Source organism: Crystallibacter degradans, from assembly GCF_012952295.1.
Lineage (GTDB): Bacteria > Actinomycetota > Actinomycetes > Actinomycetales > Micrococcaceae > Crystallibacter > Crystallibacter degradans.
Window position 1 is genome coordinate 1 of the sequence record NZ_JABBCH010000015.1, and the last position, 57,671, is coordinate 57,671.

Consider the following 57,671-nt stretch of genomic DNA (forward strand, 5'->3'; position numbering starts at 1 on the left):
ACTCAGAGTCCTCCGGCGAACGGCCCGCCTCTTCTCCCAGATGGTCACTAGCAGCAGCGGATCAGACAGCCCTACACAGGCGCCAGCCGATGAATACGCCCGAACTTGATACGCAGAGGTGCCAGTAACAGATTGGCTTTCGCATCTGATGCAATCACTGAGGCTCCCCCTCGTGCTCCCGGGTGGTTCTGAATGATTGACGAGAAGCCTTGGCACCTTGGAGGCGCATCCGCAGGGTCTGCACGCCCGGGCCATCGAGCTCCTCGAGATAAACTTCGCGGCCAGCCATGCTCATCACCAGGGCAAGGGTCGAACCGGTGACCAAAGGGCCGCTACCTGTGGCGAACAGCCCGTCGTCTGCGCGCAACTGCAGATCGGCGACGTGGGTACGGCTGGCAACGGTGAAGTCGCGACGGGCGAAGAATTCGGCCACGGGTGTCAGCGCCTCGACACTTGGTGCCCGGTAAATCCCCAGGGGCCGGCGGATGTCTTGGGCGTGCACGACGACCTCGCCAAGGTAGGCAGGTATGTGTCCGGAGGGTGCCGTTGTACTTCTGAGAACGGCCCGGAACAGGTCCAGCGTTTCTGCCGGTGTCCGGCCGCACTGCTCGGTCAGCCGACGCTGGTTATGCACGTCGGGACGGAAACGTGCACCCAGCATGCTGTGAAGCCACTGCCACTGGTTCAAGCTGGCAGCGGCGGTAAGGTGGGCCACGACCTGCTCGACATCCCACTGCCCGCACAAAGTGCCCTGCCTCCATTGCTCCGCGCTGAGACCCGACAGGTCTTCTGCCAGAGCGGCTCGCTCGGCGTGTGCCAACGCCCATAGCCGGTCATTCTGCCATCGCGTCATATCGCTGTGTCCACTTCTCATCGGTGACGCGATTCATGCCCAGCTGACCTGCCTGCTGCCGTATCGACGAGCCGGGATGCGCCGCTTCCTTTGAGCTTCTCCTTGGCCACCAGGCGCCCGGAGACCGCGAGCAGCAGGTCGATCGAGTCGGCCTCAACCACGTCGCCCTGCCCCCACGCCGCGCCGGTCTTCCGGTCGATCAGCCGCAGTCCAGCTGCACGTTCGCGTCCACCTCCAAAAGAGACAGGGGTGCGCAGTTGGTAGGCCAGGGCCTGGGCGACGGCACGTTCCGGGTAGCATCCGGGAATGCCCAGAGGCCGGCGTATATCCTCGCCATGCACAATGGCCTCGACCAGACGTGTTGCGAGGTTCGCCGGCGGCGTCCGCCTGAGGGCTGCAGCTTCCTGTAGCGCGCCTAGTGTGTTCTGCGGATTCTGCCGCTTCTCTCGGGCAATGCCGTTCACGTTTGCCCGGTCGAAGTCCATGCGGTCGATCAGCAGGTCACGCACGAAGGAGAGCCGGCCGGTCAATGCCGTGTCGACGAGGTGCGCGAGGACATCGTGGATATCCCATCCCGGGCAGAGAGAGGCGACGCGCCACCGTTCGTCGCGCAGCTCGGAGAGATCAGCCGCGAGCAGCCGCCTTTCGGAGTGCACAGTCTCCCAGATAGCTGCCGCGAACGTGCGCATGTCGGCTCCTTCTCGGGGTCGTCAGGTAGATCCCGCTCCTTGGCACTCTAATACTGAAGCGGCCTGCCGAGGAAGGTGCGGGTCTGGCCGGCACTCCCCCTCGGGCAAACCTGAATGATCGCCCCTCCCCCTCATGCTCCTCCCGTGAATGTGCCCCTTGCGGCTTCTCGGTAGGAGGCACTTGGCGGAGTATGGCCCGCTGATCGGAAGGACGCAGTTGCCCGCCTCAGAGCTGTCCGTCGTAGCTTTCACGCAGGGCCAGGGCGGTGAACTTCCAGCCCTCGATAATTCGTGCCAAGTCGTTCCCGGTGGTCGACCTGCCCAACTCGTTGATCAGTTCCACTTCAGCCTCCATGAAAACGGCCATCCCGTCGGCATAGGCGATCAGCTCCCGGATTTTTTCCTGTGGCAGGGTGGGAGGCTCGGGTGGCCGAGGCATCTCGATCATGCTCGCAATCTTGCCAGATGCACTGTCGAATGATTAGGTTCTTGGCCGGATCGTGATCGAACTCCGGCCGGGACGCATCACGGCCTCCGGTCGTGCATGACGCTTATGGTCTCCGTCTCGTCAGGGAGCTGAGCGCCCTATCATTCGGCGGCGCACAAGCCGTAGACTGGCGTTGTAGCGGGCAATGACGCCGGCCATCATCCTGTCCGCCACCTCTTGATAGACAATCGGCGGTCGGCCCTCCCCGCCCGCGCCCGTCGCTTCCGGACGAAGGAGCCCTCGTGAACACCAGATCGACAGGCACCGCGCGCATGACCCCGCAACAGCGCAGGGTGGCAGGGGCCACCATGATCGGCACGACGGTTGAGTGGTACGACTACTTCATCTACGCCAACGCCGCCGCCCTGGTCCTCGCCCCGCTGTTCTTCTCCCCATTGCAGGGGACCATGGCTTCGATCGTCTCATTCGCCACCGTGGGCATCAGCTTCCTGTTCCGCCCCCTCGGAGCGGTCATCATGGGCCGGGTGGGCGATAGGTACGGCCGCCGGGTAGTACTGATCATCACCTTGATCCTCATGGGTCTAGGCACCACCCTCATTGGCGTCCTGCCTACCTACGCCACCATCGGGGTGTGGGCCCCGATCCTGCTGGTCATCCTGCGCATCATCCAGGGATTCTCAGCCGGCGGCGAATGGGGCGGGGCGGCGCTGATGGCTGTCGAACACGCCCCGGCCGAACGCCGCGGCAGGTTCGGGGCCTTTCCGCAGCTCGGCGTTCCGGCCGGGATGCTCCTGGCCTCCGGGGTCACAGCCGTCTTCGCCGCCGCGCTCACCGACGAGCAGTTCCTGGCCTGGGGCTGGCGGGTGCCGTTCCTGCTGAGCTTCGTGCTGATCCTGATCGGCCACTACATCCGCACCCGGGTCGAGGAGTCTCCGGTGTTCCACGAGATGGAGGCCACGAAACAGACCGAGACGGCGCCGCTGTCCACCCTCTTCCGCCACCACCCTAAGAAGGTTATTCAGGCCACGTTCATCTTCATGGGCAATAACGCCGCTGGCTACATGCTCACCGGCGGCTTCATCCTCGGCTACACCACCACACGCCTGGATATGAACGCCGATGCCATCCTCAACATCATCACCCTCGGTTCGGTGGCCTGGATGATCTCAACCTGGGTCTCCGCGGTGCTCTCCGATCGGATCGGCCGGCGCAAGATGTACATCATCGGATGGGCGTGCATGCTCGCCTGGCTGTACCCGCTCTTCCTGCTCATCGACACCGGCGAGATGAGCCTCGTCGTCGCCGCGTTGGTGGTTTTCGGCGCGGTCATGGGCCTGTCCTACGGACCGCTGCCGGCCCTGTACGCCGAGCTGTTCCCGGCCCGCATCCGGCTCAGTGGCGCCTCCATCAGTTACGCGATGGGCGCTGTACTCGGCGGTGCCTTCGCCCCCACGATCGCCACCGCCCTGGTGGGCACGTTCAACACCACGGTCGCCGTCTCGACGTACCTATTCCTGCTCGTGGCGGCCTCTCTGATCGCAACGCTGACCCTGAAGGACCGCACCGGATCCAACCTCTACCCGCAGGACAGCGAACTGCAGCCGTTGGAGGACGACGAAACGCCTGGGCCCACCCACAACCTCTGACCATCCAAAATCGCCGGGACCGTCACCGCTAGAACACGTCCTCCGGGTCGACAGTAGACGTTGCGTACTCCGGACGCCCGAGAGGCCGGTAACTCTGGATGGTTATGCCCCGGGACGTGGTCCGCGAACTGATCAGCTCGAGCGCGACATCCGGGCCGGAATCGGGGAACAGTCGCGTGCCCTGGCCGACAACGACGGGATAGGTGAGCAGGTCGAGTTGGTCGACCAAGTCGTTGGCGAGCAGCCATCGGACGAGATCGCCGCTGCCGGGCACCAGCAGTATGCCGCCTTGATGTGCCTTCAGATCACCGACGGCCGTGGCGACGTCACCGTGCAGGACAGTCGTGCCCGTCCACTGCGGGTCGGCGAGACTGGTCGATGCGACGTACTTGGGCCGGCTGTTCAGCGCGGCGGCGATCGGGTTGGTGCTCGGATCGGCCATCGCTCCCCAGTAGCCGGCAAAGATCTCGTACGTCCGCCGGCCAAAAAGGAACGCGGCCGCCCCGCCGTAGACCTGGTTGAGATATTCTCTGGTTTCCGTGTCAAGAAGTGGGATGGCCCATCCGCCTCGCTGGAAGCCACCGCTGCGGTCCTCGTCAGGACCGCCCAGCCCCTGCATCACGCCGTCCACGGAGACGTTGGTCGTGGTCGTCAACCTCATGCCGTCCTCACCTCTCCGAAACAGCCGCCGTAAATACCGGACACCATCCAGCCTCGTGGGCTGTCATGGAGGCGGCTGCCCCGGCACTCCCTCTGTTGATTGCCTCTCCCCCACGCCATGAGGCGTCTTGGTTTCCTCCACGTGCTGTTTGAGCGTCTGCAGGTGATAGACCCAACCGGCACGATGATCGGCGGCAAGTGCCCCTCCATCAGAGAGCGCTGCGAACCCTGATTCGGTGAGGCAGATCCGTGCGCCCGCTCCGTCTGAGTCAAAGGTGCACTCGACAGTAGTCGGACGCTCCCAATCGCCCTCACGCCATGAGAAGACGAGCCGGCGCCCCTCCACCACGTCTTCGACCACTCCGGTGGCCTGGAACGAAACGCCATCCAGTTCCCAGTGCTCCGTCAGGAGCGAGCCGGCAACGGGCCAGAAGTCCATCTCCGGCCACCATTGGCCTTTTTCATGCACGAACACCGTCCACGCATGGGCGACCGAGCAGCTAAGAAATACTTCTGCCTGAATGCGGTCGACGGCGGCCATGTGCCTTTTATGTCATACGTCCGGTTCAACCGCAATGGCACCCGTCCCCCGCCCGTCGCCGCCAGCCCTACAAACAACGACGACGCCAAGCAGCGCCGCGCCTCCTACCGGAGCAATACGGCGATTCCGCTGGCGGCCGCGGCCCACAGCACGCTGGCAAAGGTTCCCAAGATGAAGCGCTCTGCGGCTCCGGACTGGCCCAGTTCGGAGTATCGACCCAGGCCTTTTACAGCCAGCACTACCGCCAGTCCCTCCGGCCAACCAGCCAGCAGCGTGGCTGAGATGCCCGTCCGCTCCAGTACGCCGATCCAAGCACCGCCGCGAAGGACGGGCTCCTTCTCCGCTTTCTCCCTGTTCTCCGGGTGTAAGGCATTGAAGGACAGCGTGAGGATGCTGACAGTCAGCGGTCCGCCACCCACCGCAGCGGCGGCCACGGCAAATGCATAGACGCCGGCTCCGAGGCCGCCCTCGCTGATGCTGGCCAGCAACGCGGCTACCCCCAGCCAGAGAAGCGAAATGGCACTGAGCGAATACAACCGGGCGTTCCCCTTGCCGCGGAACCGCTCCCCATACATAGGTACCGCAATGAGGGCAGCCAGGCACAGCAGAATCAGGCTGGCGAGACTCACAGATCCGCGCCTTCCAGAAGGGATTCCGCGACCGCACGAACCCTCCTCGATTCCTGCCACAATCCGCTCTGCAGCCTGCTGGAGACGGCCTGCTGGCTGATCCCCAACTGACGCGCAATCTGCTGCTGTGTCAGGCCCTGGTCGCTGAGAATACCCGCCTCGACAGACATGGCACTGCGCTTCCTCGCTACGGAGACCAGCAACTGTAGTAACGCCTCCGCCTGTGCAGCCATCGGACTCTGACCCGACACGGCGATATTCCCGGAAGCATTCTTAGCCGCCGTCACTGCCGCGCGGGCTCGCTCGAACGCCTCTCCGGAAGCGGCGCGCGTAATACTCGGTAAAGGCTTTCGCACTTCACCGATGCCGATGCCAACACTCCACTGCCCACTCACTGCTAACTCCATAGCTATGCTCAGCGTTACGGACGCATCATCAATGAGGCTCTGCATCTCGTCCCCTGCCGTTCGGTCAAACGGGAGAACCAATGGCCGCAGCGCGTCCTTGTTAAGCTCGTCCAGGACGGGGCCTACGAGGTCCTCCCGAGTCCTGGACTTACGCTGATCAACCGTCAGAACATACACAACAAAACAGCATCCTTGTGAGCATACAAACAATGCTACAGCTTTGTTCTTTTGCGAACAAGGGTCATGCCGGAAGATAACTGACCAGGCCAACGGTATTGCCTTCGGAGTCCTTGATGAACGCCATCCATTCGTCGCTGCCGGAGGGACCTAGCTCCCCATCGTCATGGTGGAAGATCATCTGCGGCTCCGCCACTATTTCAACCGCGGCGCCCTTCAGCCGAGCGACCTCCGTGTGGACATCAGGTACCTGCAGATAGATGAGCGCGGAAGGTGCTCCCCTTTCCAGGAGCAACCTGACTCCGTCGAGCACGAAAAAGACCAGTCCGGGCGGGTCAAAAACGGCCGCTGCTTCCTGTCGAAGCAGGTCGCCGTAGAACGCCCGGGCCCGGTCGAGGTCCGAGGCATGCTGGGCAATCTGTGTGATTCTTGCCATATCCCTCAGTCCTCCCCATTGCCAGCCGCCGCCCGGGAAGCGCCGCGGCTCGACGTAGGCTTGAATCGTGAAGACTTCTGCAATCGCTCCCCGGCAATCTACGGCCAGCATAGTCCTCGCTTTCGCGGGAGACATAGCCTGCGTCGCCCTTTTTGCAGCGATCGGACGCGACACGCATGAACACGGCCTGGACGTGCCGGGAATCCTCTTGACCGCCGCGCCTTTTGCCGGCGGCGCTGCCATCGGCTGGCTCCTTGGCCGAGCCTGGCGCAGGCCTCTGGCGCTGTGGCCGGCCGCCGTCGTTGTTTGGCTCTCCGCGGTCGTTTTTGGACTCGTCCTGCGCGGTCTTGCCGGCGGAGGACTGGCGGTGTCGTTCCAGATCGTGACCCTGTTGGTACTGGGTGCTTTTATTGTCGGCTGGCGCCTCGTCGCGGCACTGGTCATGAAGATACGCAAAAGCCGAACCGTGGCATAACCTCGGTTGTAGGCATAAATGGTGCGATGAAAGGCAGTAAAAGTGGTTACAGCGTTTGTACTCATCCAGACTGATGCATCCCGGATCCCGGAGTCCGCGCAGGAGATATCGGAGATCGAAGGCATCAGCGAGGTCTACTCGGTTACCGGTGAATGGGACTTGATCGCCGTTGCCCGGGTCACCAAGCATGAGGATCTCGCCGATGTGATCGCGGACCGGCTCTCCAAAGTTGAGGGCGTTCAAGCCACGACGACGCAGATTGCCTTCCGCTCCTATTCCCAACATGACCTTGACGCGGCGTTCTCTTTGGGATTCGACCACTAATTGACCAATGCGCGGGCCGGAGGAAGCATCCTCCGGCCCACGCGCATTTAAGCTTTTCCTGGGGCCGCCGCTACTGTGTGACCTTGATCCAACGGTCCAATGCCGCAGCGGCTGCTCCGCTGTCAATGGCTTCTACTGCTTGCGCGAGGCCCGCCACCAGCCTTTCCTGAAGGGTTCCTTCGGCAGACTCGTCCAATGCGACCAAGGCAGCAGCAGCGTTAAGAACGACGGCGTCACGCACCGGACCGTGATCTCCTGCCAGTGTGCGCCGGACTACTTCCGCGTTGGCAGCCGCATCCCCTCCGCGCAGGTCATCGAGCGTGGCACGCGCGATACCCAGATCGAGCGGGTCGAGTTCCGTTTCAGATACCTTGCCGTCCCGGACCTCCCAGACCGTCGATGGGCCGGTGGTGGTTAGCTCATCAAGACCGTCCCCTCCTCTGAAGACCAGCGCCCGCTGGCCGCGGGTAGCAAGGACGCCGGCGATCAAGGGGGCCAGCCGGGCGTCGGCGACGCCGATGGCGGATGCTGTGGGATGCGCGGGATTGGTCATGGGGCCCATGAAATTAAACGCGGTGGCCACCCCGAGCTCGCTGCGGACGCGACCCGCGTACCTCATGGAGGGATGGAACACCTGGGCAAAGCAGAAAGTGATGCCGGCCTGGACCGCGGCTTGAGCCACCCTGTCGATGGGTAGATCCAGGCGTACGCCCAGTGCTTCGATAACGTCCGCCGACCCCGAAGACGAAGATGCAGCACGATTCCCGTGTTTGACGATCTGGGCCCCGGCTCCTGCACATACCAGTGCGGCCATCGACGAAATGTTGACGGTGTTCTGCCGGTCGCCGCCGGTTCCGACGATGTCGAGCTTCTCGCCCGGTATGTCAATCGGACGGGCATTGCTGACCATTGCATCGACCAGGCCGGTCAGTTCGTCGACTGTCTCGCCCTTCGCCCGGAGCGCCACCAGGAACCCTGCCATCTGCGCGTCGGTGGCTTCGCCGGCCATGATCGTGTTCATCGCCCAGTGAGTTTGCTCTCGGCTGAGGTCCTCGCCGGCGATCAGCGCCGAGATCAGAACGGGCCATTGGAGGGCGGTCTGGGCATCACTAATAGGGCTCACACACCTAGGTTATCTACGAATTGTAGAAACTGCCTGAATATTAACTTTGCCGACAATCCGCGGAATACCGGGGGTTGGGAACGTTCGGCGCCCGCCACGCGTTCCGATGCATTGGTGAACTGGACGGATTTATAGACATAATGACTATGTGACAACTGCAACCCACGCCCCCAGTACCCCGGCGCATCCTACGCTGAACCGTCCAAACCTCGTTTCCGTCGGAACCGTTGTATGGCTTTCCAGCGAGCTGATGTTCTTCGCCGGCCTTTTCGCTATGTACTTCACCCTGCGAGCCACCTCACCGGAGATGTGGGCCACCGAAACGGAAAAACTCGACGTTCCGTTCGCGCTGGCCAACACCATCATCCTGGTGGCCAGCTCCTTCACCTGCCAGTTTGGCGTATTCGCGGCCGAGCGCCTTCAGGCCCGCCGAACCGGCAGCCCCTTCAATGTCGCCAGGTGGGGAATGGTCGAGTGGTTCCTGCTCACCTTCATCATGGGCGCCATCTTTGTGTCTGTGCAGGCTTACGAGTACGCCCATCTTGTTTCCGAAGGAGTATCGCTTTCCTCCAACGCCTACGGCTCGGCGTTCTACATCACCACAGGCTTCCATGGTCTTCACGTCGCTGGCGGTCTGATCGCGTTCCTGCTGATCATTGGCCGCGCCTATGTCGCGAAGAAGTTCGGTCACTTTGAAGCGACCTCAGCGATCGTCACCTCCTACTACTGGCACTTCGTCGATGTGGTTTGGATCGCACTGTTCATCATCATTTACTTCCTGAAGTAAGCCTTACTTGACTGTTCTTCTACGAAGGACAGAATTTCAAGAAGCTGCATTCGACGCACACGCACCACAGAGTTAGGAACCACGAAGTGAAGGCACTTTCGCAAAAGCGGCGACATCCGCTGGCGGCCATTGCCCTGTTGCTTATGGGTCTGCTGGTCACCGGCGGTCTTTACGCCGTAGCCGGTACGGTCAACGAGGCCCAGGCGACAACCACCACATACTCGGCACAGGACATCGAAGAGGGCGAAAAGCTCTTCGTTGCCAACTGCGCCACTTGTCACGGGTTGGGTGCAGTTGGCGCTCCGGAAGGTGCCCACGGAAATCAGGCAGGTCCTTCTCTGATCGGTGTCGGCGCAGCGGCGGTCGACTTCCAGGTCGGTACAGGTCGTATGCCGATGCAGATGACCGGCCCACAGGCGCAGCAGAAGCCCAAGCAGTTCAATGAAGAGCAGACCATGCAGTTGGCAGCCTACGTTGCTTCGCTGGGCGCCGGTCCGGCCATTCCCGAAGAACAGTACCTCGACGCCAGTGAAGGTGATCCCGCTGCCGGCGGTGAGCTGTTCCGAGTCAACTGCGCTATGTGCCACAACGCTGCAGCAGCTGGCGGTGCCCTCACCCGCGGTAAGTACGCACCGGCACTCGCTGGCGTGAGCGAGAAGCACATCTACGAAGCCATGGTGACCGGCCCGCAGAACATGCCTGTCTTCAGCGATGCCAACATCTCCCCCGAAGGCAAGCAAGACATCATCGCCTTCCTGAAGACCATTGAAGAACAGGGATCACCCGGTGGTAATTCCCTTGGGTCCCTCGGCCCCGTTTCCGAAGGTCTCCTGATCTGGACAGCAGGCCTTGGAGTCATCATCGCCTTCACGATCTGGCTGACCCAGCGGTCATCCTGATCTCCTCCCGGCGGCCGTAGGGCCGCCGGGAAATTTACTGACAACACACGCACTGAAAAATCTTTAGAGACATATCAAGAGAAGGATGAGAGGGATCATGGGCGACCATAGTCACGGCAGTCCGAAATCCTCGGGCACCGTTGCTACGGCTGGTCAGAGCGAAGTGGAGAAGTTCCAGGATCCTGGACTTCCGCCACACCGCCCGCGCCTTGCCGACAAGGATCCCCGGGCCGAAAAGCGTGCCGAGAAACAGGTTGCGATTCTGTTCGTAATCTCCATCATCGGTACCCTGCTTTTCTTCGTGGGATACTTTGCCATCCGTTTGGATGAGACCATTGCAACGCTGCGTCTGCAGAACTTTTTGCTCGGTATGGGCACTGCCTTTGCCATGCTCGGAATTGGCGTAGGTATTGTCCACTGGGCAAAGACCCTGATGCCCGATCATGAGATCGCAGAAGAGCGTCACGCGGTCCGCACCGAAGAAGACCGTGTGATTGCGGAAACGATGGTCACGGAGATCATCGAGGAAACGGGCATCAAGCGCCGCCCGCTGATCCGCAACACGCTCCTCGGCGCCATGATTCTGGCGCCGCTGCCTGCCATTGGGATCCTGCGTGACCTCTCCGAGGATCTGAATCCCGACGTACTCAGGCACACGATGTGGGACGCGGGAGTCCGTCTGACCCGCGACCCGAGCGGTACACCGATCAAGGCCTCCGACGTCACGATCGGATCGGCTTTCCACGTGATTCCGGAGGGCCTGAACGAAGCTGAGCACAAGCTGGAAGAAAAGGCTAAGGCCGTCGTCCTGCTTATGCGTCTCAATCCGGAGGACCTACATGTATCCCCCGGCCGCGAAGATTGGAACTACAACGGCATCGTTGCGTACTCCAAGATTTGCACCCACGTGGGATGCCCGGTCGCTCTTTACGAGCAGCAGACGCATCACCTGCTCTGCCCCTGCCACCAGTCGACGTTCGACCTGACCCAGGAATGCAAAGTCATTTTCGGTCCGGCGACACATGCCTTGCCGCAGCTGCCTATCAGCGTTGATGACGAGGGCTACCTGGTTGCAACCAGCGACTTCCACGAACCTGTCGGACCGAGCTTCTGGGAGCGTGGATAGCCATGAGTGCTTCGACATCATCTGATACCTATCAGCCGAAAACCAATCTCGGACGGGTCACAAACTTCGTCGATACGCGAGTTGGCGGATCGTCCATCGTCAAGGAATTCGGCCGCAAGATCTTCCCGGACCACTGGTCGTTCATGTTCGGTGAAGTTGCGCTGTATACCTTCGTCATTCTGTTGCTGTCGGGAACGTTCCTGACGTTGTTCTTCGATCCCTCGATGGCACATACGCAATATGACGGATCCTACGTCCCGCTCAAGGGTGTAGAAATGTCCGTCGCATATGCATCGACCCTGGATATCTCCTTCGATATCCGCGGTGGACTCTTTATGCGCCAGCTGCATCACTGGTCTGCGCTGCTCTTCGTAGCGTCAGTATCGGTTCACATGCTTCGTGTGTTCTTCACCGGTGCCTTCCGTCGTCCGCGTGAGCTGAACTGGCTCGTCGGCTGTGTCCTCCTAATCCTGGCTTTGGCTGCTGGCTTCACCGGTTACTCGCTGCCGGACGACCTTCTCTCCGGCAATGGTCTGCGGATCATCGATGGAGTTATCAAGGCGATTCCGCTCATCGGTACTTACCTATCCATGTTGATCTTCGGGGGCGAGTTCCCGGGCACGGCAATTGTGGGCCGCCTCTATGTGATGCACATACTCGTAGTGCCCGCGCTGATCCTTCTGATGATCGCCATTCACCTGTTTATGGTTGTTATCCACAAGCACACGCAGTACCCCGGCCCGGGCCGCACGGAAACCAACGTCGTCGGCTTCCCTGTTGGACCGGTCTACGCTGCCAAGGCCGGCGGTTTCTTCTTCATCGTCTTCGGTGTGGTCGCAGTCATCGCAGGGAACTTCCAGATCCTCCCGATCTGGGATTACGGGCCCTATGACCCCTCCCCCGTTTCTGCCGGTACCCAGCCTGACTGGTACATCGGATTCGTTGACGGTGCGCTTCGTCTCATGCCAGGTGTCCTCTGGGGCTTCCCGTTTGAATACGTGATCTTCGGCGGCTTCACCCTGTCGCTGAACGTATTGCTCCCGGCCCTCGTTCCTGCAGGCATACTCTTCGGCCTCATGTTTGCCTGGCCGTGGATCGAACGCTGGGTAACCAAGGACACCCGCGAACACCACATCCTGGACCGTCCGCGCAACGCTCCCTTCCGTACAGCAACCGGTGTGGCTGGCGTGATCTGGTACTGCGTCATGTGGGCAGCAGCAAGCTCCGACCTCATTGCTACACACTTCCTCGTGTCGCTGAACGATGTCACCTACTGGCTCCGCGCGCTGTTCTTCATCGGGCCGATCATCGGGTTCATTGTGACCCGGAGAATCTGCCTCGCCCTGCAGCGCAAGGATCGGGAGATCGTTCTCCACGGCCGCGAGACCGGACGTATCGTCCGCCTCCCGCACGGTGAATTCATCGAGGTTCATGCGCCGCTGAATGACTACAAGCTGCACCGCTTGGTCAGCTTCGAATCCCCAGAGGTCCAGCCGGCAGAGCCGGACGCCAATGGAAAGATCTCCGGCACGGAGAAGCTTCGTGGACGCCTGTCCCGATTCTTCTTCGAGGATCGCGTTGCTCCGGTTACACCCGCCGAACTCGCAGCCGCCCATAGCCATGGCGGCCACGACGAAGTCGAAACCGCAGAGAGCAAGGCTGAAATCTCCAGCCGCTGATCTGCAACATTACGGAGGGCGGCTCCGGACCACTGGTCCGGAGCCGCCCTCCGTTTTAATGCACGCGTATGTGGCTAAACAATCGCGAATAATGGGCAGCGTGGATCCAGAGCGCCCCCGGAATTCCGGTCACCTGCGCGGTCGCAGCCCCTGGCCCAAAAATTCGAGCCATTGGGGGAAAGGATGATTAGACCGTCCGGGGCCATCAACGGATGCCGCCTTATCTCCGGTTTGTGTCGGGCTGCCTCCTCCCAACGTGCATGGCTAGCATGCCCTCGGAAGCCGTCCCCGCAGCCTAGCAGGACCTTAGAACCGCTTGACGTTGTAGGAACGCGGTGACCGCCCGCCAGGCCGCTGGAGAGGCACCCACAGCTTGTAGCGGTCGGCGCGGTAATAGGAAATCGAAAAGTCCGCCATCGTTCTCGACACGTAGGCATGGCGTTGAATCTTGAGCAACGGGGCGCCAATGTCGACATTCAGCAGTCTAGCTATCGACGGTTGCGCTGCTGTCGCCTCGATGGTGTCTTCGCCCCATTCCATCACCAACCCATAGCGCTCACTGAGGACGTTATAGAGGGAGGTGGGAGGCGGATCATCCAGAATGCCAGGAACCCGGCTGGCAGGAATGAAGTTCTCGTCCACACTCATTGGATCGCCATCGGCCAGCATGAGCCGGCGGAAGCGGACTACAGGCTGCCCCTCTTCGATCTGAAGCTCCCGTGCAACCAGCGGTGCGGCACCGATCTGCTCAAAACTCAAGACCCGGGCGTCCGGGACCATGCCACGCCGCTGCATCTCTTCACTGTAGGAAGTCAGCTTCACCTGCAGATCCAATTTGGGCTGGCTCACGAAAGTCCCAAGTCCCACGATGCGTTCCAGCACCTGTTCCGCAACCAGCGAATCAATGGCCTGCCGCACCGTCATACGTGCCACACCAAAACGTTCGGTGAGTTCCCTTTCGGAAGGAAACGGTCCCCCGGGCTCGCAATTCTCTTTCGCATGGCGCCGGAGTATCTCACGCAATTGAACGTGCTTGGAGGTTCTGGACGTGTCGTCGATTTCGCCGGGAATCGCCGCTGCTGCTTTTGATACCAAGACACTCCCCTGCTCCGAGCCGATGCAACGACACTATTCTAGCCCGGTCTAGACCACCGGGTTTCATATTTGTTGCGGCAGCATGCCCGGCTGGAACCACATAGTTGCGCGTTCGCGCCGAGCGGGGCGTGCGCGCCTCCAGCCTCTGTATTGTGCGGTTAAAACCCAAAGGGCCCGGAGCATGATGCTCCGGGCCCTTTGGTCAGTAGTCACTTAGTGTGCGTGATCTCCGCGGCTGTATTCATAAACCCAACCGATGAGTGCGACGATCAGCAAGCCGACGCCGATGTAAGTGATCCAGAAGCCCACGGCCAGGCCGAGGAAGCCGGTTGCAGCCGCAAGGCTCAACACCAGCGGCCACCAGCTCCAGGGGCTGAAGTGCCCCTGCTCGCCGGAACCCTCGTGGATTTCTGCATCCACACGGTCCTCAGGACGGGCACCAACACGACGGCCGGTGAACCACAGGTACCCGCCGATCATCGCTGAAAGACCCGCCGTCAGAAGCAGCGCCAGATAGCCGACAGGTTCCTGCCAATCGACCATGAATCCGTAGACTACGGCGACGATCGCGAAGAACGGGAACAGTCCGATAAAGAGCCATGATTCAACCTTCATGGGCTATGCATCCTCTCGGTCGGCAGGTCCGAAGACCTGGGCGGCCGGAGCGGGCTGCTTCGGCGTGTGTTTGGGAGCGAGCTCCGGATGGTGCAGATCCAGGGCGGGCCGCTCGGAACGGATCCGAGGCATGGATGTGAAGTTGTGACGCGGCGGCGGGCAGGACGTCGCCCACTCCAGCGACGCACCGAAGCCCCAGGGATCGTCGACCTCGACCTTCTTGCCATTACGCCACGTGATGTACACGTTCCAGAAGAACGGAATCAGGGACGCGCCGAGCACGAACGAGGAGATGGTGGAGAACTGGTTCATCGCGGTGAAGTTGTCTTCGGGCAGGTAGTCCGCGTAGCGACGCGGCATGCCGATAACTCCGAGCCAGTGCTGAATCAGGAAGGTGCCGTGGAAACCAAGGAACAGGAGCCAGAAGTGGATCTTGCCGAGGCGTTCGTTGAGCATCTTGCCCGTCCACTTCGGCCACCAGAAGTAGAAACCGGCAAACATGGCGAAGACCACGGTTCCGAACACGACATAGTGGAAGTGTGCGACGACGAAGTAGGTGTCCGACACATGGAAGTCCAGCGGCGGCGACGCCAGGATGATACCGGTCAGGCCGCCGAAGAGGAAGGTGACCAGGAAGCCAAGGCTCCAAAGCATGGGAGTCTCGAACGTAATCGAGCCGCGCCACATGGTGCCGATCCAGTTGAAGAACTTCACGCCGGTAGGCACCGCGATCAGCATGGTCATGAAGGCGAAGAATGGCAGCATGACCGACCCGGTGACGTACATGTGGTGTGCCCACACGGTAACGGACAAGGCGGCGATGGCGATGGTTGCGAACACCAGGCCCTTGTAACCGAAGATCGGCTTCCGGCTGAACACCGGGAAGATCTCGGAGACGATGCCGAAGAACGGCAGGGCGATGATGTAGACCTCGGGGTGTCCGAAGAACCAGAACAGGTGCTGCCACAGAATGGCGCCGCCGTTCTCCGGGTTGAAGATGTGGGCCCCAAACCGGCGGTCCGCTCCCAACGCAAACAGCGCGGCAGCCAGCGGCGGGAAAGCCATCATCACGAGGATGGCGGTGACGAGCGTGTTCCAGGTGAAGATAGGCATCCGCCACATGGTCATGCCCGGGGCCCGCATACAGATGATGGTGGTAATGAAGTTGACCGAGCCAAGAATGGTACCAAAACCGGACAACGCCAGACCGAAGACCCAGAGGTCTCCGCCCACACCGGGCGAGAACGTTGTGCTGGACAGCGGCGCATAGGCAAACCAGCCGAAGGACGCGGCACCCTGCGGGGTAATGAAACCAGCAACTGCGATGGTGCTGCCGAAGAGGAAGAACCAGAAAGCCAGAGCGTTCAACCGCGGAAAGGCAACATCCGGCGCACCGATCTGAAGCGGCATGATCACATTGGCAAAGCCGGCGAACAGCGGCGTCGCGAACATCAGCAACATCACAGTGCCGTGCATGGTGAACAGCTGGTTGTACTGCTCCTTGGTCTGCAGGATCTGCATACCGGGTTCAAACAGCTCGGCCCGAATGACCAGCGCCATCACGCCGCCGAGGCAGAAGAAGATGAAGGATGCGATCAGGTACATGTACCCGATGGTCTTGTGGTCCGTCGAAGTGATCCAGTTGACGACGATACGTCCCTTGGAGCGGGGAACGACGCGCGGCGCTACTGTCGTGCCGGTTTCATCGGCGGTGTACTCGTAAGTAGACACTAGTTCTCCCTGCCTTCCTTACTCAGCCGATTCGGCGTATGGGTTGCGGTCATATTCCTCACCGAGCTGACCGTCTTTAAGCTCGCTCATGCGCTGCTCGAATTCGGCTTCGGAGACGACCTCCACGCGGAATAGCATTTCCGAATGGTATTCGCCGCAAAGCTCGGCGCACTTTCCATCGAAAATGCCTTCACGCTGAGGGGTCAGCGTAATGTAATTGGTCTTGCCCGGGATCATGTCAACCTTCTGCAGGAACGCAGGTACCCAGAAGGAGTGGATGACGTCGCGGGAGTTGAGTTGCAGCTCTACGCTCTGGTTCACCGGGAGGTAAAGGGTGGGCAGAGTCTCCGGGACACCGGTTTCGCCGGTCAGGTGTGCCTGAACGCCTGCGAAGTACTTGTCTTCAGTGACGTAGTTGAAGTCCCAGGACCACTGCTTACCGCGGATATCAATGATCTGGTCCGGGTTGTCGTCCCGGGCCGTGATGGCGCTCATGTCCTTGTCGGTGAAGTAGAACAGCACCATGACCATGACCAGCGGTACAGCTGTGTAGAAGATTTCCAACGGCAGGTTGTAGCTGAGCTGGCGGGGGTAGCCCGTCTCATTCTTCCGGCGGCGGTACGCCACGATGCACCAGATAATCAGGCCCCAAGTGAGGACGCCGATGGCCAGTGCGGCAATCCAGGAGTTCACCCACAAATCGATGACCCGATCGGTGTGGTTGGTCGTACCCCGTTCAGTGGGCAACCATCCCAATCGGACTTCTTCTGAACATCCCGTCAACAACAGCGCGCCTACTACGCCAAGGCCCGTAGCCTTGGTGATTCTGGCGCGCCGACTGCCGGTTCGGTCGTGCGAACTCACAGACGGCCCTTCCTCTTGTTTCGTGCAAGTGATGCGCACGCGGCACGGAAATTTCCGCGCTGAGACCGCGCACGCATATTCAGTTTTACTACTCACTGTAGAGCTTACCCTCACCGATGACGTGGATGTGACAGATTGCCTCAGTGCGTCGGCGTCGGATCCCGGTCCCCGGGCTGCCTACAGGACCCGTTTTAGTGGAACGAGTCTCCACAGGCACAGGACCCACCGGCATTCGGGTTATCGATGGTGAAGCCCTGTTTTGAAATGGTGTCCTCGAAATCGATCGAAGCACCGCTGAGGTAAGGAACACTCATCTTGTCCACGACGACCTCCACACCGTCGAAGTCGCGCACTGCGTCCCCGTCCAGCATGCGCTCGTCGAAGTAGAGCTGGTAAATGAGCCCCGAACATCCGCCGGGCTGTACGGCGACGCGCAGACGAAGATCTGTGCGGCCCTCCTGTTCGAGCAGACTGCGGACCTTGCCGGCTGCAACGTCGCTCAGGGCAACCTCGTGCGTAGGCAGTTCAGCCTCGGTCTGGGTTGTGGTGTCGGTTGCAGTGCTGGTGGTTTCACTCATTGCTATTCCTTATCTTTGACTGGCCAGCAGGTGACCTGCTGCTATCACTCAGCGGTGCTCTGGCTCTCCTTCTATGTTACGACCCGGGCAGTTATTTCGGGCAACCGGCCAATCTTCGGCCTTGGTCTGCTTGCGCGCAGCAATACGAAGCGATTCATTGCCCGGCAACGTTTAGGCGTGCCAGCAGCAGTGCCTCGGCCAGCACCGCGTTACGGAAATCGCCCAGATGAAGCGATTCGTTCGCGGAATGCGCACGTGAATCGGGATCTTCGACGCCCGTAATCAGGATCTGCGCCTGCGGAAACAGTTCGGTCAGATCCGCGATGAATGGTATTGACCCTCCCATGCCTGCCTCGACCGGCTGCGTATTCCACGCTGTTCCAAGCGCCCAGAGCGCGGCCTGTGCAGCCGAGGCGTTTGTGTCGGTGGCAAATGCGTTGCCTCGTTCGCCGGGTACAAAGGACACGTCAGCACCGAAGGGCGCATGGCTGCCGATATGGGCGGCAATGGCTTCCATGGCTGCGTCAGGGTCCTGGCCAGGCGCCAGCCGCACACTGATTTTTGCGCGTGCAGAGGGCAAGAGAGTGTTGGAGCTCAACGCGACGCTTGGCACGTCCATTCCAATGACCGACAGCGCTGGCTTGTTCCAGAGCCGGTCTGCGATGCTGCCTGTCCCTGCAAGTTGCACTGACTCCAGTACCGAACTGTCCCGACGGAAATCTTCCTCGGGGTAGTCCACGGTTGCGGGACCCGCGGAGACCAGTCCCTTGATGGCCACTTCGCCGGCGTCGTCGTGGAAGGTGGAAATGAGCCGGGCCATCAGCGTGGGCGCATCCAGCAAGGGTCCGCCGAACATACCCGAGTGCACGGCGTGCTCCAGTACCCGCAGCTCAATGACCCCGTCTACCAACCCGCGCAGGCTTGTGGTGAGGGCAGGTACTCCTACTTTCCAGTTGGCTGAGTCGGCGACGATGATGATATCCGCGCGGAGCAGCTCCTGGTGCGTTTCCAGGAAGGTGCGGAACGTCGGGGAACCTGCTTCTTCTTCCCCTTCGATAAAGAACGTCACTCCGACACCGAACTCCTCCCCCATTGTCGCCAGCAGCGCTTCCAAAGACGCGACATGGGCCATAATGCCGGCCTTATCATCGGCCGCGCCCCTGCCGAAGAGCCGCCCGTCCTTCTCGGTTGCGGCGAAGGGCTCAGTTTTCCAAAGTGTCGGGTCACCGGGGGGCTGGACATCATGGTGCGCATACAAGAGGACGGTAGGTTTGCCTGGTGCGGCCGGACGCCGGGCCACCACAGCGGGTCCGCCTTCGGTCTCTCCGTTGGAAACGCTGAGGATCTGTACGTCGGTCAGGCCCAGACCACGTATCAGTTCGGCAACAGTTTCGGCGCTGGTCGCCAACTCGGCCGGGTCGAACGCCTCCCAGGCGATGCCCGGTATGGCGACGAGTTCTTTCACGGACGTAATGGTCTGGCCCATCCTGGCGTCGACTGCCCGGGCGAGGGCGTCGACGTCGACAGGTTGGGCGCCTGTTGCCACCGGATGATGGCCGGAATCAGAAGGACTTGTCATACCGGCCACCCTACCCTCGGCCCCGGCACGGGCGGCAAGGACTGCAAGGTATTCTGTAGGGGTGTTTGGACGAAAAAAAGAGGCTCCCTCGCCCCAGGAAACCGTAGACCAGCAGGCCCAGGCCGTCCCGGAACGGGACCAGGTGACGGGCAAAGGCGTGCCGACGCCCAAACGGAAGGCCCAGGAAGCCGCGCGCAAGCGTCCGCTCGTTCCGAACGACCGTAAAGCGGCACGGGCCGCCAGCCGGGATGCGCAGCGCGAAGAACGGATCCGCATGCGCCAAGCCATGGACACCGGGGACGAGCGCCATCTGCCGTTCCGTGACAAGGGGCCGCAAAAGCGCTTCGTCCGCGACTTTGTTGATGCCCGTTGGGTCCTCGGCGAGTTCCTGATCGTGTTCGCGCTGATCTTCGTTGTACTCAGCTTCATCCGCGACTTGAACGTCCAGGCGATCATACTGGTCGGTTTCTGGATCCTGCTCGCCTGCGTTGCGATTGACGCCTTTATCCTGGGACGCCAGCTCAAGAAGCGGTTGGTGGCAAAGTTCGGGGAGTCGGAACGCGGCGCCGTTTGGTACGGCGTGATGCGCGGACTGCAGTTGCGCCGGATGCGTCTGCCCAAGCCGCAGGTCAAGCGCGGCCAGTACCCTTCGTAAGCAACCCCAGTACAACCTCCCGGGGGCCGGATCACCACGATCCGGCCCCCGGTGCTTTAACCGCTCCCAACTCCCAAGCGGCGCAGGTCTTTCAACCGACCAGTCAGCGGGTGGGAGCCGATGGCAGTCAGACGGCGGCCGCCTTACGGCTGCGTGCCAGTTCGCGGTTGATGCGGGCGGCCCAGAACGGACCTTCATAAAGAAAAGCGGTGTAGCCCTGGACCAGGGTGGCTCCGGCGTCCAACCGCTCCTGCACATCTTCCGCCGTTTCGACTCCCCCGACGGCTACCAGCGTCAACGAATCCCCGACGGCGGTCCTTAGCCGCCGCAGCACCTCGAGGGAACGCTGCTTAAGCGGAGCACCGGAAAGGCCGCCGGCGCCACAGGAGGCGACTTTGTCGGCGGCGGACTTTAGGCCATCGCGCGAAATTGTGGTGTTGGTGGCGATGATGCCGTCCAGTTTCAGCTCCAGCGCCAGGCGCGCCACGTCGTCGATATCTTCGTCACTGAGATCAGGAGCGATTTTGACCAGCAGCGGCACATGCCTGCGTGCCACGGAATCGGCGGTCTCCCCTACGGCCTTCAGCAGCGGCCGCAACGTGTCAACGCTCTGCAGCAACCGTAGCCCCGGGGTGTTGGGCGAACTGACGTTGACCACCAGATAATCGGCGTTGGGCGCGAGCAGGCGGGTGCTCTTCAGATAATCCTCCACCGCGTCATCGAGTTCCACTGTCTTGGTTTTGCCGATATTGACGCCGATCACGGGACGGCTGGCACCCAGACGGCGCTGCAGCGACCGCTGTGCAGCGGAAATGCGCGGTCCAACTGCCGCTGCGCCGTCGTTGTTGAAGCCCATGCGGTTGATCACCGCCCGGTCCTCAACCAGCCGGAAGAGCCTGGGGCGAGGGTTGCCCGGCTGGGCAGAGCCCGTGATAGTGCCGACTTCAACGCAGCCGAAGCCCAGGTCGAACAGCGCTTCGATGCCGTGCCCTTCCTTATCAAAGCCCGCGGCCAGGCCGAAGGGCGACGGGAACGACAGGCCCAACGCCTGGGTCCGCAGCGAAGCATCCGGCGCGGTCACACGCCGCAGCAGGGCGCCGGCACCGGCACTGTGGGCCAGACGGATCAGCCGGAAGCCGATGGTGTGGGCACGCTCGGGATCCATCCAGGAAAAGGCGGCACGAAAGAACAGGGGGTACAGGCGCATGATCCTAGTTTTACGGTAATTGCCCCGGCAACCAAACCAGCCCGGTGAAAGGCTTAGCATGAGTGCAAGAAGTGGAAGGAGCCGCATGCCAACTCTCTGGACCGAGGACATTCTCGGCGCGGGTTTCGAATCGGCAACTTTGGAGGTCCCGGCTGCTGATGGCGGCAGCCGGCGCGCAACGCTTGTGCGGCACCTGCCCGAGGCGTCGGGCATACAGCCCGGTCCGCAGGCCGTGCTGTACCTGCACGGTTGGAGCGACTACTTCTTCAATGCCGAACTCGCCGCTTTCTGGCACCGGCAAGGCGTTTCCTTCTACGCGCTGGACGTTCACAACCACGGGCGCAATCTGCGCACCGCTGGGCAGGAGGAGAACGACGACGGCGCTCCCGCCCCCGAAGGTGCGGATCCCGGCGCCAGGACCGTGGGCGCGGGCGATCTGGCCGGTTATGCCAGCGACCTTGCCGACTACGACGACGAGATAGCGGCCGCAATGGATGCGGTGCGGGAGGACACCGCGTCCCGGCTGGACCTGCAGACCGGCGTGGTGAAGACCATCCTGATGGGCCATTCCACCGGCGGTCTGGTGGCAGCGCTGTGGACGGACCGCAACCCGGGCGCCGTGCATGCCCTGGTCCTGAACAGCCCTTGGCTGGAAATGCACCGGAGCTCCCTGGTACGCCGGGCTGCCGCCACCGTCATCGATCCGATTTCACGGATCAGGCCGGAAGCCGAAATCAGGCTCCCGGCCCGGGGTTTCTACTGGCGCAGCATCAGCAGCGAGGCGGAGGGCGAATGGGACCTGGACCCGAAGATGCGCCCGCAGTATGCATTCCCCGTCCGGGCCGGTTGGCTTAGCGCCGTCTGGCAGGGGCAGGCCGCCGTGGACAAGGGCCTGGGTATTACCGTGCCCATCCTCGTGCTGACCTCTGCCCGGAGTGTCTACGGCCCCTTGTGGCATGAGGAAATGAAGTCGGCAGACGCCGTCCTTGACGTCGAGACGATGGCCGCCAGCGCCGTCAAACTCGGCTCAAGCGTGACCGTAGAGCGGATCGACTCGGCCCTGCATGACGTTTTTCTCTCCAAATCCGAGGTCCGGGCGGACGCGTACCGCCGGCTCGAGCGGTGGATCAAAGCCTACGTGCTGGACAGCTAGCGTGCGGCCCGCCCTGCCGGTTTCGCCGCGTCCACTGCGCCGCCGTAACGGCGGTCCCGGCGGGCATAAATCTCGATTGCCTCCCAGAGCGTCCTCCGGTCCACGTCCGGCCATAGGGTGTCCATAAAGACCATTTCGGCGTAGGCGGACTGCCAGAGCATGAAATTGGAGAACCGCTGCTCGCCGGAGGTGCGCAGGAACAGATCCACATCGGGCAGGTCCGGTTCGTCCAGATACCGCCCGATGGTCTTCTCCGAGACCGACGACGCCTTCAGCCGGCCGGCAGCGACGTCGGCCGCAATGGCTGCAGCTGCATCGGCAATCTCGGCCCGGCCGCCGTAGTTCACACACATGTTCAATGTGCAGGTGCTGTTGCCGATGGTCTGCCGTTCGGCCACCTCGAGTTCCTTGACAACGGACTGCCAGAGCCTGGGGCGCCGGCCGGACCAGCGGATGCGGACGCCCCACTCGTCGAGTTGGTCCCGCTGGCGGCGCAGCACGTCTTTACTGAAGCCCATGAGGAAACGCACTTCGTCCGGTGAGCGCTTCCAGTTCTCCGTCGAAAAAGCATAGACGCTGACGTACTTGACGCCGATCTCGATGGCACCCGCCAGGACGTCGAGCAGTGCTGCTTCACCCGCCCGGTGGCCTTCGGTGCGGGGTAACCCCCGCTGGTTTGCCCAGCGGCCGTTTCCATCCATCACGATCGCCACGTGTTCGGGTACGAATGTTGCCGGAACGGCCGGCGCCGCGGCGCCCGAAGGGTGCGGGTCTGGCCTGCGCGGGGTTTTGGGACTCACACTCTCTCCACGTGTTTGAGGGACTTCAGGGATCGTTCCAGGTGCCACTGCAAATAGGCGGCGACCAGCCCGGCCGCCTCGTTCCTAGCCCCGCTAACGGAGCTGTCCGCCGCGGGCCAGTCGGCGCTCAGCAAAGCCGCCAGCAGCGTCATGGTGGCCGGCGCGGGCGACGCCGAACCCGGAGGCCGGCAGTCATGGCACACCGCACCGCCCAGCGGCGCCGAAAAAGCACTATGCGGCCCTGGCTCTGCGCAACGCGCGCAGTCGGTAAAACTCGGGGCCCAGCCGGCTGTGGCGAGTGCCCGCAGCAAGTAAGAATCCAGGATCAGTTCGGGGGCATGGACGCTGCGGCTGAGCGCCGACAACGCCCCGATGACGAGCGCATAGTGCGCGGAGGTGGACTCGCCGTCGATATCAGTCAGTTTCTCGGCTGTCTCGCAGATAACTGCGGCCGAGGTGTACTTTCGATAGTCGGCGGCAATGTCCCGCCCGTACGGTCCCAGCGTTTGGGCCTGCGTCACGATGTCGAGATTGCGCCCCTTCACCAGTTGCAGGTCTGCCACCATAAAAGGCTCCAGCATCGCGCCGAATTTACTGCTCGTGCGGCGCACCCCCTTGGCAACCGCCCGGACCTGGCCATGGCGTTTGGTCAGCAGGATAATGATGCGGTCTGCCTCGCCGAGCTTGTGCGTGCGTAGGATAACGCCTTCGTCCCGGTAGGTGCGGGAGGCAAAGGATCTGTTGGACACGTAGCTATTGTCCCACCGGCGGGCCCGGCTCCGCACAACAGCGCGGAGCCGGGTCTGCACGGGGAACCGGTTGCATCAATCTCGGCCGGCGCGCTTCAGCTGCCGACGGCGGGGGAAGTAGCCGCGGCGTCGCGCACAGCGCGGTTTACTGCCGAGATCACGGCCTTAAGCGAAGCCATCGTAGTATTCGTGTCAATGCCGACGCCCCACAGCACGCGTTCCCCCACGGCGCATTCGACATAGGCCGCGGCCCGTGCGTTGCCGCCCTCGGAGAGCGCATGTTCGGTGTAGTCCAGGACCCGCAGATCCACACCGTCCTGGCTGAAAATATCCAGCAAGGCCGCGATCGGGCCGTTTCCTTCGCCGCTGCGCCGGTGCTGCACGCCGTCGATGACCATCGTCGCCGTCAGATGCGTCGAACCGTCCTCAGCTGTCTCCGTCTTGACCGAACCGAGCGAGTAACGGCCCCAGACGCGCTCCGGCGTCGGCAGGTATTCGTCGTTAAAGACTTCCCACAGCTGCGCGCCGCTGACTTCGCCGCCGACGGTGTCGGTCCGGCGCTGGATGACGCCGGAGAATTCGATCTGCGCACGGCGCGGCAGGTCCAGGCTGTGTTCGTTCTTGAGCAGGTACGCCACACCGCCCTTGCCTGACTGGGAATTCACGCGGATGACTGCCTCGTAGCTGCGGCCCAGGTCCTTGGGATCAACGGGCAAGTAAGGAACGGCCCAAGGGATCTCGTCAACCGTCTTGCCAACGGTGGCGGCATCCTTCTCCATGGCCTCGAAGCCCTTCTTGATAGCATCCTGGTGGGAGCCGGAGAACGCCGTGAAGACGAGGTCGCCGCCGTAAGGCGAACGCTCAGGCACCGGCAGTTGATTGCAGTACTCCACCGTGCGGCGGATCTCGTCGATATTGGAGAAGTCGATCATCGGGTCGATGCCCTGGCTGAACAGGTTCAGGCCCAGCGTCACCAGGTCCACGTTGCCGGTCCGCTCTCCGTTGCCAAACAGGCATCCTTCGATGCGGTCCGCACCGGCCAGGTAACCCAGTTCGGCGGCGGCCACGCCGGTCCCCCGGTCATTGTGCGGGTGCAGCGAAAGAATGACGTTTTCACGGTTGTTCAGGTTCCGGGACATCCATTCAATGGAATCAGCGTAGACGTTGGGGGTGGCCATTTCGACGGTGGCCGGCAGGTTCAGGATGACGTTGCGGTCCGGCGACATTTCGAAAACGTCGGTGACGGCGTTGCAGATCCGGGCCGCGAACTCGAGTTCTGTGCCTGTGTAGGACTCCGGCGAGTACTCGTAGGTCACTTCTGTGCCCTTCAGGCCCTCTTCGTACTTCCGGCACAGCCGCGCGCCCTGCAGGGCAATATCGACGATGCCGTCCATGTCCTGGTTGAACACCACGCGGCGCTGCAAGACGGAAGTGGAGTTGTAGAGGTGGACGATGGCGCGGTCGGCGCCTTCCAGTGACTGGTATGTCCGCTCGATCAGGTGTTCGCGGGACTGTGTCAGCACCTGGATGGTGACGTCGTCCGGAATCCGGTCGCCTTCGATCAGCTGGCGGACAAAGTCGAAGTCCAGCTGGGAGGCGGAGGGGAATCCTACTTCGATTTCCTTGTAGCCCATGCGCACCAGCAGGTCGAACATTTTGTGCTTGCGCTCGGGGCTCATCGGATCGATCAGGGCCTGGTTGCCATCGCGCAGGTCCACGGCGCACCACCGCGGCGCGGCGGTGATCAGTTTGTTCGGCCAAGTGCGGTCGGGCAGTTCAACAGTGATCTGGTCCTGGAACGGAATGTACTTATGGATGGGCATTCCGGAGGGCTTCTGTGCGTTACGCATGTTCGTTGGCCTTTTCTTCAGAGTTCTTTTTGAGATTTTGGCCGGGCAACACGAACTCCGCAGCGAGGGTTCGGCCTGTCAAACAGAAGTTCGCGTGGCCTCGCCGCGGCAGCTAAGAAGAAGCAGATCTGCGCGCACAATTTCACATTAGCACGGTGCGTAGGATGAAGGGGAAACCGTGTCAGCGGTCCGTTACGAAAGGAAGTTTGCCTTGGTTCATTCCGGCATTGCCCTGACCCACGTTGATCCCGCGGTCCGTCCGCAGGATGATCTATTCCGGCACGTTAACGGGAAATGGCTCTCGGAAACAGTCATCCGGGCGGACCGGCCGCTGGAAGGGTCGTTCACCGCCCTGCGCGACGCATCGGAAGCCGCCGTGCGCGAGATCGTCGAAGAGTCGGCAGCCAGCCCTGACCCGCAGTCACCGGCAGGCAAGATCGGCCTGCTCTATTCCGGCTTTATGGATACCGAGACGATCGAATCGAAGAAGTTCGCACCGATCCAGCCGCAACTCGACGCTATCGACGCCGTTTCGGACCGGGATGCGCTACTGGCCCTGCTGCCGGAGTTCACCCGCAACGGCGCCGCCTTCCCGCTGGCGTTCTTTGTCAATAACGACGCCGGAGATCCCACCCGTTATCTCGTCTACCTCTATCAGTCGGGACTGGGACTGCCGGACGAGGCCTATTACCGCGACGAAGACTTTGCCGACATCCGGACCGCCTACCACGCCTACGCCGTCCGGTTGCTGCAACAGGCCGGATTCGATTCCAGCGAAGCGGACGCCGCGATCTCGCTTGAGCACAAGCTGGCGGCCGGGCACATGGACAAGGTCTCGTGCCGTGATCCGCAAAAGACATACAACCTTCGCTCTGTACACGAGCTCTCCGAAGCCCTACCCTGGGTCCAGCCGTGGCTTGCCGGCCTGGGCGCGGAGGGCAAGGACGTGAGCGAAGTCGTGGTGTGCCAGCCGGATTTCGTGAAGACGCTTGGCAGCCTGCTCGAAGATGAGCCGTTGGAAGTCTGGAAATCCTGGTTCCGGCTGCAGGCGCTGACCGCGGCGGCACCCTACCTGCACGCGGAGGCGGTTGACACCCACTTCAGTTTTTACGGCAAGACGCTGAGCGGCATTCCGGAGCTGAAAGAACGCTGGAGGCGGGGTGTGGCGTTCGTGGAAGGCGCCCTGGGTGAAGCTATCGGCCGCGAATACGTGGACCGGCATTTCCCGCCGGCACACAAGCAGCGGATGGAGGAACTGGTCGCGAATCTGATCGAGGCGTACCGGCAGAGCATCACCTCCCTGTCCTGGCTCAGTGCAGAGACGATTGAGCGCGCGCTGGAGAAGCTTGCTGCCTTCCGGACGAAAATCGGCTACCCAACCAAATGGATCGACTACTCCGGTTTCGCCGCCGGTGATGATGTGTGGCAGAACGTGCTGGAGGCGAATGCCTTCGAGGTCCGCCGCAACCTGGCAAAACTGGAAGGCCCGATCGACGCCGAGGAGTGGCACATGACTCCGCAGACGGTCAATGCGTACTACATGCCGACGATGAATGAGATCGTGTTCCCCGCGGCCATCCTCCAGCCGCCGTTCTTCGATGCGGATGCAGACATGGCGGCGAACTACGGGGCAATAGGCGCCGTCATCGGCCACGAAATCGGCCACGGGTTCGACGACATGGGTTCGCAGTACGACGGCACTGGCGCGCTGCGCAACTGGTGGACAGACAGTGACCGGGAAGCATTTGAGCAGCTCACCTCCCGTCTGGTGGACCAGTTCTCGGTCCTGAGCCCCGAAGAAGCCCCCGGCAATACCGTCAACGGCGAACTGACGCTGGGTGAAAACATCGGTGATCTCGGTGGCCTGATCATTGCGTTCAAGGCGTACAGGCTGAGCCTCAACGGGGAGCCGGCACCCGAGATTGACGGTCTCTCCGGTGACCAGAGGTTCTTCTATTCGTGGGCCGAGTGCTGGCGCCAGAAGATCAGGACCGAAGAATCGGTACGGCGGTTGACCATTGATCCGCACTCACCGAACGAATTCCGCTGCAACCAGATCGTGCGCAACATGGTTGAGTTCCATGATGCCTTCTCGGTCAGCGAGACCGACGGACTATGGCTTGCTCCGTCGGAGCGCGTACGGATTTGGTGACCGCTGCGTCTCGTTAAATGCTGTGGGACCTGCCTTTCCGGCAGGTCCCACAGCATTTAACATGCGCTCAGTGCAGTAGCAGCGTGCACCGAGACCTAGATGCCGCCGGACCCCTGACAGGTAACCTGGTCTGCAGTCTGTCCGGTGAAGTTGCCGCTCACTCCCCCGGTCGGATCCAGCCTCTCACCGGTGGTGAAATCCTTCCCGACAGAAACGGTCACGCCGTACCGGGTCTCCGACGACAGGACGTTGGCCTTGGGTACGTTCAGCTCCTCTGCCAGGGCACGCGCAACGTCCTCGAAGCCGGCTGAATAGAAGATCTGGGTAGCAGGGCTGGTGCTCTCGGCCCCGGCCACGGTTTCCGCCGGAGCGCTGAGCAGATATCCCAGCAACTGCAGCTGTTCAGCGATCTCCTCGCTGCGGCCTTCGGCGCCGGATCCGTTAAGGACCTGGACCGGCTGCACCGATGGGTCGAAGGAGAGCGTCTCTTCCGGTTCAGGCTCGGCCGTCTCAGACGGCCCTTCGGTCTCCTCCGGAGCCTCGGTGGGCGAAGCGGAAGGTTCGGGCTCGGAACCAGCGGTCACGTCGCCGTCGTTCCTCAGAATTTCGAACAGCTTCTGTCCTTCTACTTCGTCCATGACCAGGCGGTTCGGATTCGGCTCATACAGCGACGTGGGCAGCGAGACGAAAGCTACTTTGCCCAGGTCGACATTCTTCAGGCGGTCTGCCAGGGCCAGCAGCTTGGTGATATCGGTCAGGCCTTCGTCGACCGTGAGGTTCCTGGCCACGGCGTCGGCGATGTTGTAGAGCCGGGGTACGTTCGTGAGCGTACCCTCAGACGTGATCTTGCGGGCCATCGAGGCCAGGAAGCTCTGCTGTGCGCGAATGCGGCCACGGTCTCCGCCGTCTCCGAACGCGTGGCGCGTCCGCAGGAAAGCCAGCGCCTGCTCGCCCTGCACCGTGCTAACGCCGGCGGGCAGCACCAGGTCGGAATAAGTGTCGTTGATCGGCTCATTGACGCAGACTTCCACGCCGCCGATGACTTGGGAGAGCTCCTTGACGGCGTTGAAGTCCGCCATCATGAAATGGTCGACTTCCATCCCGGTCAGCTCATTGATGGCCGCGACTGTGCAGCCGGGACCACCATAGCTCAAGGCGGTGTTCAGCTGGGCGAACTCCTGTGCGGGATAGATCTGCCCGGTTTGGGGATCCTCGCAGGTGGGAATGTCGGTCAGCAAGTCCCGCGGCAGGCTGACCACGGTCACCCGCTCCCGGTCCGCGGACAGGTTCATCAGCATCATGACATCGGAGTTGCCTTTGCCGTCGGACGAAGGGTCCTTGCCGTAGGCACCGTCTGTATTGGCCCTGGAATCGGTGCCCAGAATGAGGATCTGGACCGGGTCGGTGCTCAGATCCACGGGCAGACCGGTGGCCCCGGTACCCAGGTTCAGGGGCTCGGCCGTAAGGCTGGCGCGCAGACCCATGACCTTTACGACGACGACGCCGATTCCTGCGATCAATGCGCAGGCCAGAACCACCGCAACGATTTTCAGCCAACCCATGCGCTTGGAGGAGCGCAGATGCCGGGCGGTGTCGCGCCGGGGTTGGAGTGTCTGCTCCCCACGTGCAGGGTGATCAGGCGCACGGCCTTCCTGGAACAGTGGATCATCACTGGAACTGCCGCGACGACCCACGGATGTTCCCCCTCACTACGGTTAAGTCAATAGATTGCTACACATATTACGGGCAGAAGCCGTGGAAAGTTCCCCCGGTCTGCTAGAAGCCGAGCCGTACCAGCTGTTTCGGGTCCCGTTGCCAGTCCTTGGCGATTTTCACATGAAGATCAAGATATACCCGCGTACCCAACAGTGCCTCAATGCCACGCCGTGCTTTGGTGCCGACATCGCGAAGCCGGGCGCCGCCCTTCCCGATGATGATGGCCTTCTGGCTGGAACGTTCGACGAAGAGGTTGACCCGGACATCCAGCAACGGGTTGTCCTCACTGCGCCCCTCACGCGGAACGATCTCTTCCACCACCACGGCCAAAGAGTGCGGCAGTTCGTCCCGGACTCCCTCCAAAGCAGCCTCGCGGATCAGCTCGGCGACCATCACGGCCTCGGGCTCATCGGTCAACTCACCGTCGGGATATAGCGGCGGTGACAGCGGCATGCGGGAAATCAACACATTGTTAACCGTGTCGACCTGGAAACCGTCGGCTGCCGAGACCGGAACGACGTCGGCAAAGCCATCCGGAAAGACCTCAGCGCCCAGCGCGGTGACGGCCAGCAGCTGCTCCGCCAGGGCCGCGCGGTCCACCAGATCAGTCTTGGTAACCAGCGCGATGACAGGCTTGTTCGCCAGTGCGGCCAGCTGGTTGGCGATAAAGCGGTCGCCGGGACCGATCTTTTCATTTGCAGGAAGGCAGAAGCCGATCGCATCCACCTCGGAGAGTGTGTCGGCGACCAGATCGTTCAGACGCTGCCCCAGCAGCGTCCGAGGCCGGTGCAATCCCGGGGTATCCACCAGCACCAGCTGGGCATCCTCGCGGTGCACAATACCGCGGATGGTGTGCCTGGTGGTCTGCGGCTTGGCAGAGGTGATGGCCACCTTTTGCCCGACCAACGCGTTGGTCAGTGTCGATTTGCCGGCGTTCGGCCGCCCCACGAGCGAGACGAAACCGGCGCGATAATTCTCCGGCCAGCCTTCGGTTGCCATGGCAACTACTTTGCCTTTGTTTGGACTCATCGTTCTGTCTCCGATTCCGCACCTGCGGGTGCCTGGCTGGCGGCAGCGGCGCCGTTGTCGGCAGCCGCTGAATTCTCTTGGTGTGTGGGTGGCTGAAACCAAACAAGGACATGCGAGACGCGGTTCCGCCTGCCTTCAAGCCGCTCGGCGTACAGGTGGAGCCCGTCGATCTCCACCTGGCTACCCACGATGGGGACCCGCCCCAGGGTTTTGGCCAGCAATCCGCCCACTGTATCGACTTCCTCGTCGTCCAGATCCAGATCGAAGAGTTCGCCGACGTCGTCAATGCTGGTACGTGCGCTGATCAAGTATCGCCCGTCCGGCTGCGGCTCGATTTCGGGGCTCTCGGAATCATACTCGTCGACAATTTCGCCGACGATTTCCTCAATCAAGTCTTCCAGAGTGACCAGACCGGCAGTGCCCCCGTATTCGTCGATGACGATAGCCACGTGGGTAGACTCACGCTGCAGTTCCTTGAGCAGATCGCTGACCGCTTTTGACTCCGGCACATACCGTACGTCACGCGACGCTTCATCAACCATGGTCGATGCCGCCGTTCCAGGCCTCGAATGCAGCCGGGCGGCTACGTCCTTCAAATAGAGGATACCGCGCACCTGGTCCGCGTTCTCCCCGATGACGGGAATGCGGGAATATCCCGAGCGCAGAAACAGGGACATCGCCTGCTGCAGGGTAGATCCGGAATCGATAGTGAGCATGTCGGTGCGCGGCACCATCACGGCACGGACCTTGGTATCTCCGAGTTCGAACACCGAGTGGATGAGCTCCGCTTCCGCGTCTTCGATCATTTCAGCCTCGCTGGCACGATCCACAAGGTCGCGGAACTCCTCCTCTGAGAAGAACGCGGCATCTGCCCGTGGAGCGTTCGGCGCGATCGCGCTGCCCAGACGCACGAGCCAACCTGGTACCGGTCCGAGAATTCCGCAAAGGAAGCGTATGGCGGGAGCCGTCGCCTTAACCACTGCGGGAGCGTGAATGCGGCCAAACTGGCGTGGGGAAACACCCACCAGCACGAAGCCCACCGCCGCCATGGTCACTGTGGCGAGCAGCCCCGCCATCCAGATGTTATCCAGCAGGTCATGGAAAAGCAGGGCGACTGCTACCGCGCCTGCCATTTCAAACCAGACACGCCAGAACCGCAGGGCGTGCATGTGGGCTACCGGCGCTTGGAGCACCATAGCCAACGTACGTACGCGCCCGCTGGCCAGCAGCTGTTCCGCTTCCTGCCTCGGCAGGTAGGTAAAGGCTGCCTCAGCGGCGGTAAGTACTGCCGCGAAGAGCGTAAAGGCCAGCGCCATGCCGGCCAGGGAGCCAATGATCAACGCGTGGTCTCCGTGGGCGCGTCCTTGCCCAGGAACGCAGCCAGCAGTTGCCGTTGGAGGGAAAACATTTCCTGCTCCTCGTCCGGCTCGGCGTGGTCGTAGCCGAGCAGGTGCAGAAGGCCGTGGGTGGCCAGCAGCAGCATCTCCTCGCCAATACTGTGGCCTGCCTTTTGGGCCTGCTCATCCGCGACCTGCGGGCAGATCACAATGTCACCAAGGACCCCGGCGGGACTGGGCTGCGCAGCCGTGCCCGGCCGCAGCTCGTCCATGGGAAAGGAGAGCACGTCCGTGGGACCCGGTTCGTCCATCCATTCGATGTGCAGCCGTTCCATGGCGTCCGTGTCGACCAGGATGATGGAGAGTTCGGCTTCCGGGTGCACATAGAGGCTTTCGAGCACGAAGCGGCCGAGACGGCCCAGGCCGGCTTCGTCGGCGTCGTACTCTGTCTCGTTGTTGACTTCGATTGCCACGTGCTAGCTCTCCTGTTCCGTCCGCCGGCGCCGGGCTGTCGAGGGCTTGCGGTGTTCGTCGTCCCAACGGCCATAGGCGGTTACGATGTCGCTGACCAGACGATGCCTGACCACATCCGTAGCCTCGAGCATGGAGAAATTGACGTCATCCACACCTTGCAGGATTTCACTGACGATCTTGAGTCCGGAGCTCGTGCCGCCCGGAAGGTCAATCTGCGTGACATCGCCCGTAACTACCATTTTCGAGCCGAATCCGAGCCGCGTCAGGAACATCTTCATCTGTTCCGGCGTGGTGTTCTGCGCTTCATCCAAAATAATGAACGCATCGTTGAGGGTCCGGCCGCGCATATAGGCCAATGGTGCGACCTCAATGGTGCCCGCTGCCATCAACCGGGGAATGGAATCCGGATCCATCATGTCGTGCAGGGCATCATAGAGCGGACGCAGGTAGGGGTCGATCTTGTCGCTGAGCGTTCCGGGCAGGAAGCCGAGCCGCTCCCCCGCTTCAACGGCCGGACGCGTCAGGATGATCCGGTTGACTTCCTTGTGCTGCAGAGCCTGGACCGCTTTGGCCATCGCCAGATACGTCTTGCCCGTACCGGCCGGGCCGATCCCAAAGACAATGGTGTTGTCGTCGATGGCGTCCACATAGTTCTTCTGATTCAGCGTCTTCGGACGGATGGTCCGTCCACGCGAGGAAAGAATGTTCAGCGTCAGCACTTCGGCCGGCCTGGCAACAGATTGCTCGCTGAGCATTCGCAGCAGCTGCGCAACTACCTGCGGCGACACATGCGTGTCATTGGCGGCCAGCGTGCGGATCTCCTCCAGTAGGCGCTCCGTACGGTCGACGACGGCGGGCGGGCCGGAGATGGACAGCTCGTTGCCGCGTACATGCAGATTCACGTCGCTGAACTCGGATTCTATGAGCCGGAGCACCTCATCCTGGGCTCCGAGTGCCTTGACCATATGTTCCGACGATTCAAAGTGGATGGAACGGTTACTGGATCCGAGCGGATCCACATCCAGACGTGTTTCCGACATAAAGCGGCCGGCAGGCCTTCCATCTCCCCTTAGCTAGTACGACTGTTGTGTGGGTTTGCTATACATCTCAATGCTACGGCAACGGCCGGATGTCGTTCCCGAAATCCATGCATGACCGGTAGATATCGATCCTGTCTCAATCGTGCATCAGTCCGGTTGAGAGACGGGCCAACCGCGCGTCGCGACGCCGGCAGTATGCCAAGCTGGTTTTTCAGGTACCGACAGGTGCCGCCATCAGACTTCCATTCGCGTTCAGGACGCCGCCATGAGTTGAGGAGGAATCCGGTCATTTCCACCGAGCAGCACCACCGGCCGCACCACGCAGCCCCGCGCCGATTCCGCGCGTGGCTGGCAGTGTTGACCCTTGGCTCCATGGTCATGATTGGTTGCACGCCTTCAGGGAACGGCCCGAACGGCCAGACTTCCATGCCGGCCAGCAGCGGCCAGCCGACCACTCAGAGCAGTCCCCTGGTGACCAGCGCTCCGGTTGAAACATTGCAAAGTACCGCTCTTTCCCCGGTCTACTGGCTGGGCACGAATGCCGAAACCGTGTTCCTCTACCGCGAGTTCCGCGAAGCGGAGGATCTTGGTGATCCGATCACTAGTGCCGTCAGTGCGGTCACCAAGCTGCAGCCGCTGGACCCGGACTATTTCAATCCCTGGCAGCCGGCGTCCAAGGTCGGGGCCTCCATCACCAACGGATCCGTCATTACGCTGGACATCTCCTCCGACGCGTTCAAGGCCGACGTGGACGCCGGAATTGCGGAACGTGCCGTGCAGCAGTTGGTCTACACCGCAACCGCGGCAGCTGCTAATGCCGGTTTGAGTACCGCGGAAAACCCGCTCGACGTCGTCATCCTGGTTGACGGACATTCCGGCTACAAGGCATTCGGCCATGTGGAGCTCGGCGAGCCGATGTCCCGAGACGCTAATCTCAGTGCACCGATCTGGATCATTGATCCACAGCAAGGGGCCACCACTGAAGGACGAGTGGAAGTCTATGGGCGCGGCGTTGCCTTTGAATCCCAATTGTCCTGGCGCATTTCACGGCTGGAGTCGGCAGAAGACACCGGTGAAGGAACCATCGTCGAAGAGGGTACGGTGCAGGTTGACTCGGCTGCAGGTGAAACCGGTGAGTTCCGGTTCAGCCAGGAGCTTGACCCTGGCACATACCGGGTCATGGTCTTCCACCAGGACATGAGCGGCCGTACCGAAGAGCCTCAGAATGCGGACAGTAAGGCTTTCACGGTCAGGTAAGCGGGCCAGGCGGCGTTCAGTTCCAGCGGCCCAGCCGCTCGCTGAGCAGCGCGACGGCGGCCGGCCCGGCAGTTGAGGACCTGAGCACATGCGGTCCCAGGATCACTGGCACCGCCCCGGCCTCACGCATCTGCTCAACCTCGCGATGACTCATGCCGCCCTCGGGCCCAACAATCATGAGAATGCTCTGCTCCAGGGCTGGTTCTGATTCCAACCCACTTCTTTGAACCGCTTCTGCCAGTGACAGCCGCGCGTCCTCATGGAGGATCAGCGCTAACCTGCTCTCGCCGATACGTCCACAAAGCGATTTCAAATCAACCAGCGGCGCCACGTCAGGGACGGTGGCGCGGCGCGCTTGCTTCGCGGCGGACCGGACCGTCGATTCCCACTTCGCCATCCCCTTGGCAGCCTTGGCGTCGCGCCAGCGGACAATGCTCCGTTCGGCCTGCCAGGGAACAACCTCGTCCACACCCAGTTCAGTGGCAGCTTCGATTGCGAGTTCGTCACGGTCGCCCTTGGCCAAGGCCTGGACGAGCGTCAGCCGGAAGGGTGCCGGCGGCTCCGGGGCAACGGTCTCGACGGAGACGGTCAGGCTCTCCGTACCCGTCGAGACGACCGTTCCCGAAAGCCGCATGCCCCGTCCGTCAACGACGTCCACGCTCTCGCCGGGGCTCAGGCGCTTAACCGCGACAGCATGCCTGGCTTCGGCACCGACTAAGACAAATTCCTCACCGGACGCCACCGCTGCCAGTGCTCCAGGTTCGGTGAAGAAAACGGGATTGGTCACTGTTAGAGATTGCCGAGCTTGTCCCGCAGCCGGGCAAACACGCCGCTGCCGCTGCCCGCAAGCTTGCCTTCAGTGAACTGCTCGCCGCGCGACGCTGCGAGCTGGCGCAGCAGCTCCTCCTGCTCGGAATCGAGTCTGGTAGGCGTTTCCACGTGAACATGGACCTTCAGATCGCCGCGGCCGTAGCCCCGCAGATGCGTTACGCCGAGCCCCTTGAGGGTGATGATCTCGCCGGCCTGGGTACCGGGCTTGATGTTCAGCGACTGCGTCCCGTCGAACGTGTCCATGTCCACATCGGTACCGAGGGCCGCAGCCGTCATCGGTACCGCCATCGTCACATGGAGGTCGTCGCCCTCACGGATGAAGTTCTTATCCGGGGCAACACGGATCTCGACGTAGAGGTCGCCCTGCGGGCCACCTGCCGTACCTGATTCGCCCTGCCCGGCCAGCTGGATCCGGGTGCCCGTTCCGACACCTGCCGGAATTTTGATGGTCAGGGAGCGGCGGCTGCGGATGCGGCCCTCGCCATTACATTCATTGCACGGGTCGGGGATGATCGTGCCGAATCCCTGGCAGCTTCCGCAGGGAGCGGCGGTCATAACCTGCCCCAGGATGGAGCGCACGGCACGCTGTACTTGGCCCGAGCCGCCGCAGATGTCGCAGGTCCGCGGGCTGGTGCCGGGACGGCAGCAGCTGCCGTCGCACGTAGGGCAAACGACGGCGGTGTCCACTTCGATCTTCTTGTTGACGCCGAATACGGCATCCTTGAGATCGATGCGGACATTGATCAGCGCGTCCTGTCCGCGGCGCGTGCGCGAAGGGGGTCCGGCACTGCCCTGCCCACCGAAGAAGGTTTCGAAAATATCCTGGAAGGCGAACCCAGCACCCGAATAACCGCCGCCGAAGCCGCTGTCTGTGCCGTTCTCATTGCCTGTGGTGTCATAGACCCGCCGCTTCTGCGGGTCCGACAGCACCTCGTAGGCATGGCTGACCTGCTTGAATTGTTCTGCAGCCTCCGGCCCGGTGTTCACATCAGGGTGGAGCTTGCGGGCCAGCTTCCGATAGGCCTTCTTGATTTCCTCAGCAGTGGCATCGCGGCTGACACCGAGTACGTCGTAGTGGTTGCTCACCTTGTATTACTTCTCTTCCTGGGAATCGGTTGCGGACAGCGGCTCCCGCTGTCCATGTGCTGCTGGTTGGCCGGCTGCCTATCCGGCAAGGATCCGTGACAAATAACGGGCTACGGCACGCACGGCGGCCATAGTAGTCGGATAATCCATCCGGGTTGGACCGAGGATGCCCAGCTTGGCTGAAGAACCCGGACCATAGCCGGTTGCGACCACGGACGTTTCCGCCAACGAGCCGTACGGGTTCTCGTGCCCAATGCGTACGGAAATCCCGTGCGCGTCCTGCTGCATCTCCGACAGCAGGCGGAGCAGGACCACCTGTTCCTCGAGTGCCTCGAGAATGGGTCCGATACTCAACGGGAAATCCATGGTGGAACGGGCCAGATTGGCTGTGCCGGCCATGAGGATACGCTCCTCCTGTGTGGCTGCAGCAAGACTTTCCAAGGCCGCTGAAAGTGGTGGCACGATAGCCTCGGTGCCGGGCCTGGCGTCCTTCAATCCGTTCCGGAGCAGCCCGCCCACCGAATCCAGGGGGTGCCCGGCCAACTCTGAGAGATAGGCCGATCGGAGATCGGATAATTCTTCATCCGTGACGGGATCAGGCAGGGAAATGACCCGCTGCTCAACTTTCCCGTTATCGGCAATCAGGACAACGAGGACCTGTTGCGGTGCGAGCAGGACAAACTCGATGTGCCTGGTGCAGGCCCGACCCAGCCGCGGATACTGGATCACTGCTACCTGATTGGTCAGCTGGGATAACAGCCTCACGGTGCGATCCATGACATCGTCCAGGTCGCCCGCGTTTTCGAGCAGGGCCTGGATAGCACGGCGTTCAGCGGAGGAGAGCGGCTTCACATCCGAAATCCGGTCCACGAAGAGCCGGTAGCCCTTGTCCGTTGGAATGCGGCCGGCACTGGTGTGCGGAGCGACGATCAGGCCTTCTTCTTCGAGCGCAGCCATGTCATTGCGGATTGTGGCCGAGGAAACACCTAAATGGTGGCGGTCAACCAGTGCTTTGGACCCTACGGGTTCACGCGAATGCACGTAATCTTCCACGATAGCGCGCAGCACCTCTAGCCGACGGCCTTCGCTCACTGGGCACCTCCTGATTTCGTACGGCTGCAGCAGACATGTCGGTTAGCACTCAACACGTCCAAGTGCTAAGTCTAATACGTTTGGCACGTTGTTAGCATTGTCAGGCTGCCATGCACCTATCGGCGGCTCCGCTGATCGCCTGCAGCTACCCGAAAGCTGCATGACCGAAGGACTACAACCGATGAGCAGCTACGGCTGGGGACCACAGGATCTATCCGCTCCGAAGTCGCGTCAGCTTCGCAAGGTAGGGGCCGAACCCGGATTGGTACTGGAGGATGTCGAAAGCGGCTGGGTAGGCGCGGTGGTGCGTGTGGAAAAGTCCGGCGGGGTCCATCTGGTGTCGCTGGAGGACCGGCGCGGCAAGAAACGTTCTTTCCCCCTGGGCTTCGGCTTTCTGCTGGAAGGTGAACCCGTGGAGGTAGTTCCTGCCATGGCCGCTGCCGCCGTCGCACGTCCGCAGCGGACGGCCTCCGGATCCGTCAGAGTAGAAGGACTGCGCGCGCAGGTAGCGAAGGCCAGCCGGATCTGGGTCGAAGGCAAGCACGATGCCGAACTCGTCGAGAAGGTGTGGGGCCACGATCTTCGGGTCGAAGGCATAGTTGTGGAGCCGCTTCACGGCGTCGATGACCTCGCTTCGGCAGTATCGGCGTTCAGCCCGGGGCCGCAGCGGAAGTTGGGCATTCTGGTAGACCATCTGCTGCCCGACACCAAGGAGTGGCGGATTGCGCAGGCCGCCATGGCAGTTCCGTCAGCGCGCAACAACGTGCTGATCGTCGGACACCCGTATGTGGACGTGTGGCAGGCCATCAAACCGGCCGTCATCGGGCTGGAAAAATGGCCCGTGGTTCCCCGCGGAACCGATTGGAAAACCGGAATCCTTGCCGGCCTCGGGTGGCCCAACAAAACCCAGATCGACATCGCGCACGGGTGGAAGCGCTTGCTCGGCAGCGTCAATACCTATGCGGATCTTGAACCGTCCCTACTGGGACGTGTCGAAGAAGTCATCGATTTCCTCACGGCCTGAGGAATGCGCATGGCGACAACCCCATTCTGCGCCGGCAGATTGACCCCAGTCCGCTGTTTACCGGTCATTGCGGCTAATCTTAGTTTCGTAGGTAATAGCCATTAGAACGAAAACGAATTCTCCTGAGGTAGGTCCTGTGTCAGACAACCCCGCGCGCAAGAAGCAACCGGATCGTCAGCCGGCTCCCCGGACGCAGTATGAAAGCGCCTCTTCCTCAGCCCTGCCGCTAACGCCGTCCGAAGACCGTCAATGGGCCACTCTGGCTCATTTCGGCGGCATTCTGGGGTGCTTTCCTTCGCTGGTCATCTACCTGATCTTCAAGGACCGGGGCCCCTTCACGGCCCAGGAGTCGAAAGAAGCCCTGAACTTCACGCTCCCGCCAACGATCGTCGCTGTTATTGCCAACGTGCTGATTCTGGTGCCTGTGATCAGCGGCTTCTTTGCCGTCGTTGCAGCGGCAATCTGGGTTTTCCTCACCGTGTTCTCTGTGATGGCAGGCATCGCAGTCAACCGCGGCCGTCCCTACCGCTACTCATTGAATCTCCGCCTGCTCCACTAAGCCCGCAGGCGGAGGCGCGCCGAAGAGGGCTCATCCAGCGTGGTGCTTGTCAGTCTTCCAGGAGGCGGCGGACCACGGCGTCGGCAAGCAGCCTGCCCTGCAAAGTGAGCCGGACGGTGCCGTCGAAAGCCGCGGGTCCGTCCACCAGCCCGTCTGCGATCAGACCGGCTACCGCGTTCCGCCCCTGCGGGCCCAGTTCCTGTGTCCGCAGACCATCAATGATGCGGGTCTGGAGCATCACATGTTCCAGTTTGCGGGTCGCTGCGTCAAGCGTTTCCCGTCCCGCCGCCGGAGAGACCCCTGTTGACAGACGTTGGCCGTACGCGGCCGGATGCTTCACGTTCCACCAGCGGACACCGCCCATGTGGGAGTGGGCCCCGGGGCCGGCACCCCACCAGTCATCACCACGCCAGTAAGAGAGATTGTGCCGGCAACGGTCGGCTTCAGTGCGGGCCCAGTTGCTGACCTCGTACCAGCCAAAGCCGGCGGCAGCCAACCGCGCCTCGGCGAGTTCATATTTGGTGGCGTGGTCATCGTCGTCAATTCCCGGTACTTCGCCGCGGCGGATCTGGGCGGCGAGCTTGGTGCCCTCCTCCACGATCAGCGCATAGGCCGAAATATGATCCGGCTGGCAGTCGATCGCGGCATCCAGACTGGTCTCCCAATCGGCAACCGACTCCCCCGGCGTGCCGTAGATCAGGTCCAGGCTGACATGCAGCCCGGCCTCGCGTGCCCAGCGCACCGCCTGCGGAACGCGTTCCGGATCATGCGTGCGGTCAAGCACCTTGAGCACGTGGGGTACTGCGGACTGCATCCCGAAGGAAACACGGGTGAACCCGGCCGCCGCCAGCGTCTGCAGCGATTCGGGCGTGACGGAGTCCGGATTGGCCTCCGTGGTGACCTCGGCCGCCGGTGCCAGACCCCATAGTTCGGTGGCACGGCCCAAAATGGCCGCCAGATCCGATGCCGGCAGCAAAGTGGGAGTACCGCCGCCGAAAAAGACCGTCGACAGCGGGCGCCGGGGCAGCCCGGATGCGGGCAGCACCTTGGCCGCGAGGTCGAGTTCGGCGTTGAGGGTGCCGGCGTATTCGTCCTGCGAGGCGCCTGAACCGAGCTCCTTGGCAGTGTAGGTATTGAAGTCGCAGTAGCCGCAACGCACCGAGCAGAACGGAATGTGGACATAGAGACAGAAGTCCCTGTCCTGTGCGCCGGCAGCGGCCTGCGGCGGCAGCAAGCCATCGGCCGGTGCCGGGTCTCCCAGCGGCAGGACGCTAGGCACAGGCGACCGCCGCCGTCGTCGTTGTCTTCATCACTACGGTTTTATTTCTTGCTCTTGTCTTTCGATTCATCGGACGACAGCGCTGCGATGAAGGCTTCCTGTGGAACTTCCACCCGGCCGACCATCTTCATGCGCTTCTTGCCTTCCTTCTGCTTCTCCAGTAGTTTGCGCTTACGGCTGATGTCGCCGCCGTAGCACTTGGCCAGCACGTCCTTGCGGATGGCGCGGATATTTTCGCGGGCGATGATGCGCGAGCCGATTGCTGCCTGGATGGGCACCTCGAACTGCTGGCGGGGGATGAGCTCGCGCAGTTTGCCGGTCATCATCACCCCGTAGCTGTAGGCCTTGTCCTTGTGGGTGATGGCGCTGAACGCGTCCACCTGTTCACCCTGCAGCAGGATGTCCACCTTCACCAGATCGGCCACCTGTTCACCGTCCGCCTTCCAGTCGAGGGAGGCGTAGCCGCGGGTCTTGGACTTGAGCAGGTCGAAGAAGTCGAAAACGATTTCGGCCAACGGCAGCCGGTAGCGAAGCTCCACCCGGTCTTCCGACAGGTAGTCCATGCCCTTCATATCGCCGCGGCGGCCCTGGCAGAGCTCCATGATGGCGCCCACAAACTCGTTCGGGGCCAGAATGGTGGCCGAAACCATCGGCTCCCGGACCTCGGAGACTTTTCCGTCCGGATATTCGCTCGGGTTGGTGACCGTGACGACCTTCTTGTCTTCGAGGGTCACCTCATAGACGACGTTGGGCGCGGTGGAGATCAGGTCCAGGTTAAAGTCGCGCTCCAAGCGTTCACGCGTGATTTCCAAGTGGAGCAGGCCGAGGAAGCCCACGCGGAAGCCGAAGCCGAGAGCGGCCGAGGTTTCCGGTTCGTAAACCAGGGCGGCGTCGTTGAGCTTGAGCTTGTCCAGGGCGTCGCGAAGTACCGGATAGTCGGCTCCGTCGATCGGGTAGAGACCGGAGAAGACCATCGGTTTGGGGTCCGCATAGCCGCCGAGGGATTCCGGGGCAGGGTTGTTCAAGGTGGTGACCGTGTCGCCGACCTTGGACTGCCGCACGTCCTTCACGCCGGTGATCAGGTAGCCGACCTCGCCAACGCCCAGGCCCTTGGAGGGCACCGGTTCCGGAGAGCTGACACCGATTTCCAGCAGTTCGTGGCTGGCTCTGGTGGACATCATCTGGATACGTTCGCGGGGCTTGAGTTCCCCGTCGACCACGCGGACGTAGGTCACCACACCGCGGTAGGTGTCATAGACCGAGTCGAAGATCATGGCACGGGCCGGGGCATCGGCATTACCGACGGGGGCGGGCAGGTCGCGGACAATTTTGTCCAGCAGGTCCTCAACGCCCATACCGGTTTTACCGGAGACCTTCAGCACATCCTCGGGATCGCCGCCGATGAGGTTGGCAAGCTCCGCAGCATACTTCTCCGGCTGTGCCGCCGGCAGGTCGATCTTGTTCAGCACCGGGATGATGGTCAGGTCATTCTCCATCGCCAGGTACAGGTTCGCCAGCGTCTGGGCTTCGATGCCCTGCGCCGCGTCGACGAGCAGAACAGCGCCTTCGCAGGCAGCTAGAGACCGGGACACCTCATAGGTGAAGTCCACGTGCCCCGGTGTGTCGATCATGTTCAGCGCATAGGTCCTGCCATCGAGCTCCCACGGCAGACGGACAGCCTGGGACTTGATGGTGATGCCGCGTTCGCGCTCGATGTCCATCCGGTCCAGATACTGGGCCTTCATGTCCCGCTGCTCAACTACGCCGGTTAACTGCAGCATCCGGTCCGCCAGGGTGGACTTCCCGTGGTCGATATGGGCGATGATGCAGAAGTTCCTGATGATCGCCGGATCTGTGGCGGCAGGCACCGGTGCGGTGCGGGCCATGGGTGACACAGCGGTTTCCTAACTCTCTAACGGGGCTTCGATGATGGCTCTTCGATAGATACCAAGTTAACAGTCTCCCATGAGATGACCGCTGTTTCTTCCCGGCAGGTACGGATTCGACGGGTAGTTTTGGTGCATGGCTTTCAACGTGAACACTCTTGGCCGGCTGCTCCGCGGTGCCGCAAAAGTCCTCCGGGCGGTCAACCGCTCTTCAACGTCCAGGCCCCCGGGTGCAGGCCGAGGGCGGCCGCCTGTCAGCCGGCCGGGCCCCGCAACGGAACACGGCCAGGGGCAACTGAGCGCGACGTACCCCGGCGACTTCCGCGGCCGGGCTTCCGTGGCCTACTCCCCCAGCCCGGACGGCCAACCGGATCCGGGGGAAATTGTCTGGACCTGGGTTCCATACGAGGAGGACCACAGCAAGGGCAAGGACCGCCCTGTGCTGCTGATAGGCCATAACGGTCCATGGCTGCTGGCATTAATGATGACCAGCAGGGACCGGAACAACGGTTCAAACAGCCACGAGGACTACGTAGACATAGGGCAGGGATCCTGGGACCCGCGCGGACGGCCCAGCGAGGTAAAACTCGACCGTGTACTGCAGTTGGATCCGCGGGATATCCGGCGCGAGGGAGCAGTCCTGGGCGAACGTGAGTTTTCCCAGGTGGCGGCAGCACTGAGACAGACGCGCGGCTGGAATTAGGCTTCGGCGCGCCGCCTCGGCGGCGGACGCAGCCCCGGAAGCTTTTCTGCTAACATTTATAGCTGTGTGTCCGCGCAGGTCGACGGGCACCTCAGGCCGGCTGCCATTACGGTATCCCCACGCCGCTCAGTCAATGGCCGGTCTGACTGCCCTCACCGACCAGTCCGCAACAAAGAGAGTTTATACGTGGCTAATATCAAGTCCCAGAAGAAGCGCATCCTAACCAACGAGAAGGCCCGCCAGCGCAACATCGCTGTTCGGTCCGAGCTGAGGACTGCTATCCGCGCAGTCGGCAGCGCCGTTGAGTCCTCCGATAAGGACGGTGCAACCGCTGCTCTGGCTACGGCCAGCCGCAAGCTGGACAAGGCTGTCAGCAAGGGCGTTATTCACAAGAACAACGCTGCTAACCGCAAGTCCGCTATCTCCAAGAAGGTCAACGCCCTCTAGGAAGCAGCTTCACCGGCGTTTACCGCCGATGCAATGAAGGCCCCCGCCGATCGGCGGGGGCCTTCATTGCATTAAGAGTAGGCAGCTAGTGGCCAACGCTCGCTGCGATAACCGTGACGGCACGCTCTACGGCGTATTCGGGATCCCGGGCTGCGCCCTTTACCTGGGCATCGGTTTCGGCAAGCATCTGTATGCAGGCAGCCAGCGCAGCCGAGTCCCAGTTCCTCGCGTCCTTACGTGCTTGGTCGAATTGCCACGGGGCCAGGCCAGCGTCTTTAGCACTGACTGATGCTCCCTTTACCTTGGCGATCTGCCGAAGTTTCATGGCCAGGACAGCGACTATCGGCACCGGATCCACGCCTGTGGCCAATGCATGCCGGAGCGTGGACAAAGCGACCGCTCCCCTGCCGGAGACGGCAGCGTCAGCCACTTTGAAGCCGGTGGCTTCCACGCGGCCGCCGTAGTATTTCTCGACCGTCTCTTCCGTGACCGTTCCCTGAACGTCCGAGATCAGCTGGGCGCACGCCGCTGCTAGGTCCGGGAGGGATGCGCCGACGGCAGCGACCAGTGCTTGACCGGCCGCCGGATCAAGTCCGCGCCGGGCAGCTTTGAACTCCCGCCGGACAAAGTCCAGTTTGTCCGAGTCCTTCTTCATCGCCTGGCAGTCGACCACCGGTGCCCCGCTGGCCTTGATAGCGTCCAGCAATTTCTTGCCCCGGACCCCGCCCGAATGGTGCAGCACCAGGGTGACGTCCTCCGCCGGGGCCTGCAGATATGCCAATGCGTCGCCCAAGAACTCATCGTTCATCTGCGCCACACCGTCCACTTCAACCAACTTTGATTCGCCGAAGAGGCTGGGGCTGGCAATCATGGTCAGTTGGCCGTACGAGTAGGATGCAGCCTCCAGCGTAGTGAGCTCGACGTCCGGATGAACTCCCCGGGTCATCGACCGGATACGGTCTCTGGCCCGGTGTGCCAGATATTCTTCGGGCCCGCTGATGAGCACGACCGGAGCCGGTTCAACGTCGCGCCAGGAAACAGTTCGGCCGGCAGTCTTGCTGCCTGCGGCCGGACGGGCCGGGGGTGGATTCACAGGTCAGGTCCTCCTAGTATCAGAGTCAACATTGTCACGGGCAGCCGATTTTCCCAAGCCGGAAACCGCTCATTCCGCCGGACGCACGGCCAGGCTGCCGTCTGCGAGATCGACGACGATGGTACCGATTTGATCCGTCCGGAAAACCGGTATCCGGAGCCGCTCCAAGGCCGAGAGGATCGCGGGCGCAGGATGGCCGTAGTCATTGTCACGGCCAACAGAAATAACCGCCGTTCTCGGCTGCACCCGGTCCAGGATCGCGGTCCCACCGTTACGGGCGCCGTGATGGCTGATCTTAAGGACGTCCACGCTGCCCGGTTCAAGAGCCAAGCCCCGGAGCAGATCTGCCGCGGCCTCCTCTTCCAGGTCGCCGGTCAGCAGTATGCGCAGAGCCCCGCCGTCGGCGCCAGGGACTGTGACCAGCATGACGATGCTTGAATCGTTCTCCGAAGCGCCGGTCCGTGCCGCCGTCGGCCAGAGTATTTCCCACGAAGCGCTGCCCGTCCGGCCCGAATATCCCGCCTTGCCGAGTTCAGGGTCCAATCCGTGTTCGGCCAGCGTGCCGTCGACCAGGTCGGGCAGCTCCTTCTTCGAACTTCCAACGAGCACCCGCGCCACCCTACGTCCGTCCAGCACGCCGTCCAGGCCACCGTAATGGTCCAGGTGCATGTGCGTGAGGACCAAAAGCCCGATGCTCTCCACTCCGAGCGAATCCAGGCAGGAATCCATAGCGCCGGGTTCAGGCCCGGCATCAATAACCATGGCCTGGCCCGTACCTGTGCGGATCACCAGCCCGTCGCCTTGACCGACGTCGCAGACCACGGCATCCCAGCGTTCGGGCAGCGCGGGAACACCCCTGTTTGAGAACAGCCAGCCCAGCAGCGCACCGGCGACGACAGCCGCACAAAACGCAGCCCCCACCCGCTGCTTCCCGGTCCACCGCGCTCCGGCGCGCCGTGTGGTCCCCCTCCCGCGTTGGGCTTCCTGATCCGCGCCCAGGGAGGTCCCCTGGTCTGCGGACGCAGGCAGTTCAGGCGTGTACCGCCGGCCGGAGCCACGGCCACGGCAGGACGTCTGCTCGACCCTGAACCACAAAGAGGAAAAGCCGTCCCGTCCCTGCGCAGCCAGCCACAGAAGGGCGAGAAGGACGACGGCGGCAGCGGCCGCCAAGACCGCGCCGGCCGGTCCGCCAAGCCACGGAAGAGTGGCCAGTGGAAGTCCGGAGAAGGTCCGGGCGATCTGCGCGACCCAGAGGGTGAGAAAGCCTGTAGTGTGGACGAGCCAACCGCCGGGTAGTGGCGCCCATGGGAGCAGCGCCAGGGAGACCATGCCGCCGATGGTGACGAAGGGAACCACCGGCGCCGCCAGGATGTTGGCCGGTATCGAGAACATGGCCAACTCCGGTTGGAGCTGGACGAGGACGGGCGTGCAGAACAGCTGGGCAGCCAGCGGAATCGCCATGGCGTCAGCGAGTAGCTTCGGCATGAAGTGTTGCAGCCATCGCGAGCACGTGCTGCCGAGCAGCACCAGCCCCAAGGTAGCCAGCACCGAGAGAATGAAACTGTATTCACTGGCCAGCCATGGATTGGCCAGAAGGAGGATGAGCACGGCCAGCGCGAGGAAGGACAGCGAAGCTCGCCGCCGGCCGGAGACCAGTGCTGCCACGCCGATCGCTCCCATGACCGCGGCACGCAGGACGCTCGGCTCCGGCCGCACCAACAGCACAAATCCGGCCAGCGCGACAATGCCCAGCACCGAACTCAGCCACCGGGGCGCTCGGCAGGCTGTCGCCAACAGGTAAACAAATCCGAGCAAGTAACTGCAGTTCGCTCCGCTGACCGCCATAAGATGCGTCAGGCCGGTACGGCGCATGGCTTCTTCCAAATCGTCTGTCTGCTGTTCCCTGTCGCCAAACACCATTCCTGGCAGCAGTCCGCGCGCATCCGGCGGCAGGCTCCCGGTGTGTTCGACGAATAAGCTCCGGAGCGCGTTGACCGCCTCAGCAGCCGGCGGAGTCGATGTCACATCGGGCGCCGTTGAGGCACTCAGCATGGCAGCTTCCGACGATCCCGGTTCCATCGGTGCCAGGGTTCCGGCGGCGTGCAACCGATCCCCGTAGCGGACTGTCTGCCATGTCTGGTTACCGATGACAAGCACCGGGGTTGCGGCCTCGAACTTCCGTCCCGCGTGCGATGCCTCGGTGATTTCGGCGGTGACGAGATACCGTGGACCGGAGCCGAACGTCGACGGCGTCTTTGAGCGAGAGGCATCCGAGAGCGCCGTGAGTTCGGCGGTGACGTACGCTCCGGATTCTATGGCGGGCCCGATCGGCCCGCTGAGCCGTTCCGTGTGTTTGACGCCGATGACCAGTGCCAGCAGTCCGACAGTGCACACCAGTAGGATCACTGTGCCGGTCACCGCGGGAATAGACTTCCGCCGGCGTCGTCGCAGTCGGGCCAGCAAGAACGCTGTTACCGCGCCACCACACAGGGCTGCGCCGGTCAACCCCACGCCGGGCGGTAGTCGGAGCAGAACGAGCGCCACCAGCCAGCAGGTTGTCGCCGCGGCGGCTAACCTCAGATCCAGCCGGACCGCTCCGGGACCGCTGTCTCCAGCTCCCGGCCGCAGCGGTTTGGCCGCGGCTGCATCACTTGTAGGTTTTTCCCGGAACAGCCACGCCTTCGAGCTTCGCTTTGCGACGGCGCTCGGGTCGCTGGTGGTGTCCTTGACCGTTTCGCCGGCCATTTCGCGTGCAGCCCGCGCATAGTGCTGCCAGGGCGGCGCCGGGCTCACACGGTCACCAAGTCCACGAGGCTTGCCAGCATGACTTCGCCGATGCCCGGCACTGCATCCAGGTCTTCGGGCCGGCCGAAGCTTCCATGCTGCTCGCGGAAGTCGATGATCCGCTGAGCCAGAACGGGCCCGACCCGGGGAAGCGTCTTAAGTTCTTCCAGCGAAGCGCTGTTGAGATTGATCTTTGCCGCGGGCTGGTCTTCCGCTCCGCCGGCACCGCCCTCGGGACCCGCTGCAGTCGCGCCGCTGCCGGAGGCGGACTGGTGCTCGGGTGAGGAAACGAAGACCTGTTGTCCGTCCGTGAGCGGCGCCGCCAGGTTCAGTGACGCCAGATCTGCGTCTTCGCTGGCACCTCCCGCGGCTTCCAGTGCTTCAAAAACCCGCGCCGATGCCGGTAGACGGACAATCCCCGGACGATCGACGGCGCCGGCGACATGGACGATGATCTGCGCTGCATCGCCGGGATCGGCCTCCGGCCCGGCGGAAGCAGCTTCTTCATTCGTCTCGGCCGGGGATTCAAGCTCGCCGGCCTGCTCCGGGTCCTGTCCTTCCCCAGTGGGTCCGGCCACAGCGGTGGAACTCGTGGCGGGCAGCGACAGCAGCACATCGCTCTCATCCCTGTGGGTATCGGCCGTCAGGAGCAGCACCAGCGCGTAACCGATGGCCAGGCCTGCAGCGATCAGCGCTGCCCCGAGTGCCACCCGCAGACGCGGGCGCCGAACGGACATTTTCAGGCCGTGGCTGGCTTCTGTGGCGGCTGTTCCCCAGCGGTGGCGGCCCATGGGACTACGCTATGAAGCAAATCAACGGCCAGGCAGAATGCTCCTGCGGCTTGTGGACAGGAGCATCCCATCCCGGATTGTGGAGATCAGGACACCGGTTCGGGCATGGCGGGTCCTATGACGACGGCGAGGACTCCCAGTCCGGCATGGGCGGCCAGCACCGACGGTACCGCGGTGACCAGGATTTCATCACCGACATGAGGACTGAGCTCTTCGGCCAGCGACCTGGCCTCTGCTTCATTGCCGAAATAATGGACAGCCAGCTGCGGTGAATACTCGAGCTCTTCGATCCGCCGGACCACCAGCTGCTGCATCCGGACGAGCGCCTTGGAAGCCGTCCTGATTTTCTCCACCTCTGCGATGGCACCGTCGCGGATAGTGAGAATAGGTTTGATAGCCAGCAGCGACCCGAAGAACCCAGCCGCCGGATTGATCCGCCCGCCCCGGCGCAGCTGGTCCAGGCTGGGAACATAGAAGAGGACATCGGCGGCTGCCGCCGCTTCGCGGGCCCGTTCCGCCACCGCGGATACCTCCGCGCCGTCCTGCGCCGCCAGCACCGCGGCGACAACGGCAAATCCCTCCGCCATCGCCACCGACCGGGTATCGACGATCTCCACCCGGATATCCGTCTCTGCCGCAGCCAGCGCCGCCGCTTCCACGGTGCCTGAAAGGGATCCGGAGAGGTGGATGGAGACGATGGCGTCGAAGCCCTGCCGCTGCAGTTCCTCATAGGTCCGCTTGAAGAGGCCTGGCGACGGCCGGGAGGTCTTGACTTCCTTACCTTCAGCCAGACCGACGGTCAGCACGGCGGGGACGTCGTCCACTCCCTCGCCGTAGATCTGGCCGGAAATCATCACCGGCATCGGGACGATCCGCAGCCAGTCCGCGGTTTCCGGTTCGGCTGCCCACTCAGCCGGCAGGGAGGCGGCCGAATCCGTTACCACGGCGACCCTGAGCCGTCCGGATACTTCCTCCGGCTTGCGGCCGGCCTGGTGCAGCAGTTGCCGTGACCGCTGCACCAGCTCCTCAAGCCATGACATTGTCAGCCGCCCTTAGGCCGGGACGATATTGACCAGTTTGGGTGCCCGGACGATGACCGTGCGGACGCTGCGTCCGTCGAGCGTTTTGACCACCTGTTCCGATGCCAATGCCTTGGCCTTGAGCTCCTCTTCGCTAATGTCCGGGGCCACTTCGAGCCGGTCCCGGACCTTGCCCTGGACCTGGACGACGGCGGTAACCGTGGCCTGGACCAGCAGCTGCTCGTCGACCGCCGGCCAGCTGGCGGCCGCAACCGAGGGCTCATGCCCGAGCGCTGCCCAGAGATCCTCTCCGGTGTACGGAGCGAACAGGCTCAGCACTATGGCCACCGCTTCCGTAGCTTCCCGAACGGCGGGGTCGGCTCCGCCGACACCGCTGTCGATCGCCTTGCGGGTGGCATTGACCAGCTCCATGAGGCGGGCGATGACCACGTTGAACTTATGGTTGTCCAGCAGTTCGGCGGCGTCGGCGATGGTCCGGTGGGTCACCGAGCGCAGCGCACGGTCGCCTTCTGCTGGATCGGCGCCGACGGTTGAAGTCACGTCCTGGCCCAGCCGCCAGGCACGGGCCAGGAATTTAGCCGAGCCCGACGGCGAAACGTCGGCCCAGTCGACGTCGTCCTCCGGCGGTGAGGCGAAAATCATGGTCAGCCGGACGGCGTCGACACCGAACTTGTCCAGCTGCTCGCCGAGGTCCACACCGTTGCCCAAAGACTTGCTCATGGCCTTGCCCCCGTTGAGGACCTGGCCCTGGTTCAGCAGCGCGCTGAACGGCTCGTCGAAGTCCACCAGCCCGAGGTCCTTGAGCACCTTGGTGAAGAACCTGCTGTACAGCAGGTGCAGGATGGCGTGCTCGACGCCGCCCACGTACTGCCCGACCGGCAGCCACTTGTTGACCGCTTCGACGTCGAAAGGCCCTTCGGTGTAGTCCGGCGAGGCAAACCGAAGATAGTACCAGGAGGAATCCACGAAGGTATCCATGGTGTCCGTATCCCGGGTGGCAGCGCGTCCGCAGTTCGGGCAGTCCACATTGACCCAGTCCGCGGCGGCGGCCAGGGGCGATGTGCCCTTCGGTGAGAGCGCTTCGCCGCGCAGGTCTTCGGGCAGCCGCACCGGAAGCTGGTCATCCGGAACCGGCACCTCGCCGCACTCGGCGCAGTGGATGATCGGGATGGGCGCACCCCAGAAGCGCTGCCGGCTGAGCAGCCAATCGCGGAGCCGGTAGTTGACCGTCTTCTCACCGGTGCCGGCCGCCTCGACAATGTCGATGGCCTTGGCAATGCCCTCGTCCTTGGACAGGCCGTTGAGGTCGCCCGAGTTGATCAGGCTGCCTTCGCCCGTGGTGGCGGTCCCGCTGACCGCGGGGTCTTCCTCGCCGGTGTCCAGCACCGCCCGCACGGGCAGGTCGAATGTCTTGGCAAAGTCCAGGTCGCGCTGGTCGTGCGCGGGGACAGCCATAATGGCGCCGGTGCCGTAATCCGCAAGCACGTAGTCCGCGGCCCAGACGGGCAGTTTCTCGCCGTTCAACGGGTTGATGGCATAACGGCCGAGGAAGACGCCGGTCTTCTCCCGGTCGGTGGATTGGCGTTCAATGTCGGAGAGGGCCTTGACCTTTTCGCGGTAGTCCATCAGCGCATCATGCTGTTCGGGCGTAACCAGGTCCAGGGCCAGGTGGGCATCAGCGGCGACGACGAAGAATGTGGCGCCGTACAGGGTATCGGGGCGGGTGGTAAAGACGGTGACGCCCTTGGCTTCCCGGCCGTCCGCGGGCTCGATGTTGAAGTTGACGTGGGCGCCCTCGGACCGGCCGATCCAGTTGCGCTGCATGGCCAGCACACGCTCAGGCCAGTGCCCCTTCAGCTCGTCCATGTCATCCAGCAGCCGGTCGGCGTACTCCGTGATCTTGAAGTACCACTGGTTCAGGCTCTTCTTGGTTACCGGCGTACCGCATCGTTCACAGGCACCGTTGACAACCTGTTCGTTGGCCAGCACCGTCAGGTCCTTGGGGCACCAGTTGACCGGTGAATTCTTCCGGTAGGCCAGCCCGCGCTCGTAGAACCGCAGGAACAGCCACTGTGTCCAGCGGTAGTAGTCCGCGTCGGAGGTGTGCAGCCGCCGGGACCAGTCGGCGCTGATGGCGTAGCGCTTGAAGGATGCAGCCTGGGTCTCAATGTTGGCGTACGTCCATTCGGACGGGTGCGCGTTGCGCTTGATGGCCGCATTTTCCGCAGGCAGGCCGAAGGAGTCCCAGCCGATCGGGTGCAGGACGTCGTAGCCCTTCAACCGCAGGTAACGCGCGACGACGTCGCCCATGGCGAACGCTTCGGCATGGCCCATGTGCAGGTCGCCCGAGGGATAGGGGAACATATCCAGCACGTAACGGCGCTCCTTCGAGCCGTCGTCAACGGCCTTGAAGACGCCAAGCTCTTCCCAGACGGCAGGCCATTTGGCCTCCATGGCGGAAAAACTGTACTCGTTCGGTTCGGTACCAGACTGCGTACTCACGTTGACTTGTCCTCGTCCTCTTGGTTGCTACGGCGCACTCCCGGTGGTTGCCGCTTAGACACACAAAAGCCCCTCGACACGGGAGGGGCGGCCGCACGTTACGGAACTGTTCCGTAGGTGCGGCTAGCTAAGCAGAAGTGCGGACATGGAATTACTTTACCGCAGATCAGCCGGAGGCTTCCTTAGGCTTCCTTAGGCTTCGCGTCCGGATCAGGCTCAGCGCACGTCCTCGTCCACCCAGTCGAACGTGCGGGTCACCGCCTTCTTCCATAACCGCAGCTGCCGGTCCCGTTCGGAGGACGCCAGCTGCGGTTCCCAGCGACGGTCCTGGGCCCAGTTCGACCGAAGTTCCGCAAGGTCCTGCCAGAATCCGGTGGCCAGCCCCGCTGCATAGGCCGCTCCCAGTGCTGTGGTTTCGGCGACCTTGGGGCGGATGACCGGGACACCGAGAATGTCTGCTTGGAACTGCATCAACGCATCGTTGGCAACCATCCCGCCGTCGACCTTCAATTCCTCAAGCGGAACGGCCGAATCCGCGTTGACCGCTTCGAGGACCTCACGGGTCTGGAACGCGGTGGCCTCCAGAGCAGCCCGGGCGATGTGTGCCTTCGTGACGAAACGCGTCAGCCCCACCAAGGCTCCGCGCGCATCGGCACGCCAGTAAGGAGCGAAGAGTCCGGAAAATGCGGGCACGAAGTACGCGCCTCCGCTGTCGGGTACCGAGGAGGCCAGCTCTTCGACTTCCGCGGCCGAACTGATGATGCCCAGGTTGTCCCGCAGCCACTGGACCAGTGACCCGGCAACAGCTATCGAGCCTTCAAGCGCATAACACGGCGCGTCGTCGCCGATCTTATAAGCCACGGTAGTTAGCAGGCCGTTCGCGGATTCGACGATCTCGCTGCCGGTATTGACGATGACAAAACAGCCGGTGCCGTAAGTGTTCTTGGCATCCCCGGCGTCGAAAGCCGCCTGCCCGAAAGTCGCTGCCTGCTGGTCGCCGAGAATCCCGGCAACGGGAACGTGCCGCAGCAGCTGGGATCCATGGACCGTCCCGTATACCTCCGCCGAAGACTTGATTTCCGGGAGCAGGGAAGCCGGGACATCGAAAACCTCGAGGATGGACCGGTCCCAGGCGAGCGTCTTCAAGTCCATGAACAGCGTCCGGGAGGCGTTTGTGACGTCCGTGACATGGACTCCTCCGTCCGTTCCTCCTGTCAGGTTCCACAGCACCCAGCTGTCCGTGGTGCCGAAAAGAAGCTCGCCGGCGTCGGCCTTGGCCCGGGTGCCTTCCACATTGTCCAGAATCCATTTCAGCTTGGTACCTGCGAAGTACGGCGAAAGCGGCAGCCCGGTAATTGCTTTAAACCGGTCGGTGCCGCCGTCAGCAGCCAGCGCGTCGCAGATAGGCTGGGTGCGCACATCCTGCCACACGATGGCGTTGTAAACCGGTTTTCCGGTCTTCCGGTCCCACACCACGGTGGTTTCGCGCTGGTTGGTGATGCCCACGGCGGCAATATTGTGGCGCGTCAGATTGGCACGGGCCAGCGCGTTGCCGATGACCTCGCGGGTGTTGTCCCAGATTTCCACCGCATCATGTTCCACCCAGCCCGGCTGCGGAAAAATCTGCCGGTGTTCCATCTGGCCGGTCGAAACGATCTGTCCGGCATGGTCAAAAATGATGGCCCGCGAGGACGTGGTCCCCTGGTCGATGGCCAGAACGTAGTCGGACAAAGCAGACCTCTTCGCTAGGACAGGACGCCGGCGCCGGAAGGGCAGCACCGATTGGGCTCGAACCTAGCCCCGCTGCGGGTGGAGGTCAATTCCCGCCAAACGGTGATGCGCCTCTTTTACGGCCGCGGCTGGCCGCCGACGCCTGCATTGCTCGGTAGAGTCTTGTATATGGGAACGGCAGATAAAACGGCGCTGAACAACGGCGTCCTGATGGACCAACTGGGCTTCGGCCTGTACAAAGTTCCGCCGCAGGACGCCGCCGGGCTTTGCTACCAGGCATTGGAATCCGGCTACCGGCATTTCGACACTGCCGCGCTGTACGCCAACGAGGCCGGAGTGGGTGAGGCGGTCCGCCGGTTCATCGCCGAGGAACCGGAATTCAGTCGCGACGACATTTTTGTCACCAGCAAGATATGGAACGACAGCCACGGCTACGACGCGGCGCTGCGTGCCTTTGACGCCTCGCTGGAAAAGCTTGGGCTCGACTACCTCGACCTGTATCTGATCCATTGGCCACAGCCGGAACGGGCACTGTACGTGGACACCTACCGCGCCCTGGAACGCCTTTACCATGAGGGACGCGTCCGTGCCATAGGCGTTTCGAACTTCCAGCCGGCCCATCTTGAGGAACTGTTGAAAAACTGCGATGTCGTGCCGGCAGTCAACCAGATCGAGCTGCATCCGTGGCTCCAGCAGGAGCAGTTGCGGGAGCTGCACGCTGCTCACGGAATCCGCACGGTCGCCTGGAGCCCGCTGGGGCGGGGCAAAGTGCTGTCAGACCCCGTGGTCGCGGAACTGGCGCAGGAGCTGGGCAGGACTCCGGCACAGGTAGTTCTGCGCTGGCACCTGCAGCTGGGCAACGTAGCCATCCCGAAGGCGAGCTCAATGCAGCGGATCCAGGAAAACTTCAAGGTGTGGGACTTCGCCCTCGATCCTGAAGCCATGCGGCGGCTCGGCGGGCTCGAGCGGAACGGCCGGATCGGTTCCCACCCGGACGAGGTGAACTAGAGCGTGCCTGCCACCAAAGACCGCGCCGTCCGCCATGCCCTCAAGCTCCACTCCGGGGAAGTAGCCTACTGGGAGTACCCGGCCCAGACCCCCAACGGTAAATCCGACATTATGGTGGTTCACGGCTTCCGTGGCGACCACCATGGTCTGGAGCTGGTCGCCCAGTCGCTCCCCGGGCACCGGATCCTCTCCCCTGATCTGCCCGGTTTCGGCGCCTCCGTACCGTTCTCGGGGCGCCGGCACAGCGTGGAAAGCTACGCGGACTTTGTGGCGGACTTCGCAGCTGCTCTGGAACTCGGGCCGGACACCGTTATCATCGGCCATTCGTTCGGCTCGATTGTCGTCAGCCATCATCTGGCGGCGCGCCCGGGTTCGTTCCGGGCAGCCGTGCTGATTAATCCGATCAGCGAACCCGCCCTCAAAGGCCCGAAGGCGGTGGCTTCACGGCTCGCCGAGTTCTACTATTACCTCGCGGCAAAGCTGCCCGGAAAGCCGGGAATGCGCCTCCTTCAGCACCCGCTGATTGTCCGGGTCATGAGCATCATGATGGCCAAGACCAGGGACCGGCAGCTGCGCCGGTACATTCATGGACAGCACGACGCCTACTTCAGCGCCTTTGCCAACCGGGATGTGGTCCTCGAAGCGTTCCGGGCCTCCATTTCCCACGACGTCCTCGAGGTCGCTCCGCAACTGGAGCTGCCGGTGCTCCTGATCGCGGGCCGGAAGGACGATCTGGGCTCGGTGGACAGCCAGCAGCAGCTGGCGGCGCAGCTGCCGGACAGCCACTTGGAAATAATCGACGGCGTGGGCCACCTCATCCACTACGAGGCGCCGGATATCGCGGCGGCCATGATCAGCGAGTTCCTCGAGGGGCTGGAGCGGTGAAGCTTGTCATCGACGCCCGTTATACGCGCACCGACCAGCTGGACGGCATCAGCCGCTACGGTTCCAATCTGATCGCGTCTGCCTCAAAACTGGCCGAGGTGCTTATGCTCATCAACGACGAACGGCAGCTGCAGTTCCTGCCCGCCGGTGTCCCGTGGGTCAAGATCAACAGTCCCCTCTCCCCTGCCGAGCTCCTCGTGGCGCGCCGAATCAATAAGCTGGGCGCCGACGTCGTTTTTTGCCCCATGCAGACCATGGGCAGCTTCGGCAGGCGCTACGGCCTGATTCTGACCATCCACGATCTGATCTATTACCGCCACCCCAAGCCGCCGGGATTTTTGCCGCTGCCGGTCAGGCTGCTGTGGCGGGCTTACCACAAGGCGTACTGGCCGCAGCGCCTGCTGCTCAACCGGGCCGACACCGTTGCGACCATCAGCCGGACCACCCGCTCGCTGTTGCAGCAGACCCGGCTCACCCGGCGCGAGGTCCGGATCGTTTCCAACGCCGCCCAGCCGCTGGGACCACCGCGGGATCCTTCGGCGGCCGTGGGCAAGGACCTGCTCTACATGGGCTCCTACATGCCCTACAAGAATGTGGAGACGCTCATCGATGCGATGGCGCTGCTGCCCGGCTACCGGCTGCACCTGCTCAGCCCCATCCAAGCGCCAAGGCGCGAAGAGCTGACGGACCGCGCGGCGGATGCAGCACAGCTGGTGTTCCGCAACGGGGTTTCCGACGGCGACTACCTGCACCTCCTGTACAACGCCTCCGCACTGGTCACGCTGTCCAGGGACGAAGGCTACGGGTTGCCGCTCATCGAAGCCATGGCCGCCGGAACGCCCGTGATCGCCAGTGACATTCCCATCTTTCGGGAGGTCGCCGAAAATGTGGCGCTCCATGTCGATCCGGACGACCCGGAGGCCTTCGCCGCCGCCGTTCGGGAGTTGGAGGATCCCGAACGGCGGCATCGTGCCTCCGCCGAGGGCGTGCTACGCGCGGCGGAGTATGACTGGGACAGCTCGGCAGCGCAGCTGGTTGCGGCGGCCGAAGAGCTGCTGGCCAGGCGCCGGGCGGGCTAGAGCAGGTCCAGGCCGTCGCAGCGGACCTGGACTGGTTCCGCCAGCCGCTTGGCGGAGACGGCCGCCTTCCTGGCCCGAAGGGCTCCGGTCACGGTATTCCCCTGCTGATAGCTGAAGAACAACAGCAGGCGGTGGTGTCCGGCCGGGGCCGCATAATTGTCCAGCTCCGTGGGACCCACCGTACGAACGTCGCCCGGTAGTTCCAAACCGGACATAAACGTTTCAATTCCGGCGGCCGGCCCGGTAATGGCTGCGATCCTGAGCGCGGGAGGCAGCTGCAGTTCACGCCGCAACGCGAGCTCCCGTGATGCGGCCCCGGCTGGATCCCAACGCACTAGCTGCCCGACAACCGTGTCGTGGTCAGCGGTGATCACCACTGTCCCGCCCTCGGCTGCCGGGCGGACCAGCGATGCGGCCGTGAACCAGCGGCGCAGGGCATCTTCGGGAGCGCGCAGGGACTCCCTGCTCAGCAGCGAGTTTCCGTCCAGCAGCAGGGCCGCGGCATATCCGCCGGCCACCGCCGGCTCCGCCCCGGGCGTCGCCACCACCACCGCTTTGCCGGCCTTGACAGTGGCCTTCACATGATCACCAGCCGAAGAGATGACTGTCGCCCCGGGAAAGGCCCGGCCAAGCTCCTCTGCGGTTCGGGACGCTCCGATGACCAGTGCCCGCAGTCTGCCGGAACCGCAGACACCGCAGCGCCAGTCCGCGGCGAGCCGGCCGCACCACCGGCAGGTCAGCGCAGTTCCGTGACCGGCTTGTCCGAGCGGCCCTTGGCATTCGGTGCAGCGGGCCGGTGTACGGCAGTCCTGGCAGGCCATGGCCGGTGAGAAGCCTGTACGCGCGACCTGTACCAGGACGGGTCCGTGTTCGAGCCCTTCCCTGGCTGCCCGCCACGCCGCCTGCGGAAGCCTGGCGTGGCGCAGCAGAGGATCGCGTTCCTGCTGGAACGTGTCGGCGGTGTTGACTACCCGGGGTGTGAGTGCACGCAGCGCCGGCCGGTCAGCTTGCAGCGGCTGTGCCCAGCCGGTCTCAACAAGCCGCTGGCTTTCGGTACTGCGGGCAATCCCG

At 62.8% G+C, this 57,671-nt stretch carries 54 protein-coding genes (1 of these 54 running past the window's edge); 18 read left to right on the forward strand and 36 right to left on the reverse strand.

The annotated features are described in order from the left end of the window. Nucleotides 1-154: 154 nt before the first annotated feature. The 3 genes from HGO92_RS18450 to HGO92_RS18460 all read right to left on the reverse strand — a co-directional run bounded on the left by HGO92_RS18450 (nucleotide 155) and on the right by HGO92_RS18460 (nucleotide 1,990). A complete protein-coding gene (locus HGO92_RS18450; protein WP_169997440.1) occupies nucleotides 155-853 on the reverse strand; it encodes a maleylpyruvate isomerase family mycothiol-dependent enzyme in 699 nt (232 codons plus the stop codon). Between the two features lie 17 nt (nucleotides 854-870). Next, complete coding sequence (locus HGO92_RS18455; RefSeq protein ID WP_169997441.1) at nucleotides 871-1,542, reverse strand: maleylpyruvate isomerase family mycothiol-dependent enzyme; 672 nt, start codon at nucleotides 1,540-1,542, stop codon at nucleotides 871-873. Nucleotides 1,543-1,768: 226 nt separating this feature from the next. Next, complete coding sequence (locus tag HGO92_RS18460) at nucleotides 1,769-1,990, reverse strand: hypothetical protein (RefSeq protein WP_169997443.1); 222 nt, start codon at nucleotides 1,988-1,990, stop codon at nucleotides 1,769-1,771. Between the two features lie 311 nt (nucleotides 1,991-2,301). On the opposite strand from HGO92_RS18460, the gene HGO92_RS18465 reads away from it, so the two are divergent. Beyond that, on the forward strand, nucleotides 2,302-3,636 hold the full coding sequence (locus HGO92_RS18465) for an MFS transporter (protein ID WP_169997577.1): 1,335 nt from the start codon (nucleotides 2,302-2,304) through the stop codon (nucleotides 3,634-3,636). A 28-nt stretch (nucleotides 3,637-3,664) separates the two neighbouring features. Here the strand turns inward: HGO92_RS18465 and HGO92_RS18470 are convergent, their stop codons facing one another. The 5 genes from HGO92_RS18470 to HGO92_RS18490 all read right to left on the reverse strand — a co-directional run bounded on the left by HGO92_RS18470 (nucleotide 3,665) and on the right by HGO92_RS18490 (nucleotide 6,486). Next, nucleotides 3,665-4,297, reverse strand: coding sequence for a dihydrofolate reductase family protein (locus HGO92_RS18470; RefSeq protein WP_169997445.1), 633 nt, complete (start codon nucleotides 4,295-4,297; stop codon nucleotides 3,665-3,667). Nucleotides 4,298-4,360: 63 nt separating this feature from the next. After that, nucleotides 4,361-4,837, reverse strand: coding sequence for an SRPBCC family protein (locus HGO92_RS18475; protein ID WP_169997446.1), 477 nt, complete (start codon nucleotides 4,835-4,837; stop codon nucleotides 4,361-4,363). 104 nt (nucleotides 4,838-4,941) lie between these two features. Beyond that, nucleotides 4,942-5,466, reverse strand: a complete 525-nt coding sequence (locus HGO92_RS18480) for a hypothetical protein (RefSeq protein ID WP_169997448.1) — start codon at nucleotides 5,464-5,466, stop codon at nucleotides 4,942-4,944. Continuing rightward, nucleotides 5,463-5,918, reverse strand: a complete 456-nt coding sequence (locus HGO92_RS18485) for a sigma factor-like helix-turn-helix DNA-binding protein (protein WP_240974756.1) — start codon at nucleotides 5,916-5,918, stop codon at nucleotides 5,463-5,465. Before HGO92_RS18485 ends, HGO92_RS18480 begins: the two co-directional genes overlap by 4 nt. Nucleotides 5,919-6,114: 196 nt before the next feature. Beyond that, nucleotides 6,115-6,486 (reverse strand): VOC family protein, encoded by a 372-nt coding sequence (locus tag HGO92_RS18490; RefSeq protein ID WP_169997450.1) that lies wholly within the window; start codon nucleotides 6,484-6,486, stop codon nucleotides 6,115-6,117. A 67-nt stretch (nucleotides 6,487-6,553) separates the two neighbouring features. On the opposite strand from HGO92_RS18490, the gene HGO92_RS18495 reads away from it, so the two are divergent. After that, nucleotides 6,554-6,961 (forward strand): DUF3054 domain-containing protein, encoded by a 408-nt coding sequence (locus HGO92_RS18495; RefSeq protein WP_346769017.1) that lies wholly within the window; start codon nucleotides 6,554-6,556, stop codon nucleotides 6,959-6,961. A 42-nt stretch (nucleotides 6,962-7,003) separates the two neighbouring features. Beyond that, nucleotides 7,004-7,285: an Lrp/AsnC family transcriptional regulator gene (locus HGO92_RS18500; RefSeq protein WP_169997451.1), complete on the forward strand. Its 282-nt coding sequence runs from the start codon at nucleotides 7,004-7,006 to the stop codon at nucleotides 7,283-7,285. 70 nt (nucleotides 7,286-7,355) lie between these two features. Here HGO92_RS18500 and trpD read toward each other — a convergent pair whose 3' ends face one another. Then, nucleotides 7,356-8,408 carry an anthranilate phosphoribosyltransferase gene (gene trpD, locus HGO92_RS18505; protein ID WP_169997453.1) on the reverse strand — a complete coding sequence of 351 codons (1,053 nt, stop codon included), beginning with the start codon at nucleotides 8,406-8,408 and terminating at the stop codon, nucleotides 7,356-7,358. A 148-nt stretch (nucleotides 8,409-8,556) separates the two neighbouring features. On the opposite strand from trpD, the gene ctaE reads away from it, so the two are divergent. The 4 genes from ctaE (at nucleotide 8,557) to qcrB (ending at nucleotide 12,899) form a co-directional block, all read left to right on the forward strand. Then, the gene (gene ctaE / locus HGO92_RS18510; RefSeq protein WP_169997455.1) at nucleotides 8,557-9,195 is read left to right on the forward strand and encodes an aa3-type cytochrome oxidase subunit III; all 639 of its coding nucleotides are present in this window, start codon (nucleotides 8,557-8,559) and stop codon (nucleotides 9,193-9,195) included. Nucleotides 9,196-9,281: 86 nt separating this feature from the next. After that, entirely contained in the window at nucleotides 9,282-10,094 is an 813-nt protein-coding gene (qcrC, locus tag HGO92_RS18515; RefSeq protein WP_169997457.1) for a cytochrome bc1 complex diheme cytochrome c subunit, read from the forward strand. Between the two features lie 97 nt (nucleotides 10,095-10,191). Continuing rightward, on the forward strand, nucleotides 10,192-11,220 hold the full coding sequence (qcrA, locus tag HGO92_RS18520) for a cytochrome bc1 complex Rieske iron-sulfur subunit (RefSeq protein ID WP_074702343.1): 1,029 nt from the start codon (nucleotides 10,192-10,194) through the stop codon (nucleotides 11,218-11,220). Between the two features lie 2 nt (nucleotides 11,221-11,222). Next, the gene (gene qcrB / locus HGO92_RS18525) at nucleotides 11,223-12,899 is read left to right on the forward strand and encodes a cytochrome bc1 complex cytochrome b subunit (protein WP_169997459.1); all 1,677 of its coding nucleotides are present in this window, start codon (nucleotides 11,223-11,225) and stop codon (nucleotides 12,897-12,899) included. Between the two features lie 306 nt (nucleotides 12,900-13,205). Here the strand turns inward: qcrB and HGO92_RS18530 are convergent, their stop codons facing one another. The 6 genes from HGO92_RS18530 to HGO92_RS18555 form a co-directional block, all read right to left on the reverse strand. Beyond that, the gene (locus tag HGO92_RS18530; RefSeq protein WP_169997461.1) at nucleotides 13,206-13,994 is read right to left on the reverse strand and encodes a GntR family transcriptional regulator; all 789 of its coding nucleotides are present in this window, start codon (nucleotides 13,992-13,994) and stop codon (nucleotides 13,206-13,208) included. 213 nt (nucleotides 13,995-14,207) lie between these two features. Beyond that, entirely contained in the window at nucleotides 14,208-14,609 is a 402-nt protein-coding gene (locus HGO92_RS18535; protein ID WP_169997463.1) for a cytochrome c oxidase subunit 4, read from the reverse strand. A gap of 3 nt (nucleotides 14,610-14,612) precedes the next feature. Continuing rightward, entirely contained in the window at nucleotides 14,613-16,340 is a 1,728-nt protein-coding gene (ctaD, locus tag HGO92_RS18540) for an aa3-type cytochrome oxidase subunit I (RefSeq protein ID WP_169997465.1), read from the reverse strand. Nucleotides 16,341-16,358: 18 nt separating this feature from the next. Continuing rightward, nucleotides 16,359-17,204: an aa3-type cytochrome oxidase subunit II gene (gene ctaC, locus HGO92_RS18545; RefSeq protein ID WP_169997467.1), complete on the reverse strand. Its 846-nt coding sequence runs from the start codon at nucleotides 17,202-17,204 to the stop codon at nucleotides 16,359-16,361. A gap of 191 nt (nucleotides 17,205-17,395) precedes the next feature. After that, nucleotides 17,396-17,782 (reverse strand): HesB/IscA family protein, encoded by a 387-nt coding sequence (locus HGO92_RS18550; RefSeq protein ID WP_169997469.1) that lies wholly within the window; start codon nucleotides 17,780-17,782, stop codon nucleotides 17,396-17,398. 154 nt (nucleotides 17,783-17,936) lie between these two features. Continuing rightward, on the reverse strand, nucleotides 17,937-19,361 hold the full coding sequence (locus HGO92_RS18555) for a dipeptidase (protein ID WP_169997471.1): 1,425 nt from the start codon (nucleotides 19,359-19,361) through the stop codon (nucleotides 17,937-17,939). A 61-nt stretch (nucleotides 19,362-19,422) separates the two neighbouring features. Between HGO92_RS18555 and HGO92_RS18560 the strand changes: the two genes are divergently transcribed. After that, complete coding sequence (locus tag HGO92_RS18560) at nucleotides 19,423-20,016, forward strand: DUF3043 domain-containing protein (RefSeq protein ID WP_169997473.1); 594 nt, start codon at nucleotides 19,423-19,425, stop codon at nucleotides 20,014-20,016. Between the two features lie 127 nt (nucleotides 20,017-20,143). Here HGO92_RS18560 and HGO92_RS18565 read toward each other — a convergent pair whose 3' ends face one another. Beyond that, a complete protein-coding gene (locus HGO92_RS18565; RefSeq protein ID WP_169997475.1) occupies nucleotides 20,144-21,223 on the reverse strand; it encodes a quinone-dependent dihydroorotate dehydrogenase in 1,080 nt (359 codons plus the stop codon). Nucleotides 21,224-21,308: 85 nt separating this feature from the next. On the opposite strand from HGO92_RS18565, the gene HGO92_RS18570 reads away from it, so the two are divergent. Then, entirely contained in the window at nucleotides 21,309-22,376 is a 1,068-nt protein-coding gene (locus tag HGO92_RS18570) for an alpha/beta hydrolase (protein ID WP_169997477.1), read from the forward strand. On the opposite strand, the gene HGO92_RS18575 is transcribed toward HGO92_RS18570, so the two are convergent. The 3 genes from HGO92_RS18575 to leuA all read right to left on the reverse strand — a co-directional run bounded on the left by HGO92_RS18575 (nucleotide 22,373) and on the right by leuA (nucleotide 25,775). Next, nucleotides 22,373-23,176 (reverse strand): isoprenyl transferase, encoded by an 804-nt coding sequence (locus HGO92_RS18575; protein WP_346769018.1) that lies wholly within the window; start codon nucleotides 23,174-23,176, stop codon nucleotides 22,373-22,375. The genes HGO92_RS18570 and HGO92_RS18575 overlap by 4 nt on opposite strands. After that, nucleotides 23,173-23,925 (reverse strand): DNA repair protein RecO, encoded by a 753-nt coding sequence (gene recO / locus HGO92_RS18580; RefSeq protein ID WP_169997479.1) that lies wholly within the window; start codon nucleotides 23,923-23,925, stop codon nucleotides 23,173-23,175. Before recO ends, HGO92_RS18575 begins: the two co-directional genes overlap by 4 nt. Nucleotides 23,926-24,020: 95 nt before the next feature. Continuing rightward, entirely contained in the window at nucleotides 24,021-25,775 is a 1,755-nt protein-coding gene (leuA, locus tag HGO92_RS18585; protein WP_169997481.1) for a 2-isopropylmalate synthase, read from the reverse strand. Between the two features lie 211 nt (nucleotides 25,776-25,986). Here leuA and HGO92_RS18590 point away from each other — a divergent pair, with 211 nt between their 5' ends. Further along, entirely contained in the window at nucleotides 25,987-27,927 is a 1,941-nt protein-coding gene (locus HGO92_RS18590; RefSeq protein ID WP_169997585.1) for a M13 family metallopeptidase, read from the forward strand. Nucleotides 27,928-28,022: 95 nt separating this feature from the next. Here HGO92_RS18590 and HGO92_RS18595 read toward each other — a convergent pair whose 3' ends face one another. The 5 genes from HGO92_RS18595 to HGO92_RS18615 all read right to left on the reverse strand — a co-directional run bounded on the left by HGO92_RS18595 (nucleotide 28,023) and on the right by HGO92_RS18615 (nucleotide 33,523). Beyond that, nucleotides 28,023-29,489 (reverse strand): LCP family protein, encoded by a 1,467-nt coding sequence (locus HGO92_RS18595; protein WP_240974759.1) that lies wholly within the window; start codon nucleotides 29,487-29,489, stop codon nucleotides 28,023-28,025. Nucleotides 29,490-29,703: 214 nt separating this feature from the next. Continuing rightward, the gene (gene era / locus HGO92_RS18600; protein ID WP_440915788.1) at nucleotides 29,704-30,672 is read right to left on the reverse strand and encodes a GTPase Era; all 969 of its coding nucleotides are present in this window, start codon (nucleotides 30,670-30,672) and stop codon (nucleotides 29,704-29,706) included. Continuing rightward, on the reverse strand, nucleotides 30,669-31,988 hold the full coding sequence (locus HGO92_RS18605) for a hemolysin family protein (protein ID WP_169997589.1): 1,320 nt from the start codon (nucleotides 31,986-31,988) through the stop codon (nucleotides 30,669-30,671). The genes era and HGO92_RS18605 overlap by 4 nt, the downstream gene beginning before the upstream one ends. A 20-nt stretch (nucleotides 31,989-32,008) precedes the next feature. Then, complete coding sequence (gene ybeY, locus HGO92_RS18610) at nucleotides 32,009-32,482, reverse strand: rRNA maturation RNase YbeY (RefSeq protein WP_169997485.1); 474 nt, start codon at nucleotides 32,480-32,482, stop codon at nucleotides 32,009-32,011. Between the two features lie 3 nt (nucleotides 32,483-32,485). Then, the gene (locus HGO92_RS18615) at nucleotides 32,486-33,523 is read right to left on the reverse strand and encodes a PhoH family protein (protein WP_169997487.1); all 1,038 of its coding nucleotides are present in this window, start codon (nucleotides 33,521-33,523) and stop codon (nucleotides 32,486-32,488) included. Between the two features lie 270 nt (nucleotides 33,524-33,793). Here HGO92_RS18615 and HGO92_RS18620 point away from each other — a divergent pair, with 270 nt between their 5' ends. Next, the gene (locus HGO92_RS18620) at nucleotides 33,794-34,780 is read left to right on the forward strand and encodes a Gmad2 immunoglobulin-like domain-containing protein (RefSeq protein WP_169997489.1); all 987 of its coding nucleotides are present in this window, start codon (nucleotides 33,794-33,796) and stop codon (nucleotides 34,778-34,780) included. Nucleotides 34,781-34,796: 16 nt separating this feature from the next. Here the strand turns inward: HGO92_RS18620 and HGO92_RS18625 are convergent, their stop codons facing one another. The 3 genes from HGO92_RS18625 to hrcA all read right to left on the reverse strand — a co-directional run bounded on the left by HGO92_RS18625 (nucleotide 34,797) and on the right by hrcA (nucleotide 37,789). Next, nucleotides 34,797-35,567: a 16S rRNA (uracil(1498)-N(3))-methyltransferase gene (locus HGO92_RS18625; RefSeq protein WP_169997491.1), complete on the reverse strand. Its 771-nt coding sequence runs from the start codon at nucleotides 35,565-35,567 to the stop codon at nucleotides 34,797-34,799. 2 nt (nucleotides 35,568-35,569) lie between these two features. Then, nucleotides 35,570-36,697, reverse strand: coding sequence for a molecular chaperone DnaJ (gene dnaJ / locus HGO92_RS18630; RefSeq protein ID WP_169997493.1), 1,128 nt, complete (start codon nucleotides 36,695-36,697; stop codon nucleotides 35,570-35,572). A gap of 78 nt (nucleotides 36,698-36,775) precedes the next feature. Beyond that, on the reverse strand, nucleotides 36,776-37,789 hold the full coding sequence (gene hrcA / locus HGO92_RS18635; protein WP_169997495.1) for a heat-inducible transcriptional repressor HrcA: 1,014 nt from the start codon (nucleotides 37,787-37,789) through the stop codon (nucleotides 36,776-36,778). Between the two features lie 181 nt (nucleotides 37,790-37,970). Here hrcA and HGO92_RS18640 point away from each other — a divergent pair, with 181 nt between their 5' ends. Both HGO92_RS18640 and HGO92_RS18645 read left to right on the forward strand, forming a co-directional pair. Continuing rightward, nucleotides 37,971-38,813, forward strand: coding sequence for a DUF3097 domain-containing protein (locus HGO92_RS18640; protein WP_169997497.1), 843 nt, complete (start codon nucleotides 37,971-37,973; stop codon nucleotides 38,811-38,813). Between the two features lie 136 nt (nucleotides 38,814-38,949). Beyond that, a complete protein-coding gene (locus tag HGO92_RS18645; RefSeq protein ID WP_169997499.1) occupies nucleotides 38,950-39,372 on the forward strand; it encodes a DUF4870 domain-containing protein in 423 nt (140 codons plus the stop codon). 49 nt (nucleotides 39,373-39,421) lie between these two features. Here the strand turns inward: HGO92_RS18645 and hemW are convergent, their stop codons facing one another. Next, on the reverse strand, nucleotides 39,422-40,651 hold the full coding sequence (hemW, locus tag HGO92_RS18650) for a radical SAM family heme chaperone HemW (RefSeq protein WP_169997502.1): 1,230 nt from the start codon (nucleotides 40,649-40,651) through the stop codon (nucleotides 39,422-39,424). Nucleotides 40,652-40,692: 41 nt separating this feature from the next. After that, nucleotides 40,693-42,546 (reverse strand): translation elongation factor 4, encoded by a 1,854-nt coding sequence (gene lepA / locus HGO92_RS18655; RefSeq protein ID WP_169997504.1) that lies wholly within the window; start codon nucleotides 42,544-42,546, stop codon nucleotides 40,693-40,695. 127 nt (nucleotides 42,547-42,673) lie between these two features. On the opposite strand from lepA, the gene HGO92_RS18660 reads away from it, so the two are divergent. Together HGO92_RS18660 and rpsT are read left to right on the forward strand one after the other, a co-directional pair. Then, on the forward strand, nucleotides 42,674-43,240 hold the full coding sequence (locus tag HGO92_RS18660) for a type II toxin-antitoxin system PemK/MazF family toxin (RefSeq protein WP_169997506.1): 567 nt from the start codon (nucleotides 42,674-42,676) through the stop codon (nucleotides 43,238-43,240). Nucleotides 43,241-43,426: 186 nt separating this feature from the next. Continuing rightward, nucleotides 43,427-43,687 (forward strand): 30S ribosomal protein S20, encoded by a 261-nt coding sequence (rpsT, locus tag HGO92_RS18665; protein ID WP_169997508.1) that lies wholly within the window; start codon nucleotides 43,427-43,429, stop codon nucleotides 43,685-43,687. Between the two features lie 85 nt (nucleotides 43,688-43,772). Here the strand turns inward: rpsT and holA are convergent, their stop codons facing one another. From holA to glpK, 6 genes are all read right to left on the reverse strand, one after another. Next, nucleotides 43,773-44,780: a DNA polymerase III subunit delta gene (holA, locus tag HGO92_RS18670; RefSeq protein WP_169997510.1), complete on the reverse strand. Its 1,008-nt coding sequence runs from the start codon at nucleotides 44,778-44,780 to the stop codon at nucleotides 43,773-43,775. 69 nt (nucleotides 44,781-44,849) lie between these two features. After that, complete coding sequence (locus HGO92_RS18675) at nucleotides 44,850-47,573, reverse strand: ComEC/Rec2 family competence protein (protein ID WP_169997512.1); 2,724 nt, start codon at nucleotides 47,571-47,573, stop codon at nucleotides 44,850-44,852. Continuing rightward, entirely contained in the window at nucleotides 47,570-48,355 is a 786-nt protein-coding gene (locus HGO92_RS18680) for a ComEA family DNA-binding protein (RefSeq protein WP_169997514.1), read from the reverse strand. Before HGO92_RS18680 ends, HGO92_RS18675 begins: the two co-directional genes overlap by 4 nt. A gap of 86 nt (nucleotides 48,356-48,441) precedes the next feature. Next, entirely contained in the window at nucleotides 48,442-49,395 is a 954-nt protein-coding gene (locus tag HGO92_RS18685) for a DegV family protein (RefSeq protein ID WP_169997516.1), read from the reverse strand. Nucleotides 49,396-49,407: 12 nt separating this feature from the next. Next, nucleotides 49,408-51,897 carry a leucine--tRNA ligase gene (gene leuS / locus HGO92_RS18690; RefSeq protein ID WP_169997518.1) on the reverse strand — a complete coding sequence of 830 codons (2,490 nt, stop codon included), beginning with the start codon at nucleotides 51,895-51,897 and terminating at the stop codon, nucleotides 49,408-49,410. Between the two features lie 216 nt (nucleotides 51,898-52,113). Further along, nucleotides 52,114-53,628 carry a glycerol kinase GlpK gene (gene glpK / locus HGO92_RS18695; RefSeq protein WP_169997520.1) on the reverse strand — a complete coding sequence of 505 codons (1,515 nt, stop codon included), beginning with the start codon at nucleotides 53,626-53,628 and terminating at the stop codon, nucleotides 52,114-52,116. Nucleotides 53,629-53,796: 168 nt separating this feature from the next. Between glpK and HGO92_RS18700 the strand changes: the two genes are divergently transcribed. From HGO92_RS18700 to HGO92_RS18710, 3 genes are read left to right on the forward strand one after another with little or no spacing between them, the layout of a single operon-like run. Next, entirely contained in the window at nucleotides 53,797-54,636 is an 840-nt protein-coding gene (locus HGO92_RS18700; protein ID WP_169997522.1) for an aldo/keto reductase, read from the forward strand. 3 nt (nucleotides 54,637-54,639) lie between these two features. Further along, complete coding sequence (locus HGO92_RS18705) at nucleotides 54,640-55,521, forward strand: alpha/beta fold hydrolase (protein ID WP_346769019.1); 882 nt, start codon at nucleotides 54,640-54,642, stop codon at nucleotides 55,519-55,521. Beyond that, nucleotides 55,518-56,600 carry a glycosyltransferase gene (locus HGO92_RS18710; RefSeq protein ID WP_169997523.1) on the forward strand — a complete coding sequence of 361 codons (1,083 nt, stop codon included), beginning with the start codon at nucleotides 55,518-55,520 and terminating at the stop codon, nucleotides 56,598-56,600. Before HGO92_RS18705 ends, HGO92_RS18710 begins: the two co-directional genes overlap by 4 nt. Here the strand turns inward: HGO92_RS18710 and HGO92_RS18715 are convergent. Beyond that, nucleotides 56,597-57,671: the 3' portion of a primosomal protein N' gene (locus tag HGO92_RS18715; protein WP_346769020.1), read on the reverse strand. Its footprint extends 1,052 nt past the window's final position; 1,075 of the gene's 2,127 nt are visible here — the last part of the coding sequence; its start codon lies off the right edge, out of view; it ends in the stop codon at nucleotides 56,597-56,599. The two genes, HGO92_RS18710 and HGO92_RS18715, sit on opposite strands and share 4 nt — an antisense overlap.

Coding starts and splice junctions, on each gene's coding strand:
- HGO92_RS18700 (WP_169997522.1), top strand. CDS start 53,797: ATGGGAACGGCAGATAAAACGGCGCTGAACAACGGCGTCCTGATGGAC.
- HGO92_RS18615 (WP_169997487.1), bottom strand. CDS start 33,523: ATGTCGGAAACACGTCTGGATGTGGATCCGCTCGGATCCAGTAACCGT.
- HGO92_RS18605 (WP_169997589.1), bottom strand. CDS start 31,988: ATGGCGCTGGCCTTTACGCTCTTCGCGGCAGTACTTACCGCCGCTGAG.
- HGO92_RS18640 (WP_169997497.1), top strand. CDS start 37,971: ATGAGCAGCTACGGCTGGGGACCACAGGATCTATCCGCTCCGAAGTCG.
- HGO92_RS18570 (WP_169997477.1), top strand. CDS start 21,309: ATGCCAACTCTCTGGACCGAGGACATTCTCGGCGCGGGTTTCGAATCG.
- HGO92_RS18470 (WP_169997445.1), bottom strand. CDS start 4,297: ATGAGGTTGACGACCACGACCAACGTCTCCGTGGACGGCGTGATGCAG.
- HGO92_RS18535 (WP_169997463.1), bottom strand. CDS start 14,609: ATGAAGGTTGAATCATGGCTCTTTATCGGACTGTTCCCGTTCTTCGCG.
- HGO92_RS18475 (WP_169997446.1), bottom strand. CDS start 4,837: ATGGCCGCCGTCGACCGCATTCAGGCAGAAGTATTTCTTAGCTGCTCG.
- HGO92_RS18450 (WP_169997440.1), bottom strand. CDS start 853: ATGACGCGATGGCAGAATGACCGGCTATGGGCGTTGGCACACGCCGAG.
- HGO92_RS18460 (WP_169997443.1), bottom strand. CDS start 1,990: ATGATCGAGATGCCTCGGCCACCCGAGCCTCCCACCCTGCCACAGGAA.
- HGO92_RS18595 (WP_240974759.1), bottom strand. CDS start 29,489: ATGGGTTGGCTGAAAATCGTTGCGGTGGTTCTGGCCTGCGCATTGATC.
- HGO92_RS18490 (WP_169997450.1), bottom strand. CDS start 6,486: ATGGCAAGAATCACACAGATTGCCCAGCATGCCTCGGACCTCGACCGG.
- HGO92_RS18455 (WP_169997441.1), bottom strand. CDS start 1,542: ATGCGCACGTTCGCGGCAGCTATCTGGGAGACTGTGCACTCCGAAAGG.
- HGO92_RS18565 (WP_169997475.1), bottom strand. CDS start 21,223: ATGCGCCTGTACCCCCTGTTCTTTCGTGCCGCCTTTTCCTGGATGGAT.
- HGO92_RS18485 (WP_240974756.1), bottom strand. CDS start 5,918: ATGCAGAGCCTCATTGATGATGCGTCCGTAACGCTGAGCATAGCTATG.
- HGO92_RS18550 (WP_169997469.1), bottom strand. CDS start 17,782: ATGAGTGAAACCACCAGCACTGCAACCGACACCACAACCCAGACCGAG.
- qcrB (WP_169997459.1), top strand. CDS start 11,223: ATGAGTGCTTCGACATCATCTGATACCTATCAGCCGAAAACCAATCTC.
- HGO92_RS18685 (WP_169997516.1), bottom strand. CDS start 49,395: ATGTCATGGCTTGAGGAGCTGGTGCAGCGGTCACGGCAACTGCTGCAC.
- HGO92_RS18555 (WP_169997471.1), bottom strand. CDS start 19,361: ATGACAAGTCCTTCTGATTCCGGCCATCATCCGGTGGCAACAGGCGCC.
- HGO92_RS18680 (WP_169997514.1), bottom strand. CDS start 48,355: ATGGGCCGCCACCGCTGGGGAACAGCCGCCACAGAAGCCAGCCACGGC.
- HGO92_RS18465 (WP_169997577.1), top strand. CDS start 2,302: ATGACCCCGCAACAGCGCAGGGTGGCAGGGGCCACCATGATCGGCACG.
- leuA (WP_169997481.1), bottom strand. CDS start 25,775: ATGCGTAACGCACAGAAGCCCTCCGGAATGCCCATCCATAAGTACATT.
- era (WP_440915788.1), bottom strand. CDS start 30,672: ATGAGTCCAAACAAAGGCAAAGTAGTTGCCATGGCAACCGAAGGCTGG.
- HGO92_RS18660 (WP_169997506.1), top strand. CDS start 42,674: ATGGCTTTCAACGTGAACACTCTTGGCCGGCTGCTCCGCGGTGCCGCA.
- qcrA (WP_074702343.1), top strand. CDS start 10,192: ATGGGCGACCATAGTCACGGCAGTCCGAAATCCTCGGGCACCGTTGCT.